The sequence below is a fragment of the Micromonospora sp. NPDC007208 genome (genome assembly GCF_042869175.1).
Classification (GTDB): Bacteria; Actinomycetota; Actinomycetes; order Mycobacteriales; family Micromonosporaceae; genus Micromonospora; species Micromonospora foliorum.
Window position 1 is genome coordinate 55,560 of record NZ_JBIAFG010000015.1, and the last position, 57,671, is coordinate 113,230.

The 57,671-nt window shown below is 70.1% G+C and carries 51 protein-coding genes (2 of these 51 cut by a window edge); 27 read left to right on the forward strand and 24 right to left on the reverse strand.

Annotation, left to right across the window (positions count from 1 at the left end; translation table 11 throughout):
• The 6 genes from ACFYL6_RS25345 to ACFYL6_RS25370 all read left to right on the forward strand — a co-directional run.
• On the forward strand, positions 1-16 hold the final stretch of the coding sequence (locus ACFYL6_RS25345; protein ID WP_387174838.1) for a molybdopterin-dependent oxidoreductase. Its footprint begins 1,151 nt before the window's first position; the window shows 16 of its 1,167 coding nt (coding positions 1,152-1,167); its start codon lies beyond the left edge, outside the window; the stop codon is at positions 14-16.
• Positions 13-438: a hypothetical protein gene (locus tag ACFYL6_RS25350; RefSeq protein WP_387174840.1), complete on the forward strand. Its 426-nt coding sequence runs from the start codon at positions 13-15 to the stop codon at positions 436-438. Before ACFYL6_RS25345 ends, ACFYL6_RS25350 begins: the two co-directional genes overlap by 4 nt.
• 43 nt (positions 439-481) lie before the next feature.
• Complete coding sequence (locus ACFYL6_RS25355) at positions 482-1,321, forward strand: S-methyl-5'-thioadenosine phosphorylase (protein WP_387174842.1); 840 nt, start codon at positions 482-484, stop codon at positions 1,319-1,321.
• 57 nt (positions 1,322-1,378) lie between these two features.
• Entirely contained in the window at positions 1,379-1,948 is a 570-nt protein-coding gene (locus ACFYL6_RS25360; RefSeq protein WP_387174844.1) for a DM13 domain-containing protein, read from the forward strand.
• A gap of 266 nt (positions 1,949-2,214) precedes the next feature.
• The gene (locus ACFYL6_RS25365) at positions 2,215-3,564 is read left to right on the forward strand and encodes a ricin-type beta-trefoil lectin domain protein (protein WP_387174846.1); all 1,350 of its coding nucleotides are present in this window, start codon (positions 2,215-2,217) and stop codon (positions 3,562-3,564) included.
• Positions 3,565-3,683: 119 nt separating this feature from the next.
• Positions 3,684-4,970 carry a ricin-type beta-trefoil lectin domain protein gene (locus tag ACFYL6_RS25370; RefSeq protein ID WP_387175074.1) on the forward strand — a complete coding sequence of 429 codons (1,287 nt, stop codon included), beginning with the start codon at positions 3,684-3,686 and terminating at the stop codon, positions 4,968-4,970.
• 269 nt (positions 4,971-5,239) lie between these two features.
• Here ACFYL6_RS25370 and ACFYL6_RS25375 read toward each other — a convergent pair whose 3' ends face one another.
• The 3 genes from ACFYL6_RS25375 to ACFYL6_RS25385 all read right to left on the reverse strand — a co-directional run bounded on the left by ACFYL6_RS25375 (position 5,240) and on the right by ACFYL6_RS25385 (position 6,769).
• Positions 5,240-5,914, reverse strand: coding sequence for a DUF6766 family protein (locus ACFYL6_RS25375; protein WP_387174848.1), 675 nt, complete (start codon positions 5,912-5,914; stop codon positions 5,240-5,242).
• A gap of 84 nt (positions 5,915-5,998) precedes the next feature.
• Positions 5,999-6,337, reverse strand: coding sequence for a hypothetical protein (locus ACFYL6_RS25380; RefSeq protein WP_387174850.1), 339 nt, complete (start codon positions 6,335-6,337; stop codon positions 5,999-6,001).
• A 111-nt stretch (positions 6,338-6,448) separates the two neighbouring features.
• The gene (locus ACFYL6_RS25385; RefSeq protein ID WP_387174852.1) at positions 6,449-6,769 is read right to left on the reverse strand and encodes an STAS domain-containing protein; all 321 of its coding nucleotides are present in this window, start codon (positions 6,767-6,769) and stop codon (positions 6,449-6,451) included.
• Positions 6,770-7,144: 375 nt separating this feature from the next.
• Here ACFYL6_RS25385 and ACFYL6_RS25390 point away from each other — a divergent pair, with 375 nt between their 5' ends.
• From ACFYL6_RS25390 to ACFYL6_RS25415, 6 genes are all read left to right on the forward strand, one after another.
• Positions 7,145-8,938: a thiamine pyrophosphate-requiring protein gene (locus ACFYL6_RS25390; protein ID WP_387174854.1), complete on the forward strand. Its 1,794-nt coding sequence runs from the start codon at positions 7,145-7,147 to the stop codon at positions 8,936-8,938.
• A gap of 82 nt (positions 8,939-9,020) precedes the next feature.
• Positions 9,021-9,578: an HPP family protein gene (locus ACFYL6_RS25395; protein WP_387174856.1), complete on the forward strand. Its 558-nt coding sequence runs from the start codon at positions 9,021-9,023 to the stop codon at positions 9,576-9,578.
• Positions 9,547-11,982, forward strand: a complete 2,436-nt coding sequence (locus ACFYL6_RS25400; protein WP_387174858.1) for a molybdopterin oxidoreductase family protein — start codon at positions 9,547-9,549, stop codon at positions 11,980-11,982. Before ACFYL6_RS25395 ends, ACFYL6_RS25400 begins: the two co-directional genes overlap by 32 nt.
• A 3-nt stretch (positions 11,983-11,985) precedes the next feature.
• A complete protein-coding gene (locus ACFYL6_RS25405; RefSeq protein ID WP_387174860.1) occupies positions 11,986-12,444 on the forward strand; it encodes a hypothetical protein in 459 nt (152 codons plus the stop codon).
• 201 nt (positions 12,445-12,645) lie between these two features.
• A complete protein-coding gene (locus ACFYL6_RS25410; protein WP_387174862.1) occupies positions 12,646-13,359 on the forward strand; it encodes a GAF and ANTAR domain-containing protein in 714 nt (237 codons plus the stop codon).
• Between the two features lie 113 nt (positions 13,360-13,472).
• A complete protein-coding gene (locus ACFYL6_RS25415; RefSeq protein ID WP_387174864.1) occupies positions 13,473-13,880 on the forward strand; it encodes a four-helix bundle copper-binding protein in 408 nt (135 codons plus the stop codon).
• A gap of 52 nt (positions 13,881-13,932) precedes the next feature.
• Here ACFYL6_RS25415 and ACFYL6_RS25420 read toward each other — a convergent pair whose 3' ends face one another.
• On the reverse strand, positions 13,933-14,091 hold the full coding sequence (locus ACFYL6_RS25420; protein WP_387174866.1) for a hypothetical protein: 159 nt from the start codon (positions 14,089-14,091) through the stop codon (positions 13,933-13,935).
• A gap of 423 nt (positions 14,092-14,514) precedes the next feature.
• A complete protein-coding gene (locus tag ACFYL6_RS25425; RefSeq protein ID WP_387175076.1) occupies positions 14,515-15,228 on the reverse strand; it encodes a GAF and ANTAR domain-containing protein in 714 nt (237 codons plus the stop codon).
• Positions 15,229-15,626: 398 nt separating this feature from the next.
• Here ACFYL6_RS25425 and ACFYL6_RS25430 point away from each other — a divergent pair, with 398 nt between their 5' ends.
• On the forward strand, positions 15,627-16,343 hold the full coding sequence (locus ACFYL6_RS25430) for an ANTAR domain-containing protein (RefSeq protein WP_387174868.1): 717 nt from the start codon (positions 15,627-15,629) through the stop codon (positions 16,341-16,343).
• Between the two features lie 168 nt (positions 16,344-16,511).
• Here the strand turns inward: ACFYL6_RS25430 and ACFYL6_RS25435 are convergent, their stop codons facing one another.
• From ACFYL6_RS25435 to ACFYL6_RS25445, 3 genes are read right to left on the reverse strand one after another with little or no spacing between them, the layout of a single operon-like run.
• A complete protein-coding gene (locus ACFYL6_RS25435) occupies positions 16,512-16,877 on the reverse strand; it encodes a VOC family protein (protein ID WP_387174870.1) in 366 nt (121 codons plus the stop codon).
• Positions 16,878-16,932: 55 nt separating this feature from the next.
• Positions 16,933-18,591 carry a thiamine pyrophosphate-binding protein gene (locus ACFYL6_RS25440; protein ID WP_387174872.1) on the reverse strand — a complete coding sequence of 553 codons (1,659 nt, stop codon included), beginning with the start codon at positions 18,589-18,591 and terminating at the stop codon, positions 16,933-16,935.
• A 13-nt stretch (positions 18,592-18,604) separates the two neighbouring features.
• Positions 18,605-19,366, reverse strand: a complete 762-nt coding sequence (locus ACFYL6_RS25445) for a cyclase family protein (RefSeq protein WP_387174874.1) — start codon at positions 19,364-19,366, stop codon at positions 18,605-18,607.
• Positions 19,367-19,547: 181 nt separating this feature from the next.
• On the opposite strand from ACFYL6_RS25445, the gene ACFYL6_RS25450 reads away from it, so the two are divergent.
• From ACFYL6_RS25450 to ACFYL6_RS25470, 5 genes are all read left to right on the forward strand, one after another.
• Positions 19,548-22,142, forward strand: coding sequence for a tetratricopeptide repeat protein (locus ACFYL6_RS25450; protein WP_387174876.1), 2,595 nt, complete (start codon positions 19,548-19,550; stop codon positions 22,140-22,142).
• A 247-nt stretch (positions 22,143-22,389) separates the two neighbouring features.
• Positions 22,390-22,866 (forward strand): hypothetical protein, encoded by a 477-nt coding sequence (locus ACFYL6_RS25455; protein ID WP_387174878.1) that lies wholly within the window; start codon positions 22,390-22,392, stop codon positions 22,864-22,866.
• Positions 22,867-23,155: 289 nt separating this feature from the next.
• Complete coding sequence (locus ACFYL6_RS25460; RefSeq protein ID WP_387174881.1) at positions 23,156-24,961, forward strand: peptidoglycan-binding protein; 1,806 nt, start codon at positions 23,156-23,158, stop codon at positions 24,959-24,961.
• Positions 24,962-25,190: 229 nt separating this feature from the next.
• Positions 25,191-26,477, forward strand: coding sequence for a protein kinase (locus tag ACFYL6_RS25465; RefSeq protein WP_387174883.1), 1,287 nt, complete (start codon positions 25,191-25,193; stop codon positions 26,475-26,477).
• An 84-nt stretch (positions 26,478-26,561) separates the two neighbouring features.
• Positions 26,562-28,352 carry an extracellular solute-binding protein gene (locus tag ACFYL6_RS25470; protein WP_387174885.1) on the forward strand — a complete coding sequence of 597 codons (1,791 nt, stop codon included), beginning with the start codon at positions 26,562-26,564 and terminating at the stop codon, positions 28,350-28,352.
• A gap of 39 nt (positions 28,353-28,391) precedes the next feature.
• Here the strand turns inward: ACFYL6_RS25470 and ACFYL6_RS25475 are convergent, their stop codons facing one another.
• From ACFYL6_RS25475 to ACFYL6_RS25510, 8 genes are all read right to left on the reverse strand, one after another.
• On the reverse strand, positions 28,392-29,270 hold the full coding sequence (locus tag ACFYL6_RS25475) for a hypothetical protein (RefSeq protein WP_387174887.1): 879 nt from the start codon (positions 29,268-29,270) through the stop codon (positions 28,392-28,394).
• A 389-nt stretch (positions 29,271-29,659) separates the two neighbouring features.
• The gene (gene iolB / locus ACFYL6_RS25480; RefSeq protein ID WP_387174889.1) at positions 29,660-30,484 is read right to left on the reverse strand and encodes a 5-deoxy-glucuronate isomerase; all 825 of its coding nucleotides are present in this window, start codon (positions 30,482-30,484) and stop codon (positions 29,660-29,662) included.
• A gap of 44 nt (positions 30,485-30,528) precedes the next feature.
• Complete coding sequence (locus tag ACFYL6_RS25485) at positions 30,529-31,713, reverse strand: glycoside hydrolase family 88 protein (protein ID WP_387174891.1); 1,185 nt, start codon at positions 31,711-31,713, stop codon at positions 30,529-30,531.
• Positions 31,714-31,797: 84 nt separating this feature from the next.
• Positions 31,798-32,475: a hypothetical protein gene (locus ACFYL6_RS25490; RefSeq protein WP_387174893.1), complete on the reverse strand. Its 678-nt coding sequence runs from the start codon at positions 32,473-32,475 to the stop codon at positions 31,798-31,800.
• Positions 32,476-32,480: 5 nt separating this feature from the next.
• Positions 32,481-33,377, reverse strand: a complete 897-nt coding sequence (locus tag ACFYL6_RS25495; protein ID WP_387174895.1) for a carbohydrate ABC transporter permease — start codon at positions 33,375-33,377, stop codon at positions 32,481-32,483.
• Positions 33,377-34,240 carry a carbohydrate ABC transporter permease gene (locus ACFYL6_RS25500; RefSeq protein WP_387174896.1) on the reverse strand — a complete coding sequence of 288 codons (864 nt, stop codon included), beginning with the start codon at positions 34,238-34,240 and terminating at the stop codon, positions 33,377-33,379. The genes ACFYL6_RS25495 and ACFYL6_RS25500 overlap by 1 nt, the downstream gene beginning before the upstream one ends.
• 117 nt (positions 34,241-34,357) lie before the next feature.
• Complete coding sequence (locus tag ACFYL6_RS25505) at positions 34,358-35,662, reverse strand: ABC transporter substrate-binding protein (RefSeq protein ID WP_387174899.1); 1,305 nt, start codon at positions 35,660-35,662, stop codon at positions 34,358-34,360.
• 43 nt (positions 35,663-35,705) lie between these two features.
• Positions 35,706-37,703, reverse strand: a complete 1,998-nt coding sequence (locus ACFYL6_RS25510) for a DUF2264 domain-containing protein (protein WP_387174901.1) — start codon at positions 37,701-37,703, stop codon at positions 35,706-35,708.
• Between the two features lie 402 nt (positions 37,704-38,105).
• Between ACFYL6_RS25510 and ACFYL6_RS25515 the strand changes: the two genes are divergently transcribed.
• The 3 genes from ACFYL6_RS25515 (at position 38,106) to ACFYL6_RS25525 (ending at position 42,134) form a co-directional block, all read left to right on the forward strand.
• Positions 38,106-39,245 carry a substrate-binding domain-containing protein gene (locus ACFYL6_RS25515; RefSeq protein ID WP_387174903.1) on the forward strand — a complete coding sequence of 380 codons (1,140 nt, stop codon included), beginning with the start codon at positions 38,106-38,108 and terminating at the stop codon, positions 39,243-39,245.
• 1,575 nt (positions 39,246-40,820) lie between these two features.
• Positions 40,821-41,429 (forward strand): response regulator transcription factor, encoded by a 609-nt coding sequence (locus tag ACFYL6_RS25520; protein WP_387174905.1) that lies wholly within the window; start codon positions 40,821-40,823, stop codon positions 41,427-41,429.
• A gap of 120 nt (positions 41,430-41,549) precedes the next feature.
• Complete coding sequence (locus tag ACFYL6_RS25525) at positions 41,550-42,134, forward strand: response regulator transcription factor (protein WP_387174906.1); 585 nt, start codon at positions 41,550-41,552, stop codon at positions 42,132-42,134.
• 20 nt (positions 42,135-42,154) lie between these two features.
• Here the strand turns inward: ACFYL6_RS25525 and ACFYL6_RS25530 are convergent, their stop codons facing one another.
• The 5 genes from ACFYL6_RS25530 to ACFYL6_RS25550 all read right to left on the reverse strand — a co-directional run bounded on the left by ACFYL6_RS25530 (position 42,155) and on the right by ACFYL6_RS25550 (position 49,094).
• Positions 42,155-43,936: an ATP-binding cassette domain-containing protein gene (locus ACFYL6_RS25530; protein WP_387174908.1), complete on the reverse strand. Its 1,782-nt coding sequence runs from the start codon at positions 43,934-43,936 to the stop codon at positions 42,155-42,157.
• Positions 43,933-45,660: an ABC transporter ATP-binding protein gene (locus ACFYL6_RS25535; RefSeq protein ID WP_387174910.1), complete on the reverse strand. Its 1,728-nt coding sequence runs from the start codon at positions 45,658-45,660 to the stop codon at positions 43,933-43,935. The genes ACFYL6_RS25530 and ACFYL6_RS25535 overlap by 4 nt, the downstream gene beginning before the upstream one ends.
• A gap of 72 nt (positions 45,661-45,732) precedes the next feature.
• Positions 45,733-45,852 (reverse strand): SapB/AmfS family lanthipeptide, encoded by a 120-nt coding sequence (locus ACFYL6_RS25540; protein ID WP_013734295.1) that lies wholly within the window; start codon positions 45,850-45,852, stop codon positions 45,733-45,735.
• A gap of 5 nt (positions 45,853-45,857) precedes the next feature.
• Positions 45,858-48,455 (reverse strand): class III lanthionine synthetase LanKC, encoded by a 2,598-nt coding sequence (lanKC, locus tag ACFYL6_RS25545; RefSeq protein WP_387174912.1) that lies wholly within the window; start codon positions 48,453-48,455, stop codon positions 45,858-45,860.
• A 132-nt stretch (positions 48,456-48,587) separates the two neighbouring features.
• Complete coding sequence (locus ACFYL6_RS25550) at positions 48,588-49,094, reverse strand: carboxymuconolactone decarboxylase family protein (protein ID WP_387174915.1); 507 nt, start codon at positions 49,092-49,094, stop codon at positions 48,588-48,590.
• Positions 49,095-49,606: 512 nt separating this feature from the next.
• On the opposite strand from ACFYL6_RS25550, the gene ACFYL6_RS25555 reads away from it, so the two are divergent.
• The 4 genes from ACFYL6_RS25555 to ACFYL6_RS25570 all read left to right on the forward strand — a co-directional run bounded on the left by ACFYL6_RS25555 (position 49,607) and on the right by ACFYL6_RS25570 (position 53,802).
• Entirely contained in the window at positions 49,607-50,185 is a 579-nt protein-coding gene (locus tag ACFYL6_RS25555) for a hypothetical protein (protein WP_387174917.1), read from the forward strand.
• Between the two features lie 267 nt (positions 50,186-50,452).
• Positions 50,453-51,058, forward strand: a complete 606-nt coding sequence (locus ACFYL6_RS25560) for a lytic polysaccharide monooxygenase (RefSeq protein WP_387174919.1) — start codon at positions 50,453-50,455, stop codon at positions 51,056-51,058.
• Between the two features lie 288 nt (positions 51,059-51,346).
• Positions 51,347-52,504 (forward strand): glutathione-independent formaldehyde dehydrogenase, encoded by a 1,158-nt coding sequence (locus tag ACFYL6_RS25565; protein ID WP_387174920.1) that lies wholly within the window; start codon positions 51,347-51,349, stop codon positions 52,502-52,504.
• Between the two features lie 176 nt (positions 52,505-52,680).
• The gene (locus tag ACFYL6_RS25570) at positions 52,681-53,802 is read left to right on the forward strand and encodes a hypothetical protein (protein ID WP_387174922.1); all 1,122 of its coding nucleotides are present in this window, start codon (positions 52,681-52,683) and stop codon (positions 53,800-53,802) included.
• A 58-nt stretch (positions 53,803-53,860) separates the two neighbouring features.
• Here ACFYL6_RS25570 and ACFYL6_RS25575 read toward each other — a convergent pair whose 3' ends face one another.
• From ACFYL6_RS25575 to ACFYL6_RS25585, 3 genes are all read right to left on the reverse strand, one after another.
• Positions 53,861-55,036 (reverse strand): zinc-dependent alcohol dehydrogenase, encoded by a 1,176-nt coding sequence (locus tag ACFYL6_RS25575; protein WP_387174924.1) that lies wholly within the window; start codon positions 55,034-55,036, stop codon positions 53,861-53,863.
• A complete protein-coding gene (locus tag ACFYL6_RS25580) occupies positions 55,033-55,521 on the reverse strand; it encodes a hypothetical protein (RefSeq protein ID WP_387174927.1) in 489 nt (162 codons plus the stop codon). The genes ACFYL6_RS25575 and ACFYL6_RS25580 overlap by 4 nt, the downstream gene beginning before the upstream one ends.
• Positions 55,522-55,676: 155 nt before the next feature.
• A complete protein-coding gene (locus tag ACFYL6_RS25585; protein WP_387174929.1) occupies positions 55,677-56,519 on the reverse strand; it encodes an aldo/keto reductase in 843 nt (280 codons plus the stop codon).
• A 232-nt stretch (positions 56,520-56,751) separates the two neighbouring features.
• Here ACFYL6_RS25585 and ACFYL6_RS25590 point away from each other — a divergent pair, with 232 nt between their 5' ends.
• Positions 56,752-57,333: a type 1 glutamine amidotransferase domain-containing protein gene (locus ACFYL6_RS25590; RefSeq protein WP_387175079.1), complete on the forward strand. Its 582-nt coding sequence runs from the start codon at positions 56,752-56,754 to the stop codon at positions 57,331-57,333.
• A 210-nt stretch (positions 57,334-57,543) separates the two neighbouring features.
• Positions 57,544-57,671 carry the start of an SRPBCC family protein gene (locus ACFYL6_RS25595; protein WP_387174931.1) on the forward strand. Its footprint extends 862 nt past the window's final position, so 128 of the gene's 990 nt are visible here — the first part of the coding sequence; it begins with the start codon at positions 57,544-57,546; the stop codon falls past the right edge of the window.

Sequence of the window (57,671 nt, forward strand, 5' to 3'; positions counted from 1 at the left end):
GGAGGTACTGCGGTGAGAGTGGTCCGGCTGCTCCTCCTCGTGCTCGGTGCCGCGGCCACCGCGTACGGCGGTTGGCTGCTCCTCCCCCAGCTCGGTACCACCCTGCCGTGGCTGATCGGCGGCCCGGTCCTGCACGACGTCCTGGTGGCACCGCTGGTGGGACTGGTCGGGCTGGCGCTGGGCCGACTGGTGACGAACCGGTTACGCCTGGCCTGGATCGCGGCGGGCCTGATGGCCAGCGCCACGTTGCTACTGATCGCGGTGCCCCTGCTGTGGCGACCGCCCTCGGCGCCGCCGAACCCGGGCCTGCCGGACCGCAACTACCCGCTGGGGCTCGTTGTCGGGCTGGCTGTTCTCTGGGCCGCGATCGTGCTCGTTCTGGTCGTCGCCACCGCGGTCAGTCGGCACGTCACGGACCGACGAACCGACCGTCCCTGAGTCGGCCCCACGAGCTCTGCAACGTCACCCGGGAGAGGCACCCATGTCAGCAGCAGGCACCAGCACGAGTGACCGCCCACCGATCGGCGTGATCGGGGGATCCGGTTTCTACGAATTCCTCGACGACATCACCGAGCACACCGTCGACACCCCCTACGGGCCGCCGAGCGACACGTTGTCCATCGGCAGTCTCGCCGGGCGGCCGGTGGTGTTCCTGCCCCGCCACGGACGCCGGCACACCCTCCCCCCACACCGCATCAACTACCGGGCCAACCTGTGGGCGTTGCGCGCACTCGGCGTCCGCCAGGTGCTCGCACCGGGCGCTGTGGGCGGCCTGCGACCGGATCTGGGCCCCGGGACCCTCGTCGTACCGGACCAACTCGTCGACCGGACCAGCGGTCGCACGCAGACCTACTACGACGGCCAGCCAGGCGCGGACGGGCAACTCCCCCAGGTCGTCCATGTGCCCTTCGCCGACCCGTACTGTCCGGTCGGACGATCCACCGTCCTCGACGCCGCCCGCAACGCCGGTTGGCAGCCGGTCGACGGCGGAACCATGGTCGTCATCGAGGGGCCGCGGTTCTCCACCCGCGCCGAATCACGGTGGTACGGCCGGGAGGGCTGGTCGGTCGTCGGCATGACCGGCCACCCCGAGGCGGTGCTGGCCCGCGAGCTGGCACTGTGTTACACCGCGCTGTCCCTGGTGACCGACCTCGACTCGGGCGTCGAGGTTGGTGAGGGCGTGACCCAGCAGGAGGTGTTCACGGTCTTCGCCCGGAACATCGATCGTCTGCGCCTGCTGCTCGGCGACGCGGTGAAGACATTGCCGGCGGACCAGGGGGCCTGCCCGTGTGGACAGGCGTTGGCGGGTATGCCGTCGTAAGAGTTCGGAAAGGATTCGCGAACGGTTCGACGGCAACCGCGGCCGTACGCTGCGGAGGTGGGAAAGAGCATCTTCCGGTCACCGGTGGCCCGGGCCGGCCTCGCCGCTGCCGTCGTCGTGGCGATGCTGGCCCTCTACTGGTTCCAACCGTGGAAGCTGTTCACCGACACCTACGTCGACGAAGCGATTCCCGGCGCAGGAACGGCGTCGGCCACCCCGACCCCGGCGTCCGCGAGCCCGACGCCCGCGACCTCGGCACCCGCCTCGGCGGTGAACGAGATCCTGGCTGCCGGTGAGTTCGTCACCCATGAGCACCGGACGACCGGCAGTGCCGAGATCCACCGGCTCGCCGACGGACGCCACCAGCTCGTCATCCGGGACCTGGACACGTCGAACGGTCCGGACCTGCGGGTGTGGCTGACCGACCAGCCGGTCATCCGGGGTACGGCCGGCTGGCGGGTGTTCGACGACGGCGAATGGGTCGAGCTGGCGAAGCTCAAGGGCAACAGGGGCAACCAGGTGTACGAGCTACCGGCATCGGTGGACCCACGCGATTTCCGGAGCGTCTCCATCTGGTGCAAGCGATTCGCGGTCTCCTTCGGCGCGGCCGATCTCACGGGCGCCTGACCGGGCCGTCCCGCAACCTGCCGGACACAGCATTGACATCTGTCACTGTGCGATCTAGCGTCGGGGCGAATCGATTCGACGCCGAGCCGGGTGCCCCGGCACCGTCCGGCGATCGGTCGCGTGGTGTTCGGGCGCACGTGTGACCACCATCGATTCGACGACCGACTGGTCCCGCGTGGGCGGCGAGACCAGCGACGGGAACCCGTGTCGATGAGCCGGCCGGGCGCCGTTGTCACCAGTTCGTGCCGAGTGGCGGGAGCCCCTTCATGACAAGACGTAGACCCATCCTTGGATTGCTCGCGACGGCGGCGGCCGTCGTCGTGACCGTGAGCGCGGCGGCACTGGCCGGTGGCTTGAGCACCACCGCGTCGGCCGCGAACGTCGGAGCGGCCGCGGCGACCGCCGGGTGTGGCAAGGCGCCCACGTTGACCAGCGGCCAACGGTCCATCCAGAGCAGCGGCCAGAACCGCAGTTTCATCCTGAGGATCCCTGACAACTACGACCGGAACCACGCCTACCGGCTGATCTTCGGATTCCACTGGAACGGCGGCACCGCCAACGACGTCGACGGCGGTGGGTCCGACGGGGCCGCCTGGTCCTACTACGGGCTGCGGCAGCAGGCGAACAACAGCACCATCTTCGTGGCCCCCCAGGGCAACGGCAACGGCTGGGCCAACCCAGGCGGCCAGGACGTCACCTTCGTCGACGACATGATCAGGGTGATCGAGGCAGACCTCTGTGTCGAGACCACGCAACGGTTCGCGCTCGGCTTCAGCTACGGCGGTGGCATGAGCTATTCGCTGGCCTGTTCCCGGCCAAGTGTCTTCCGCGCTGTCGCGGTCTACTCCGGCGGGCAGCTCAGCGGGTGCAGCGGCGGCACCCAGCCGGTCGCGTACATGGGCATTCACGGCATCGGGGATCCGGTGCTCAACGTCTCCGCCGGACGCTCCCTGCGTGACACGTTCGTGCGGAACAACGGGTGCACCGCACAGAACCCGCCCGAGCCGAGGGCGGGCAGCCTGACCCACATCACCACCACCTACTCGGGCTGCCGGTCCGGCTATCCGGTGGTCTGGGCCGCCTTCGACGGCGGGCACACCCCCGGTCCGGTGGACGGCGGCGGGGACAGCGGAGCCCGGACCTGGACCAAGGGCGAGGTGTGGAGATTCTTCACCCAGTTCGGTAGCACCGACCCCACGACGCCGCCACCGACCACCCCGCCGCCGAGCGGCACCTCGCCCCTGCGCAGCACGTCCTCCGGACGGTGCCTGGACGTCAACGGCGCCTCGCAGGCCAACGGCACGGCGGCGATCATCTGGGACTGCCACGGCCAGAGCAACCAGAGCTGGACCTCGACCGCCGCCCAGGAGCTGCGCGTCTTCGGCGGCAAGTGCCTTGACGTCAACGGCGCCGGCACCGCGAACGGCAGCTCGGTGATCATCTGGGACTGCAACGGCCAGTCCAACCAGAAATGGCGGCTCAACACCGACGGCTCGATCACCGGGGTTGGTTCGAACCGGTGTCTGGACATGGTCGGCAACGGCACGGCCAACGGCACGCGCATCCAGATCTCGGACTGCACCGGCGCGGCCAACCAACGATGGAGCCGAAGCTGAGCCCGGCGACGTTCCCGGGAGGTCATCGGTCGGTCTTGCTGTCCACTCACACACAAGGAGGCTCAACCGTGCCACTTCGCAAACTGTCCGCCCCCTGGCTGGGGGCAGCCATGGCGGTCATGGTCCTGATCGCCGTCGCAACGTACGTCGTCACGACCGTCGCACCGGCGGCGGCGGCCACCACTGCCGGCTGCGGCAAGGCGCCTGGGCTGAACAGCGGCACGCACACCATCCAGAGCAGCGGGAAGAGCCGCAGCTTCATCCTTCGGCTGCCGGACAACTACAACAACACCTACGCCCACCGGCTGGCCTTCGGGTTCCACTGGTTGGGAGGCACCGCCAGCCAGGTCGCTTCAGGCGGCACCGACGGAGCCCCGTGGGCCTATTACGGCATGCTCTCCCAGTCGAACAACACCACGATCTTCGTCGCCCCGCAGGGCCTCAACAACGGCTGGGGCAACTCCAACGGTGAGGACGTCACCTTCACCGACGACATGATCCGCATGATCGACAACGCTCTCTGCGTCGACACCACCCAACGGTTCTCGGTCGGGTTCAGCTACGGCGGCGCGATGAGCTACTCGTTGGCGTGTTCCCGGCCGACGGTGTTCCGGGCGGTCGCGGCAATCGCGGCACCGGGGGCGATCAGCGGATGCAGCGGCGGCACCCAGCCCGTGGCGTACCTGGGGATTCACGGCATCAACGACAACATCCAGAGTGGGCGGTCGCTGCGTGACAGGTTCGTCCGGAACAACGGTTGTGCCGCACAGAGCCCGCCCGAGCCGAGGGCTGGCAGCCTGACCCACATCACCACGGCGTACTCCTGCCAGCCCGGATACCCGGTGGTCTGGGCCGCCTTCGACGGCGGCCACCAGCAGGGTCCGGTGGACGGGTGCGCCGGCTGTGAGAGCGGCGCGCGGAGCTGGGTCAAGCAGGAGGTGTGGCGGTTCTTCACCCAGTTCGGCTCGGACGTGCCGCCCACCACTCCCCCGCCGACGACCCCGCCGACCGGCCAGCAGAACGTGCTGATCGCGGGCAGCCAATCCGGCCGGTGCGTCGACATCCCGAACTCCAGCACCAGCAACGGCGCCCGCCCGCAACTGTGGGACTGCCACGGTGGCACCAACCAGCGCTGGACCCATACCGCCAATCGCACCCTGACCGTCTACGGCAACAAGTGCCTGGACGCCAGCGGGGCGGGCAGCAGCAACGGCACGGCAGTCCTCATCTGGGACTGCAACGGCCAAGCCAACCAACAGTGGAACCTCAACTCCAACGGCACCATCACCAGCGCCCAATCGGGGCTGTGCCTCGATGCCGTCGGTTCCGGCACGGCCAACGGGACGCAACTGCACCTCTGGGCCTGCCACGGCGGCGCCAACCAGCAGTGGAGCACGCGCACCTAGTCCCGCACCGCACCAGGCGACGCACCTGATGTCGGAGACGCGCCGCTCGGGCCCTGTCCCGGGCGGCGCTCGCCGTCAGGCGGTGAGGGCGGCGCAGACCGAGACGTGCGCGGTGACGATCCGCCAGCCGACGGGCGGGGAATGACCCGCTCGGCCGGGAACGGACGTCGCCAGGGGCCGGGCGGGGCGACGAGGTACGTCCGAAGCGGCCGCCGGCAAGGGTCGATGGCATCGCCTACACGGGTGCCGGCCGTCGAGGTAGGTGCCGGTCAACCCTCGACCCCCGTCGCGGTGTGGGCCGCACCTACCGGTTTCGACTGCGACGACCCGCGCTGCCGCAGGTAGATCGACAAGACCACCATCGACGTGACGGCCAGCAGTTCCGACTGCCAGTTCTGCAGGGTGCGGTTCCAGAAGTCGGGTTGCAGCAGGTACTGCCCCCACGACACGGGATCCTGGAGGTTGCCGAGCTGCTCCTCGTTGTACGCGGCGACCCCGGTGATCGACTGGGCCAGCCACGACAGCGCGAAGATCGTACCCATGACCAGGCCCAGCGAGTGGGAGAACAGCGCCTGCCGTGCCCCACCGATGCCTGCCCACGCAGGTGAGGTGTCGGTGGCGTGGGCGCCGACCATCTGGTCCTCGTCCGATTCGCGCCCAACTTTGTCGAGTTTCTTGGACTCCGGTGAGCCCTTCTGCAGCAGCCAGACGGTCAGGAAGATGTACAGGAAGAACTGCAGATACTCCGACTGCCAGTTCTCCGTGACGTCCACTGCGAAACTCGCCGACGTGACGTACCGGCCGAGCGACACAGGTGCCAGACCCTCGCTGAGCTGTCGCTGGTTGAAGTCGCCGTGCCCGGCGAACGCCTGACCGACCAGTGAGAGGAGGAACAGCAGGCCGAAGACCAGGCCGAGGGAGTTGTCGCGGAGAAACCTCTTCACCGGTGCAGCACCCCCAGGGCGCTGAAGTAGACCAGGCCGGCAGCGACCACGAGCAGCAGCAACACGAACTGGATCCGCACTGGCTCAGCCTCCCTGGAGCACACAGTCGTAGGGCTTCTCACCCCGGGCGGTGCAGCCGGCGGCGACCACGCGCCAGCCGCCGGGGAAGACCGCGAGGAAGACCGTGTCGCCGCTGAGCCGCACCTGCGCCCACTGGCCGTACACCTCGCTGGCCGACACCCTGCCCGGTTTGGGTAGGTCTTCGGCGAGGATCGCCTCCACGCATGGTTTGTCCGCCGACTGTTCGAGCTCGGCGAGGGTGTCGGGTGCCAGCAACGCGCAGGCCGCAGGCGCGTCCGTCTCGGCGACGGCGGTCAGCATCCGCACGGCGACGGCAGCCGCCGCATTGCCGCGGTCGGTCACCGAACTACAGGCTGCCACGGTCACCAGAACCAGAGCGGCACCCACTGCCGCACCTGCACCCCTCATGCCGGGCTACTCCCCCCGATCGGCGCTTCCCAATCGAAAAAGGGATCACCGACTCGCGTGGGCCGCCGGGATGTCCAGCTCTATCCCGGCGCTGGTCACCGCCAGCAGATAGGTGACGCACGGAGCGGCGGCCTGCAGAGCCAACGTGACCTCGGCAGCCTCGGCCGCGCGCTGGGTTCGCAGCAGGGCGCTGATGCCGTGGGCGCTGAAGAAGGTCACCCGGGAAAGATCAAGCGCCAAGCGTACGGGTCGCCGGGTGATCACGTGTTCGGCCAGCTCGCTGATGAGATGGGCGGTGCTCATGTCCACCTCGCCGGAAACGACGATCAGTGGTGCGTGCCGGTCGTTGTGCAGGTCCAGCGTCATGATCGGTTTGGCGGGCTGAGCATCGTGCCGAATGAGTTGAGCGTCGTGCCGAGGGGGTTGGGCGCGGTGCCGAGTGGATTGCGCGTGGTGCCGAGTGGGCTGTTCGAGGATGGACATGACGCCCTCCCGATCTGGTGCATCGGTGAGTCGGACCCTCCCGCGGCGACGAGGCGCGGGCGGCGGACCTGGGCGCATGTCTTGACCCGCGAACCACCCTACCCAGCATTCCGCCGCTGACACCATTCGAGCGGTGGCGAGTCCCGAGCCGGCACCGATCGTGCGGATCCCCGAAGAGGTGCTGCCCGTCCGGTTCGTTCCGCCGGCCTGGGGGTAGGGCCATCTGCTGGAAGGGCGGTCGGAGGCGAGGAGGCGACGGTGGCGGACGCGACGGTGGCGGACCTGGTGGTGGCCCGATTGGCCGACTGGGGCGTGGACCGGGTCTTCGGCTACTCCGGGGACGGTATCGATGGGGTGATGGGAGCGTTGCGTCGCGCCGGCCGGCCGGAGTTCGTGCAGGCCCGGCACGAGGAGACGGCGGCGTTCATGGCGTGCGGGCACGCCAAGTACACCGGTGGGCTGGGGGTGTGTCTGTCGACCCAGGGACCGGGCGCTGTGCATCTGCTCAACGGCCTCTACGACGCCCGGCTGGACTCCCAGCCGGTGCTCGCCCTGGTCGGTCAGCAGGTGACGTCAGTGCTGGGTAGCGGCTACCAGCAGGAGATCGACCTGGTACGCCTCTACGGCGATGTGTGCGCACAGTTCGTGCAGACCGCGTACACCCCGGAACAGCTGCCGATGCTGCTCGACCGGGCGATCCGCACCGCCCTGGCGACCCGGAGCCCGACCTGTGTGATCCTGCCGCACGACGTGCAGACCGCCCCGGCCCCGGACCTCGGCGCACAGGAGCACGGGATCATGGTGACCAACCCCGGGTTGCCGGTTCCGGAGCTGCGGCCCCGCGCCGGTGATCTGCGGGCAGCCGCGGACCTGCTCGACGCCGGGGAGCGGGTGGCGATCCTGGTGGGGCAGGGTGCCCGGGCCGCCGCCGGCGAGGTGGTCGAGCTGGCCGAGGCGCTGGGCGCCGGCGTGACCGCGTCGCTGCTGGGCAAGCCGGTGTTGGACGAGTCGCTGCCCTTTCACACCGGCGTGATGGGCCACCTGGGCAGCACCGCAAGCAGCATGCTGATGAACGAGTGCGACACCCTGCTGATTGTCGGCAGCAACGATCCCTGGTCGGAGTTCTACCCCGCGCCGGGGCAGGCCCGGGCCGTGCAGATCGACATCGACGGCCGGCGCCTGGGCATGCGCTACCCCGTGGAGGTGCCACTGCTCGGCGACGCCGCCGAGACCATCCGGGCGCTGCTGCCGCTGCTCACCGAGCGGTCCGACCGGAGTTGGCGTCAGCGCGTCGAGGGCGAGGTGACCCGCTGGCGGGACATCGCCCGACAGCGGGCGACCGCCACGGCCGAGCCGGTCAACCCGCAGTACGTCCTGCACGCCCTCACCGACCGGCTCCCCGCAGACGCGCAGGTGGCAGTGGATGTCGGGTCGGTGACCTACTGGTACGCGCGGCACCTGCGGCTACCCGTCGGTGTGGACGCGCACCTGTCCAGCACCCTGGCCTCGATGGGTTCGGCGCTGCCGTACGGGCTGGCCGCGAAACTCGCCGCCCCGCACCGACCGGTGGTGGCACTGGCCGGGGACGGTGCGATGCAGATGAACGGGCTGGCCGAGTTGCTCACCGTCGCACACCGCTGGCGGGACTGGGCGGACCCCCGGTTCGTGGTGCTGGTGCTGCACAACCGCGACTTGGCCGAGGTGAGCTGGGAGCAGCGGGAGATGGAGGGCGATCCCCGCTTCGTCGACTCCCAGCGCCTGCCCGACGCGCCGTACGCCCGGTGGGCCGAGTTGCTGGGTCTGCGCGGCGCCCGGGTCACCAGTCCAGCCGAGGTCGACACCGCGTGGGACGAGGCCCTGTCGGCGGACCGGCCGACGCTGATCGAGGCGATCGTGGACCCGGCGATCCCACTGCTCCCGCCCGCGCAGCCCTACGAGAAGGTCGCCACGATGTACGAGGCGCTCGGTCGGGAGAACACCGACCTGGGCCGGCGGGCGCTGGCGCACCTGCGCCGCGAACGGGCCACCGAAGGCTTCGACGATCCGCGGTGACCTCGGGCAGGCATGACGAACAAGATTCGGGAGAAGTATTTCCGAGCAGGCGCGGAGCGGCACGAGTGGCAGGGGGAACGTGATGGGTCGAGCGGGGCGCTCCGCGCACGCCTTCGCGGGCGGCGCGCTGGCGGTGGTGCTCGCCGGGCTGGTCGCACTCGTCACTCACCAGCCGTGGCTGTTTCCCAGTCTGGGGCCGGCGGTGATGTTGCACGTGGAGAAGCCGGGATCTCCCGAGTCGTCGCCGCGCAACACGTTCATCGGGCACGGGGTGGCCCTGCTGGCCGGGTACCTGTTCCTGGTGGTCTGCGGGCTCGCCGACGAACCCTCGGCGCTCCAGGAGGGGGTGACCGGGATGAGGATCGTGGCGGTGGCCGGGTCGCTGGCGGTGACCGCATCGGTGCTGGTGCTGCTGAAGGCGTCCCACGCCCCCGCGGGTGCGACCACACTGATCGTGAGCCTGGGCCTGCTCCGCACCCCGACCCAGTTGCTCGTCGCGGCCGGCGCGGTGGTGCTGGTCACTGTCGTGGACTGGCTGTACGGACAGGTGTCGGGCCGGCCGATGCCGCTGTGGGCGGCGGCAGCGCCTTCGTCGGAAGGAGAACATCGTGGTGGACCGGATCGCCGACCCGTGGGGTGAGCGGACCCCGTACGGGCCGGGGCAGGAGTGGCCGGTGCGGGTGGACCGGTACCTGGCCGACGGCCGGTCCGATGCCGACGTGGACCGGTGGGTGCAGTCGGCGTCGGTGCTGCACTCCAACGGCGACGCGCTGGACATCGGCGTCGCCGACGGGCGGATCGTCGGGGTGCGCGGTCGGGCCGTGGACCGGATCAACCGGGGTCGGGTCGACCCGAAGGACCTGTACGGCTGGCAGGCCAATCACAGCTCGGACCGGTTGACCCGACCGCTGGTACGCGACGGCGGTCGCCTGGTCGAGTCGGACTGGGACACCGCGATGGGCCGGATCGTGGCCCGGTCGAAGGAACTCCTCGACGGGCCGGGTGGGTGGGGACACTTCGGCTTCTACACCACCGGGCAACTGTTCCTGGAGGAGTACTACACGCTGGGTGTGATCGGTAAGGCCGGTCTGGGCACGCCGCACATGGACGGCAACACCAGGCTGTGCACGGCCACCGCGGCGGCGGCGATGAAGGCGAGTTTCGGCACCGACGGGCAACCCGGCTCGTACACCGATGTGGACCACTGCGACGCGATCGCGCTGTGGGGTCACAACGTCGCGGAGACGCAGACGGTGCTGTGGATGCGGATGCTGGACCGACGCCGTGGCCCCAACCCGCCGGCGATGCTGGCGGTGGACCCGCGCGCCACCCCGGTCGCCCGGGAGGCCGATCTGCACCTGGCGGTGCGAAACGGCACCAACGTGGCCCTGATGAACGGCCTGCTCCGGGAGATCATCCGGCGCGGCTGGTACGACCACGACTACGTCGACGCACACACAGTCGGTTTCGACGAGCTGTGCCGGATCGTCGACGGCTACCCGCCGCGGCGGGTAGCCGCCATCTGCGACGTACCGGCCGCCGACGTGGAGCGCGCCGCCGAGTTGCTCGGCACCTCGCAGCGGTTGCTGTCGACCGTGTTGCAGGGCTTCTACCAGTCGAACCAGGCCACCGCCGCCGCGTGTGCCGTCAACAACCTGCACCTGGTTCGCGGCATGATCGGCCGGCCCGGCGCCGGGATCTACCAGATGAACGGCCAGCCCACCGCCCAGAACACCCGGGAGACCGGCGCCGACGGCGACCTGCCCGGCCTGCGCAACTGGGCGAACACCGCCCACATCGAGGAGTTGGCCCGACTGTGGAACGTGGACGTGGACACCATCCCGCACTGGGCGCCACCGACACACGCCATGCAGATCTTCCGGTACGCCGAGCAGGGCTCGATCAAACTGCTGTGGATCTCCGCCACCAACCCGGCCGTCTCGCTGCCGGAGCTGCACCGGATCCGGCAGATCCTGAGCATGCCGGAGCTGTTCGTGGTGGTCCAGGATCTCTTCCTCACCGAGACCGCCGAGCTGGCCGATGTCGTGCTGCCCGCCGCCACCTGGGGCGAGAAGACCGGCACGTTCACAAGTGTCGACCGGACCGTGCACATCTCCGACAAGGCTGTCGACCCGCCCGGGGAGGCCCGCCCGGACCTGGACATCTTCCTCGACTACGCCCGCCGGATGGACTTCCGTGACCGCGACGGCCAGCCGCTGATCGACTGGAGCGGACCGGAGGAGGTGTTCGAGGCGTGGAAGGAGTGTTCGCGGGGCCGGCCATGTGACTACACCGGCATCACCTACGAGAAGCTGCGCGCCGGTTCCGGCATCCAGTGGCCCTGCACCGACGAGCACCCCGACGGCACCGAGCGTCTCTACACCGACGGACACTTCCACACCGACCCCGACTACTGCGAGACGTACGGCCAGGACCTGGCCACCGGTGCGGAGTTCACCGAGGCGGAATACCGGGCCAAGGAACCGGGCGGGCGGGCGTTCCTGCACAGCGTCGACTACCAACCCTCCCCAGAGGTGCCCGACGAGGAGCATCCGCTGCTCCTCACCACCGGTCGCACCGTCTACCAGTTCCACACCCGCACCAAGACCGGCCGCGCCCCGCAACTCAACCAGGCGGCACCGGACGTGTGGGTGGAGCTCAACCCCGCCGACGCGGCCCGGCTCGGCATCGTCGAGGGCGACCTGGTCGGCGTCTCCTCGGCGCGCGGCGCCATCCAGGCCCGCGCCCGGCTCTGCGGCATCCGCCCCGGCGTCGTCTTCCTGCCCTTCCACTACGGCTACTTCGACCAGGACCCCGCCGACCGCACTCCACGGGCGGCGAACGAGCTGACCGTCACCGCCTGGGACCCGGTCTCCAAGCAGCCCCTCTTCAAGGTCGCGGCCGTCGCGGTGACGAAACTCGCCGGCGGGCGGGGCGTACCCTCGCCGGCGCCGACGGTCGGCGGCAGCGCACCACCGGCGGACGCCGACGTGCCGCCCACCGTTGGTGGGCCGTCGGCCGAGGCCACCAGCGGGAAGGAGTGAGCCGTGCACCTCGCCCACTACCTCGGTCTCCTGCACCGCGCGCAGGTCAACCTGGCCGACGCGTTCCGGCAGGTCGCCGACGCGCACGCCGAGGAACCCGACATCGAGCACCTCTGCCAGCAGCAGGCGCTGCGCTGCGACGCCTACGCCGAACAGCTGCGCCCGTTCGTGGCCCGCTACTCCGAGGACGCCCCCGACGAACCCGACCGGTTGCACTCGCAACTGTTCACCGGCACCCGCACCGGCGGCATCGGCCTGCTACGGGACCTCCAGGACCTCTACCTGATGGCTGCCGAGTGCGACATCACCTGGACCGTCGTCGGCCAGGCCGCCTACGGTGTCCGCGACGAGGAGCTGCTCGCGGTCGTGCGGCGTTGCGAAGGAGAAACGGCGACCCAGCTCAAGTGGCTGCGTACCCGGATGAAGGCCGCCGCGCCCCAGGCGCTCCTCGTCGCCGACTGACAGCCCGAGTATTCTGACGGGCCTGTAGTTCACGTCCGCGTACCGGATGTGGCGAATCGGCGTCGAGCAACCGGCGTTGGTCCCGGCACCGCCCAGTGGGGGTCCGTGCAGCGGTCCGCGACACGCGGGCTGCCATCCGCGTGCCCACCATTCCGACCTCTGGTTCCTCGACGGGCGCGCCGGCTGTGAGGACCTGGTGCCGTGACCTACTCGCCGACGGACCCCGCCGACGCCTTCGCCGAACTCGGCCGGATAAAGCTCGGTGAGACCAGCCTCGACGACGTTCTGCAGCGCGTCGCGGAACTGGCCAAACGGGTGCTGCCCGTGCCGGTCGAGGTGTCGGTCACGCTGGTTCGCGGCGGGACCGGGCACACCGCGGCGTTCACCGACGAGCTGGCTCTCGACATGGACGAGCGCCAGTACGCCCAGGGAAGCGGTCCGTGTCTGGACGCGGCCACCAGCGGCGCCATCCTCGCCGTACCGGATCTTGCAGCCGAGGATCGTTGGCCCGACTGGGCGGAGCGTGGCCGCAAGGCGGGAGTCGGCAGTTCCGTGTCGATCGGCATGCCGATCCAGGAGGCGGTCGTCGGCGGGCTCAACGTCTATGCCCGCACACCGCACGCCTTCGACGACGACACGGTCGCCGTGCTGGAGACCTTCGCCGCGTACGCCGCCGTCGCCCTGGCCAACGCCCAGCTCTACGAGAGCACCGCGAACCTCGCCCGGCAGATGCAGGACGCGATGGCCAGCCGGGCGGTGATCGAGCAGGCGAAGGGCATCATCATGGTTGAGCGCCGGTGCACCTCGAACGAAGCCTTCAGCATCCTGGCGAAGGTGTCGCAGGACTCCAACCGCAAGCTCCGCGATGTGGCGCAGGCCCTGGTGGACAGGGCAGCCGGAACATCTGGGCGTTGAACCGGCACGGCAACCCGTACCCGCTGCTCCTGCCGCCGTGCCGCCCGCGTCCACCCGGTGTGTCCGGGGACGCTTCGGGTAGGGCACCAGGAACCGAGAGGGAGGGCTTCCTGATGCCGAGCACCACCATGCCCATGCTGGAGACGTACCCCAAATCGATCAACCTGGACCGCGCGAAGCTGGCGGCGGCGATCGACGCGCTCAACGACTGCGCCCAGGCCTGCACCGCGTGCGCGGACGCCTGCCTGAGCGAGGACATGGTCGCCGAGCTGACCAAGTGCATCCGCACCGACCTGGACTGCGCCGACATCTGCACCACCACCGCTCGGGTGCTGTCGCGACACACCGGCTACGACGCGAACATCAGCCGCAGTCTGCTGGAGGCGTGTGCCACCGCCTGCAAGGGGTGTGGGGACGAGTGCGCCGCGCACGCCGACAAGCACGAGCACTGCCGGGTCTGCGCCGAGGCGTGCCGGGCGTGCGAGCGGGCCTGCCGGGACCTGTTGGCAACCATGAGGTGAGACAGGCGGGGCGGTGCCGGCGACCGAGGGCCTGCCGGCACCGACCGCCGGGTCAGCGCTCGGCCTGGCGCTTCGCCATCTGGGGCTGCTCGCCCCGGCCGACCTTACGCAGCGCGTCGCGCAGCTGCTCCTCGGTCATCTTGGAGTTGCCCTCGATCTTCGCGTCGTGGGCCTGCTGGCGAAGATCGTGCAGCCGTTCCCGGTCACCCATGTCGGCCTCCCGTCGGTGGCGCGGGCTGACCCGCGCGTCGTTGTCACCCGAGCGCCTTCCCGACGACAGGAGGCGCAAACGGCGTCCGCCGGCGGCCAGTTCCTGGATTCGGACGTTTCCGCCCTGAGCGTGAACCCTGGCCCGCTACTCCTCCGGGACGCGCGGCCCGACCTCGCCTTGCCTCAGGTGCTCCGCGTTGCGGTCGGCCTCGCTGTCGGCGTGCGCGGCCCCGGAGCCCGGATCCGTCGTTCGGCGCCCCTCGGCGTCCTGATACACCGCCCCGGTTTCGAGGGCTCTTTCCTGCTGACTCTGCTCAGGCGTAGTCATGAATTCCCCCTACCCTCCGGCTCCACCAGCAAACGGTGCTGCCGTTGGTCGAAGACGGCAGGCATTCCCCATATCGGGTGCACCGTCAACTGTCTGCTACGGCTGTGGGCGGCGCGCGTTCTCGACGATGGCCGAGGCGACGTCGCGCACTTTGCGGTTGGCGTCCTGCGACAGTTTGCTCAGGATGGCGAAGGCCTGCTCGGGGGTGCAACGGCGCTCGCCCATGATGATGCCCTTGGCCTGTTCGATGACGGCGCGGCTCTCCATCGCTTTCTGCATGTGCCCGGCAAGGGTGGCCTGGGTTTCGTACAGGTGGGCGTTGGCCAGGCCGACGGCGGCGAACCCGGCGAACGTCTGCGCGATCGCGATCGCGTCGTCGTCGAAGGCGTTCGGTGTGGTGGCGTAGATGTTCAGCGCGCCGGTGACGTGCTCGTGCACGGGCAGCCCGACCGACAGGGAGCTGTGCGCGCCGGCCTGGGCGGCGGCGTGGGCCCAGCCGGGCCACCGCTGCTCGCTGCCGGTGTCCGGCACCATCAGGCTGGAGGTGCTCTCGGCGGCTTGCAGACAAGGGCCGTAGCCACGTTCGTACTGCTTCTCGTCCAGGACGCGGGCGAGTTCGCCGGTGAAGGCCGCGGTCTGCGGCTTGTTGCCGTGTAGCAGGGTGACACTGACCTCACTGGCGCCGGGGATCGTGCGCTTGGCCAGCTCCGCGATCCTGTCCAGCAGGGCGTCGAGGTCAACGTCGGCGAGTCGGATACGGCCGAGCTCGGCGAACGCCTGGTGCGGGTCCATGGGTTCGACGTGCGTCATCGAGGCGTCCTTAACGAGGGCGCGTACCCTCCGGGGTGGGTTGCGCGGATCGCTGCAGGACTCCTGATCCGGAGTCCGGGATCCGCGCCGCTTTTTGACGCTGGTCTCGACGACGCCCATCGAAGGCACCGTGCCACAGGCCTCCAGCCTACCCGTACCGGAACGTCGGCTGTCATCCACGTCCCGCGGCATGCCGCCCCTCGCGACGATCGACGATCAGCGGCGGTTCCCGAAGGCGCGTACGCTCGGGGTCTGTAGTCGACGCCCGCAACCGTCGACCGAACCAGCGTCAAGAAGCGGCGTAGGTCTAGGACTCCCTCGGAGCAGGGGCCTGCAGCGACCTACGCACGCCGGCCCCGCCGAGGGCACCGGTGATGTGCCTTTCTAAGGACGCGCTCTTGACGTACAACCAGCCCATGCAGCCCAGCGACGCCTTCGCGCAACTCGGGCGGATCAAGCCCCGCGAGATGAGCCTTCGCGACATGTTCCAACGCGTCGTCGACCTCGCCGGAGCCAGCATCCCAGGGGTCACCGAGGCATCCGTCACCGTGGTGCGGGGCACCGACGCGCACACCCCGGCGTGTACCGGCGGCCTCGCTCTGACCCTCGACGAGTCGCAGTACACGCTGGGCGAAGGCCCCTGCCTGCAGGCCGCACGCGCTACCAGCATCGAGTCCGTAAGCGACATGGCAACCGAAAGCCGGTGGCCGAGCTGGACCGCAGGTGCGGTGCGGGCAGGAGCCCGTAGCTCCCTGTCCATCGGGCTGCCGGCCCACGCCTCAGGCGGCGGGGCGCTCAACCTCTACGCCAGCGACCCCCACGTCTTCGACGCCGACGCCGTCGCCCTGGCGCAGGCCTTCGCCAGCTATGCCACTCTCGCCATGGCCAACGACCACCTCAACGACGTCCAGGTGACCCTCTCGCAACACGTGGTCGCCGCCATGGCCGGTGAAGCTGTCATCGAACAGGCCAAAGGAATCATCATGGGCGAGCGGCGCTGCACTCCCGACCAGGCCTTCGCCGGCCTGACGACCATGGCGCACGACACCAACCGCAGCATCCGCGAGGTCGCCCAAGCCATGGTGGAGCGCACCGCAGAGACCGCCGGAAAGTAGCCCACCTGGAACCCTTGGATTGACGGGCAGGATCAACTATTGGTCGTGCTTAATCTCCGCGGCTTGGGGAAGTTTGGCGACGATGCCACAGCCGCTGCAGCGGCGGGCATCCCGCGGCCGCCGGTCGAAAAGCCGGCCGGCGGCCACACGCGGGACCGGGCACCGGTATCAAGCGATGCAGAACTCGTTGCCCTCGGGATCACGCATGACGACGTGCCCGAGGACGTCGCCGTACCACTCCTCGCGGACCACCGTCGCGCCGGCGGCAACCAGGTCGGGCACCTTCTGCCGGATCAACTGGGCGCGCTCGGTCATGTCCCCGGAGCCCGGACCGGCCACCCGGATGTCGATGTGCATGCGGTTCTTGGCGGACTTTCCCTCGGGGACCTTGAGGAAGGCAATGGCAGGACCACGACCGTCCGGGTCGACTATGGACGCGTTGTCGGGCTCGTCGAAACCGGGCTCCCTGACATAGCCGAGGGCCAACGCCCAGAAGGCGGCGATCCGCTGGGGATCCTCAGCATCACATCCCAAGGTCCAAAGAGTGGCCACCGCGCCAACGTACGTCAGCTGGCATGGCGGTGGTGGCTCAGTGGCCACGGAACGCCTCCTCCAACCACCATGAGCCGCGCGCGGCGCTGACCTTGGCGTCGATCACCATGGGCCGGGTACGGGGACCGGCGAGCCAGTGGCGTACCGGCGCGAGATCGTCGACGGTCCGGACGGTCAACCCGTCGCAGCCGTAACCGCGGGCGATCGCGGCCAGGTCGGTCTCGGGGAAGGTGACCGTCTCCAACGGGTACCCGTCCGGGCCGAAGTGGTGCACCTCGGCGCCATACGCCGCGTCGTCGTAGATCACCACGACCAGGGGTAGCGCCAGCCGGACGGCGGTGACCAGTTCGGTCGCGGACATGACGAAGCCGCCGTCGCCAACCGCCGCGACGGTGAGCCGGTCCGGCCGGGCGACCGCCGCGCCGAGCGCACTGGCCAGGCCGAGCCCGACCGACTGGAACGCCTGGGTGAAACAGAACCCGGCCACGTCCGGCACGTCGAGCCACATCGACGGGTAGCCCATGAAGTTGCCCGAGTCGACCACCACCGTCCGGTTCGGCGGCAGCAGGTCGTCCAGGGCGGCCGAGAGCGTCCTCGGGTCGATCGTCGCCGGAGCGCCGGCCCCCGCCGACGTACTCTCGTCTGCATACGGGACGGTCCGCCACCGGCCGTGGTCGCGAATCCGTAGCGCCAGCTCCGGCGAACGCCACTCCCCGGCCCCAGCGTCCACGGGGCCGGTGGCGCCGACGCCCAGCCGACCGAGCACCGCCTCGGCGACCGCCGCCACCTCGCCGGCCACCGCCAGGTCGACCGGGCGGTTCACCCCGAACGCGGCCGGGTCGTGGTCCACCTGGACGACGACGGCGGAGGGCGGGATCAGTTCGCCGTGCCGGGTGGTCCACATGTTCAGCGTGCTGCCCCACGCGACGACCAGGTCCGCCGCGCCGATCAACTCGGCGGCGAGCGGGGTGGCGAAGCCGCCGGCGACGTCGAGGTTCCACGGGTTCCCGGCGAACAGTCCTTTCGCCGCGGCCGAGACCGCGAGCAGCGCCCCGCACGCGTCGGCGAGCCGGGTCAGTGGTTCCCGGGCCGCCCGGGCACCGCGACCCGCGATGAAGACCGGTCGACGTGCGGTCTGGAGCGCGGCCAGCAACGGCTCGACCTGCGGGGCGGTGACCGGGGTCGGCGCGACCGCGGGGAACGGGCCGGACCACGGTTCGGTCCCGGCCTGCTGAACCTCCAACGGAAGACCCAGCACCACAGTCGCGCCCCGGGCGGCGGCCCGGTACGCCGTGCCCGCGTCCTCGGCCGCGTGCGTCGCGCGTACCCGATGGAAATCGGCCCCGACCGCGGCGGCGAGCGCCGGCAGGTCGAGGAAGAAGTTCGACCGCGGCGCGGTCACCTCCGGGGCCAGGACCACCATCGGGGTACGGCTCTTCGCGGCCTCGGTGAGGCCGGTCAGCGCGTTGGTGACACCCGGACCCTGGTGCACCGAGAGCAGTCCCACCGTCCCGGCGGTGCGGGCGTACCCGTCCGCCATGCTCGCCGCGCCACCCTCGTGGGCCGCCGCCACGAACCGGGCGCCGGCGGCGACAAGCGCGTTGGTGACATGGAAGTTGCCGCTGCCGACCACCCCGAAGACGTGCCGCGCGCCGTGTCCGTACAGAACCCGCCCGACCACCTCGGCTACCCGCATCGGTGGCCCGGTCCTACCGTTCGACAAGCGCGAGGACCCGGCACGGGCTACCGGACCCGGAGACGATCGGCAGGGGCCCGGCGATCACCACCGCGCCGGTCGCCGGCAACTGCGCCAGGTTACGGAGCTGCGTCAGGCCGTACTTGTCCTGGCCGAGCAGGAACGAGTGGCACGGGAACGGCGGGTCGAACGAGTGCGCGGCGCCCGCGTCGGTCCCGACCGTCTCCACCCCGACGCCCTGGATCGGCGACTCCTCGGCCAGCCAGCGGGCGCACTCGACGGAGATGCCCGGGGTACGCCCGGCGTGGGCGTATTGCTCCGGGTCGTCGCCGTACGCGTCCCAGCCGGTGCGGTAGAGCAGCCAGCCACCAGCGGGAAGGGCGCCATGTTCCGCCTCCCACGCCTTGATGTGCTCGACCTCGAGCAGGAAGTCCGGATTGTCGGCGGCGTCGGCGGCGTGGTCGATCACCACCGCCGGGGCGATCAACTGGTCCACCGGGACCTGCGACACGTCCGCGCCCTGCTGTCCGGTGACCCAGTGCACCGGGGCGTCGAAGTGGGTACCGGTGTGCTCGCCGGTGGAGAAGTTGTTCCAGTACCAGGCCGGACCGCGGTCGTCGTACCGGCTGATCTCGCTGAGCCGGAACGGCCAGGTCTGGCCGAACTGCTCGGGCAGACCCAGGATCGGAGTCTGGTCCGAGAGCGGAGCGGTGAGGTCGACAACCTGGATCCGGCCGCTGGAAAGAGCGGCGACAAACTCCTGCAGCACCGTCATGCGGCGACGGTACACCCCGTCTTTGCTCCACGATGGACTCTCGAACCGCGTGTGTCAGCGGCGCTGCCCACCCCGCGGTGCCCGGGACCGGCCAGACGGGCTCGGGCGGGCCGAACATCTAACCGTAGCGACGTGCATTGGTAAGGTGCGGTCTGTGTCGACACCGCAACCTCCTGGTGCGGTGCGGACCGCAGCTGAGTTCGTCGCCCGGCTGCGCGCACTGAAGTCCGCGTCTGGGCTCTCGTACCGGACGCTGGAACGGAAGGCCCGGCGTGCCGGTGATCAGTTGCCGGCCAGCACCATCGCGAGCGCGCTCAACCGGCTCTCGCTGCCGTCCGAGGAAATTGTGGCCGCCCTGGTGCGGGCGTGCGGTAGCGACCCAGCGGTAGTGCAGGAATGGATCGACGCACGCCGTGCGCTGGTCCAGTGCGATCAACCGTCGGCGGCAGGGGTCGTACCCGGACCGGCTCCGGACCCGTCGGGTGCACCGCCGGGTTCCGAGGAATACGTCAGGCACCGCCTGGACGGCTCAGCCGGACGGCAGAGCGCCCCCTTCCTGCTACCACCGGTGGTGTCGCCGTTTGTGGGACGGGACGACGAGGTGGCCGAGGCCCTCCGGCTGCTCGACCCGGATGCCCCGGCCCCGGTAACCCTGCTGGTGACGGGACCGGCTGGGGTCGGCAAGACGGCACTCGCGGTACGTCTCGGGCACCTGCTCGCCCCCCGGTTCCCGGATGGCCAGCTCTACATCGATCTACAGGGCTTCGGCGATGATCCAGCCGATCCCTTCACGGTCCTGGAAGCTTTCCTCCGTGCGGTCGGCGTACGAAGCAGCGCGATGCCCCCCGACCTGACCAGCAGGATCCACCTCTACCGCACCTTGCTGGCGCAGCGCGAGATGCTCATCATCCTGGACAACGCGTTGACGACACGGCAGGTCAGCAATCTGCTGCCGAGCGGCAGACGGTGCGCCGCAATCGTCACCAGCCGGAGCACGCTCGCGGATCTGAGCAGCCGGCGCCTACCGCTGAACATCCTCGACTCCACGGCAGGGCTCGCGTTGCTGCGCGAAATGTTGGGTCGGGGCCGCACCACCGCCGAGTCCGAGGCGGCCCGGTTCATCGTGGAGACCTGCGGCGGCCTGCCCCTCGCGGTGTGGGTGGCCGGAGCCCGCCTCGCCTCCCGACCGCACTGGCCGCTGGCCAAGGTCGCCCGAGCGCTCGCCGACGAGCAGCGCAGACTCGACGAGTTGGCCGTCGGCGACGTTGCCGTACGGGCCAGCCTCGAACTGACCTACCGAGGAATGTCCGCACCGGCACAGCAGTCCTTGCAACTGCTCAGCCTGCTGCCCGGACCGGACTTCGCCGGATGGGCCCTGGCCGCGCTGCTGGACACCAGCCTGCCCCACGCGGAGGCCATTCTCGATGACCTGGTCGAGGTACATCTGGCCGAGGTCGGTCCCATCGGCGCCACCGGTATCCGCTACGGGCTGCACGACCTGGTGCGGCTACTCGGTCGGGAGAGGGCGGAACGGGAGATCTCGCGGGAGATCCGGACGGCGGCGCTCGGCCGGCTTGTCGGTGCCAGCGTGTACCTCGCCGACCTTGCCGCCAACATCCTCAGCGCCGACTTCCACGGCATCACGCAGAACGAACTGATGTCCTGGCGGCTGCCAGCCTCGGACGCCGATCAGCTTCTCGTCGACCCAGTGGTCTGGTTCAACGACGAACGCAGGTTCCTCATCGCGGTGATCCAGCAGGCGCTGGACGCCACCGAGGTCGCGCCCGCCGCCGGGCTGGCCACTTCGTTGACGACGTTCTTCCAGGTCGGCACCCATTTCGGTGACTGGGAACGACTCCAGGGCCGGGCACTCAAAGCGGCCCTGCACTCGGGTGATCGTCGCAGCGCCGCCAAACTTCACCGCTGCCTGGGCGAACTCACCACCATCCTCGATCGCTACCCGGAGGCGCTGTATCACTTCGAGCAGGCCCTCCTGCTCGCCGACGGCCTGGGCCCCGCCTACCGGGCCAGCGCGACGGCCGGGCTGGCGTACGTCCACCGGCTGCTCGGCCAGTACGCGACAGCGGTGCGGCACTTCGAGCAAGCCGCCGCACTCGCCCGCGCGACAGGCAACATCAACTGCCTCGTCTACGCGACCAACGGCATCGGCGTCATCGACCTCGAGCAGGGCCGAATCGAGGCCGCCAGGACCCGGTTCGAGGAATGCCTACGGTTGAGCCGAACCGCCAACTACCGCCCCGGCGAAGCGCAGGCCTTGCGGGCCCTGGGACAGGCTCACCGATTGCTCGGTGACTATCCGGTCGCCTCCACCTGTTTCCGGCAGGCCGTCTCGATCAGCGAAGACCTCGGGGACAGGCTCACCGCCACACACGCGACCTGTTGGCTCGGAGACCTGTTGGTACGACAGGGTGCACACGCGGAAGGACGCCGATTACTAGCGCGAAGCCTCTGGACCTACCGCGAGTTCGGCAACCTGTGGGGTGAGGCTGCGGTGCTGAACGCGCTCGCGGCCGCACAACTCGCGGCCGGCCGGCCGACCCTGGCCCGACGCCGAGCCGAGTCCGCCGTCAAGCTTTGGCGGCAGGTCGGCTCCCCGACCTGGCTGGCTGCCGGCCTCGACACCCTGGCCGAAGCACACCGTATGGCTGGAGACATCGTGCTTGCCAACCGGATTCGGGACGAGGCAACGGTTACGCGGACAACCCCCGAGGACACCGGCCCCGTCCCAGGTCCGCCCGCCATCGCGAGTTGGTGAGCTTTCCCGCCAGCGGACCAGGCAGCCGCGACGCCGGCCGCGCAGGTATCGGCGGCCCGGCCAGCGCATACGAACGTGTACGAACAGCGGACGCCCGCCGACCGTACAGGTTCGTACAGATCCGTACGCCCAGCGACCACTGACGATCCCTCCCACCGTGCTCGAATCATTCCCGTCGACCTATCGGCACTCAGGCCGACATTCGGATGGATCGATCGGGTGCCGACACACTACGGGAGGAACAACAATGGGCCGAAAGCTACGAAGCGTTGTGGCCACGTTGCTCACCACAGCCGTCGCCGTCGTCGCTACCGCAACTCCGGCTGCCGCCGCCGATGGGAAGCAGCTCGCCACCGACGAGATCGGCCCCGGCCCGCTCGTGGACTGGGTCTGCACGAACAGCAGCGCCAACGCCTATGCGTGCTTCGCCCCACACGGGGAGTGGTTCCGTATCGAGGACACCTGGGAGGACGGCTATCCCGTCGTCATCGACTGGCGGTTCTTCGACGACGAGGTGAGCCCAAACGGGGCGATCGTACGACAGGGACGAATCTGGCACACCGCCGGCTATTACGGCGGCCACCGCTACATGAACAAGTCGTTCCCCGAGAGCCAGCCGGGCGTCACCCTCAAGTCCGTGGTGTTCCGCGCCTGCTCGGGTAACTACCCGAGCAACAGCATCTCCTCTGCGAGCTGCTCCGAATGGGTCAGCGTGGGCACCTGATCAGCACCTGATGGTGGCCCGTGTTGCGATGACACGGGCCACCACGCTTTCCGCTCAGGCACCACTCTAAGGGGGCCCAATTATGGCTGATGGTCGTTCCGCGGAGCGCGACGAGATGGCGCTACCCGCTCCCACCGATCACGAATCGTCGACGGCTTCTCCGACGTCGATCGTGCCGATAAGTCGCCGTACCGCACTCATCGGCGGCACCGCCGCCGCCGTCTCTGCCTTTCTGCCTACGTCACCGGCGAGCGCACGGTCGGCCCCACCGACACGTGGAGCCGCCACAATGGCGGCCGCCGACATCCAGATAGTCTCTCGCGCCCAGTGGGGAGCGAAGCCACCGGAGCCGGATCAGACGTATACCTGGATGCCCTGGCAGGGAGGCGTCGCCATCCATTACAAGGGCAACACCGACGGGTGGGATCCAGCCGCCAATCACAACGACTGCTTCGGGCAGATGCGCGAGATCCAGGACACGGGCATGGAGGGCGAGGGGACCGATATCGCGTACAACTTCGTCGTCTGCCAACACGGCGTCATTTTCGAAGGTCGCGGTATGGGAATCCGCTCGGCGGCCAACGACACAGAAACCAAGGGGGCGAACCAGGACTACTACGCCATCATGAGCCTCATCGGCTCGACGCGGTTGCCCTGGGGCTCCGACGACCAGCCGAGCGCCGCGATGCTGGCCGCCATCCGAAACCTCATCGGCCACCTGCGGCTGGTCGGCAAGGCGGGACCACGAATCAGGGGACACCGGGATCTGGCCACGACCGAATGCCCCGGAATAGCGCTCTACCAGTACGTTACGAACGGCTCGCTGGAGCCGCCGCCGATCCCGCCGAGCCCTCCGGCGCCTCTGAACACCATCCTGCGCGCCCAATGGGGAGCGCGCCCTCCCGCCGCGGTCACGCGGGTCCCCATCACGACACGTACGGGATTCACGGTCCACTATTCGGCGGGAACGAGCGCGACGACACCGCGGCAGATTCAGAACTACCACATGGACAGCAACGGCTGGTCGGACATCGGGTACAACTTTCTGGTCGATGTGGCCGGCCGGGTCTACGAGGGCCGCGGTTGGGAGGTCGAGGGCGCTCACGCGAGCGGGCACAACGTCACGCACCTCGGAGTGTGCTTCATCGGCTCCGACGGTGACGTCACACCGGCCGTGCTCCGCTCGATCCGGTCTATCTACGATCGCGCCAACGCGCTGAGCGGCAAGACCCTCGCCAAAACCTGGCATGGTGGGCTCTCGGGCAACTCGACCGCATGCCCCGGCTCCCAACTCCGCGCCTGGGTTCAGGGCGGCATGGTTTCGGACGACGTTCCCGGGATGACCGACTCTCCGCCGAGCAGCGGTGGCATGGGCGGCGGCATGACGTCCGTACGCACGGTTGCTGCCCAGCAGAAGGCGGTCAACGACGCGGGCTACTCGCCGGCCCTGGTCGTGGACGGGTTCTGGGGGCCCAAGACAGACGCCGGTGTGCGCTGGCTACAGGGTCGACTCGGCGTCACGGCCGACGGACTGTGGGGCCCGAATACGGAGGTCGCGTACCAGGCTCAGATCAACGGCAGCGCTCCCGGCGGCGGCATGTCGTCCGTGCGGCCCACGGCCTCCCAACAGCGAGCTGTCAACAACATGGGCTATTCCCCGGCCCTGGTGGTCGATGGCTTCTGGGGTCCGAGCACGGACACCGGTGTCCGCTGGCTACAGGGCCGACTCGGTGTCACCGCTGACGGCCTCTGGGGTCCCGGCACCGAGGCCGCCTACCAGGCCTACTACGACGAGGGCGCACTCCTGGCCGTCGACGGGGATTTCGGACCGGGAACCATTCGGGCCACCCAGCGCGCCCTCGGCACCACTGTCGACGGACAGTGGGGGCCTGCCTCGATCCGCGCCCTGCAAAGCCATCTGAACAACTGGAGCAATGCCGGACTCGCCGTGGACGGTGGGATGGGACCGGGCACGATCAAGGCTCTGCAGCGACACCTCAACACCATGATCGCTGCGGGACTGTCAGTCGACGGGATCTGGGGTTACGCGACCATCGCCGCACTCCAGAAAGCCTTGAACCGCGCACGGTTCTGACGACGGGCGCCCGGTTCGACCATCGAGATCGACAACGCACCGTCCCATCAACACGTCTGCGTACACGGGCGACGGCTGACCTCCAGCCCGCCGAACGAGGTCGCCGCAGGCGTCACGTCACCGTCGACCGCAACCCATGGTCGAACGTCCTCGGTCGCTGGCAGTCGACATGGCACGATGGCCGTGTCCTGCGCCGCCAGTGGCCGGGCACGACGCTGATGGAGTCGGGATGTCAGAACTGGCCGGCCCGCCGGTGCCAGGGTTGGCGAAACTGTGGACGCACGATCCGGTCACCGCCGGCCCGTACCGGCTGGTCGGCCGGCTGGGCGCGGGTGGGCAGGGGGTCGTCTACCTCGGTGAGGACGACGCCGGTGACCGGGTCGCGGTCAAGATGGTCAACGTCGATCTGAGTGATCCACGGGCGCGGTCACAGTTCGTGAAGGAGATCGCCGGCGCGCGCCGGGTGGCTCCGTTCTGCACCGCGCAGGTCCTCTTCGCCGAGGTGGACGGCGAGCGGCCCTACGTGGTCAGTGAGTTCATCGAGGGCCTGACCCTGCACCGGCACGTCCGCGAGCGGGGCCCGGTGACCGGTAACGCCCTGCACCGGCTCGCGGTCGGCACCGTCACCGCGCTCGCCGCGATCCACAGTGCCGGGGTCGTGCACTGCGACCTGAAGCCGGACAATGTGGTGCTGGGCGAGGACGGTCCCCGGGTGATCGACTTCGGCATCGCGCGGGCGTTGGGAAACACCGAGACCGCGTCCAGCCGGGTCATGGGGACCACCGCGTACATGGCTCCGGAGCGGTTCCGCAACGACGCGATCGGTCCACCCTGCGACGTCTTCGCCTGGGCCGCCACGATCGCCTTCGCCGCCGGTGGTCGGCCCCCTTTCGGCAATGATTCACTCTTCGCCGTGATGCACCGGGTGCTGCACGACGCCCCCGACCTTCCGGCGTTGCCTCCCGTTCTCGACGAGCTGATCCGGGAGTGCCTGGCCAAGGATCCGGCGGACCGGCCGGCTGCCGAGCGCGTACTGGTGCGGCTGCTCCGGCAGGACGGCAGGGTCACCGAGCCGCTGCGTCGGGAGAGCCTGCTCGAAGTCGGCAACGAGACCGCTGGCGCGCCGACACCGGACCACCCGCTGCCCGAGGTAACGCCGACGGCACCGCAGCCGCGTCCGACGCAGACGCCGACCGGGCCGACGGTGCCGACCCAGGCCCGGCCGACCCGGCCGGCACACCTGCCGGTCATGACGCAGCCGGCACACCTGCCGGTGACGGAGCCTGGCGTTCGCACTGGGGGTGGCGGCGCGTGGCGGCGGCTGCGTGGTGAGGCCCTTGACGCCTGGGGCATCTCGACCGCGCTCTTCCTCGGTTCCGTTGGCGCCGCCGCCGGCTACGTCGCGTCGAGCGCGGTCGGCGCGGCCGCCTCGGTCGGGGCGGTCGCTTTCGTCGTGGTCTACCTGGTTCGGCTGCTGGTCGCGACGACGATCGGGGGACGGTCCGACGAGGAGTGAGCGGTGCGTCGGGGTCGGGGTCGCCGACTGGCACCGGATCGATAGGTTGACTGCCACCAGCCGCCCGCCGAGGAGGACGTCCCGATGGCCCCAACCGCCAGTCGTACGCGGCAGTGGTTGCCGTACACGGCAGCCGTCACCGCCGGCCTGGTGGTCATCGCCGGTGCGTTCGTGTTCGTCCGGCAGCGCGAGGCGGGCAACGAGGGGGCCGGCACCGACTGCGCCACCACCCTCCAGGTCAACTCCTCCACGGAGAAGGCGGCGCTGCTGGTCGACCTGGCCGAGCGCTACAACCGCAGCGACCGGTCGATCGATGGCGGCGGCTGCGCTCAGGTGCACGTCAGCGCGTTGAACTCGGGCAAGGCCACCGAGGCGCTGGCCACCGGCTGGACCCACACCGGCCTGCCGCAACCACAGGTCTGGCTGCCGACGTCGAGCCTGTGGACCGGCCAGCTCCGGCTGCTCGACGAGGCCGCCGGGCGGGAGCTGCAGACCCCGGACCACTACCCGTCGATCGCGAACAGCCCGCTGGTGATCGCGATGCCGCAGCCCAAGGCCGAGCTGGTACGCCAGCGCGGGCCGCTGGGCTGGGGAGAGATCCTGGGCCTCTCCGGGCGGGACGGGTGGGCGGACTTCGGCAAACCGGAGTGGGGCCGCTTCACCTTCGGCAAGGACAACCCGAACCTGTCCACCTCCGGGCTGGCGGCGACCATCGCCACCTACTACGCGGCGGTGCAACGGGCCAGCGACCTGACCCGGTCCGACCTGGCCAACCCGGCGGTCACCCAGTTCGTCCGCCGGATCGAGGCCAACGTGTCGCACTACAGCGACGACTCGGTGGACCTGCTGCGCAGCCTCGCCGAGGCGGACCTGGCCGGCGGGGCGGGCAGCACTGACGACATGAGCGCCATCGTCCTGCAGGAGGAACTGGTGGACCTCTACAACACGGGCGCGCTGAGCCCTAGCCAGGACGGGCAGGAGCGGGGCCGCCGGCCGAACGTCCCGCTGGTCGCTGTCCACCCCAAGGAGGGCACGTTCAACCTGGACCACCCGTTCGTGGTGCTGCCCTCCGCCGATGAGCGGCAGCGCGCGGCGGCGACCGACTTCCAGAAGTTCCTGACCGAAGGCGACCAGCAGGAGAGCTTCGCCCGCCTCGGCTTCCGGGACCACGAGCGCCGCGCCTCGGCGGAGCTGCTCGCCAGCGTCGGCGCCGAGCCCACCGGCGGGCTGAACTACTTCGAGCCCCCGGACCCGGAGGTGGTCGGCGCGATGCTGGACGGCTGGAGCACGCTCCGCAAGAAGGCCAACATCCTGATCGCCCTGGACACCTCGGGGTCGATGCAGGCGAAGGTCGGCACCCGTACCCGTTTCCAGGTCGCCTCGGCGGCGGCGGGCAAGGGCCTCGCGCTGCTCAACGCCGAAGACCGGGTGGGGCTCTGGTCGTTCTCCTCGGAGACGCAGCAGCGGCCGAAGAGCCCCTACCGGGAGGAGGTCCCGCTCGGCGGGTTCGACCAGAAACGGATCAACAGCAAGATCGCCGGCCTGCACGTCGAGGGCGGCACCGCGCTCTACGCGACGGTCCGGGCCGCACACCGAGAACTGCTCGACCGGTACGACCCGCAGCGGATCAACGCGATCGTGGTGCTGACCGACGGCAAGAACGAGTACAGCCGGGACAACGACCTGGCCCGGTTGCTCGCCGAGGTCGCCCTGGACCCGCAGCGTCCGGTGAAGGTGTTCTGCATCGCCTTCGACCGGGAGTCGGACTTCGCCACCCTGGACCGGATCGCTAAGGCGTCGTCGGGCAAGGCCTTCGACGCCACCGATCCCGCCAAGATCGACGAGGCGTTCGTGAAGCTGGTCAGCAGCTTCTGACGCTCTCCCTGCCGGCACCGAGCATGGAATCCGACGCTCTCAGGCCCCGGCCGCTGACGCACGTGCCGGACCGGGAAAATCGGTGAGACCAACGACGAGCAACAGGTACGCGGTCAGCTCGACCGCCGCCGTGAGTGCCGACATCGGTTGCGGTACGGACAGCGTGGGCGTGATGGCATCCCAGGCGAACATGGCGTAGTCGCTGACTGCAAAGAGGGGCATCGGGACTGCGGCGATGCACGCGTCCATCAGTGGCAGCGCCATGAGGGCCAGCAACGCCGCGCCGATCGAGGCGAGCCGTCGACCGTGGCCGGCGAGCACCGCAGTGAGCGCCAACGCGGCAAACCCGAGGACCAGGGGCGGTAGGACCGCCGTGCTCACGGCCACCATCGTTTCGGCCACGTCGACGCCGGTCGCGTGCGGAGGCTGAGCAGCAAGGGCACGCGACGTACCAACCACGCGGACGACCGCGTACCCGGTGATCAGCGCTCCCCCCACGACAGCCGGCGCCGCCGCAGATCGACGCCAGCCGCCGCGGCGCCACGCGACGAGTAGCACCAATACCGCGGTCAACGAAGGCCAGCAGAGGGAGAGGCCCGACTCGAACGCGGACGGTGTGTCAAGACCCGAGTCGGGCACGAGCATCATCACGCCATAGCCATCGTGGTCCTGTGCGGCCGGCATCGTGCGGACCGTGTCCACGAGCGCAACCGTGAGGGCCGCCCACAGCGCCCAGCGAGAACTCGGCGATCGGCTGAGCATGGCGTAGGTAAGGAGCAGACCGATGCTCAGCACTTCGGCGTAGCGCCAAATCGGACGGGCCGTCAGGACGCCAGCAACATGGAAGGCGGCGCACGAAACCGCCACGGTCAAGAGGATCAGCCGAGGACGCACCGGCGCATCCTGCCACGCGTACATCCCGCCCATGCAGCGGCCGATGCGGCCTCCAGGCATCTCCCTTCAGGACCCGGGTCGCACCGGTGGGGGCAGGCGCTCCGCCCGCCCCACCGGCTGTGCCGTCACACCAGTCGGCGGCGGACCCACCAGAGGGAGAACAGGGACAGCACGACGGTCAATGCGACCAGCACGCCGAACTCCCGCCACTGCAGGTCCCAGAACTTCGAGCCGGCCACGTAGCTCACCTTTAGGCTGAGGTTCTGCTTCGCCAGCCACCTCGGGCACGTCTTGCGGTGACGGGACGCCGGCGGACCGCACTGGGTCGTATCGGCCGGACCGCTGAACTCGGCTCCGGTCGGGGTGATCACGGTGCCAGTGATCCGGGGCATTCTGGTGCGTGCGCAGTGTCACTACAGGCCCAGGCTCCGCAGGGTCGGTACGGTCTGGCCCACCCAGGCGAGGTCGGCGTCCTCGCGAGCACCCTGGGTGCGTTGTGTGCCGGCCAGGAACCACAGGAAATAGGTGGTGTAGCCGGGTGCGCTGACCACGGTGTGGTACCCCTCGGGCATCATCTGCATCACATGGTCACGAATGGTGACGTTCTCCTCGTACCCGTCGTCGGTGTAGACCCGGCTGATGCCGAACCCGTTCGGTGGGTTGACGCGGTAGTAGTACATCTCCTCGTGTGCGGCCTCGGCGGGTAGATCGTCGACCTTGTGCCGGTGCGGCGGGTAGGTGCTCCAGTTGCCCGAGGGCGTGTAGGTCTCACCGACGATGAGCCGGCGGGCGGGCAGGTCCGGCTGGGAGATCTCGGTGAGGATCTGGTGGTAGGTACGGCCGAAGTTCGCCGCTCCCCAACGGCCGCTCACGACCTGCTCCGGTGCGATGACGTAGGGGTCTGTGGCCAGTTCGCTGGGTGCGCTGGGTAGGGCGATCTCCACGGCGGTGACGGCTTCGATGGTGATCGAGGAGCCGGCCGGGAGGTAGACGGAGTGCGGCTTGCCGGAGAAGACGTCGGCACGCTGGCCGACCTGCGGGAAGTGGTGGTCGGCGACGGTGAAGTTGGCCGTGCCGCCGAGGATGACGGCCAGGATCTCGCGGTCACCGGACTCGCCGGTCCAGGACTCGCCTGCCGAGAGCCGCAGCAGGGTGAAGTCCAGCAGCCGGCAGGGATTGACGGGCAACGTGTTCCGGCCGTCGGCCGCGGGAATGGTGCAGTGATAGCGGTAGTCCATGGTCACCTTTCGGGATGCGGGGCGGTGCGGGTCGGTCGCGGCGGTCACCAGGGGCTGATCCAGCCGGGGACGGTGGCGCGGGTGAGGGCTTCCAGGTAGAAGTAGTCGCCCCACAGGGTTCCCTCGTCGACACCGACGCTCTTGGGCTTGTCGTAGACGCCGTGCAGGATCAGCGCGTTCGAGACCGGATGGCCGCCGGTGGAGTAGTGGTCGATGAGCGAGCGCAGGATCTTGGTGGCGGCTTTCCGGTACCTGTCGGCGCTGGCCCTGTCGGTGAGGCCGTCGGCGAGTTCGACCAGGCCGCAGGCGGCGATGGCCGCGGCCGAGCTGTCCCGCTCCTGGCCGCTGCCGTCGCCGAACTCCAGATCCCAGTACGCGACGTGGTCGTCGGGCAGGTGGGCGAGGAAATGGTCGGCGCAGGTCTTCGCGGCGGCGAGCAGCGCGGGGTCCCCGATGTGCCGGTGGTTGAGGCTGAACCCGTAGATGCCCCAGGCCTGCCCACGCGCCCAGCAGGAGTGGTCGGCGTGGCCCTGTTCGGTTTCCCCGCGCAGTGGCGCGCCGCTGTCCGTGTCCCAGTAGAAGGTGTGGAAGGTGGTGCCGTCCGGGCGCAGGATGTGCTGGCGCAGTTGAGCGGTGTGCCGGCGGGCTGCGGCGGCGTAGCGGTCGTCGCCGGTGGTCTGGCTGGCCCAGAAGAGCAGCGGCGTGTTCATGAGGCTGTCGATGATCGTGCGGCCGCGTTGGCGCGGGTCGTTCAGGTCGCCCCAGGCCTGGATGATTCCGGCGGGTTCGAGAACGCGCGTCATCAGGTGGTCGGCGGCGGCGAGAGCCGCGTCTCGGGCCTGCGGGTCGCCGGTACGACGGGCCGGGGTGACGCAGGCGAGGGTGTAGAGGAACCCGAGGTCGTGGGTGTCCAGGTCGATGCCGTGGGTCATCCGGGCCGCGAAGCTGTCCACGTGGGAGAGCGCTGCCCGCAGGTGCCGTTCGTCGCCAGTCAGGTCGTGTGCCAGCCAGAGCATGCCGGGCCAGAAGCTGGTGGTCCAGCCGACGTTGGCGCCCTCGGGCTGGCCAGCACTCGGTGGCCGGAGCGGGTAGCGGTTGGCGTCGGTGGTGTCCGCGGGGTACCGGTCGCCGAAGGTGGCGATGTTCGCATCGACCGTACCTATCGCGGCGACCACCGCGGCCGCCATGGCTGCTGCGTCGGAGCTGGGACGGACGTCGGTCGCCGTCATGGATGCTGTTCTCCCTCGTGGGTCCGGTCCGGTGCCGGGCAGGTTTGTCGTCGACGTCCCGGCTCGGCGGCCGGAACCTGGTGTTCAGGTGGTCTGAGGTGCGGTCGTCGGTGGGTCGAGCGCGGCGCGCAGGGTGAAGCGGCTGTTGGCCCATACGACGTAGAGCAGTGGCGCGGCGGCGAGGCCGAGCGCGATCGCGGGGCGGGCCACCAGGATCTGGGCGAGCAGCACGAGCACGAGCAGAGACGCGGCACTGAGGTACCACCGGCGCACCGCCAGATAGACGCAGGCACGGCCCACGTCACGCAACCGCGCGGTGGGTCGGTCGGCGATGGTCACCAGCCCGAGCAGCGTGGTCGCGGCGGTGAGGACGGTCAGGGTCGCCAGGACCGGAAGGGCGAGTGCGCCGACCCGATGGCCCCAGGCGGCGTGGGCGTCCACGGCGAGCACGACCAGGGCGGCCATGGCTGCCACCGTCCAGAGCATCGCCGGCCGGGCGGTGGCTCGCCAGGCGCGGCCGTAGGTGCGCAGCACGCCGCCGGAGTCGCCGACGGAGTAGGCGGACATGACCGCGAAGACCGCACAGAGCCCGGGCGCGCAGAGCGGGGCGGTCAGCGCGTACAGCGGCCAGGAGCGCTCCGCCTCGGTGGTGAACGCAAGCATCACCAGTGGCAGGCAACCGAGCACCAGCAGCAGGTTGCTGACGAGCGCGACGTAGACACCGTCGAAGATGGCGGTGATGGTGTTGTGGCGCGAACGCATGGACCTCAACCCTTCAGTCCGGTCGTGGCGATGCCCTCGATGAAGTGGCGCTGGCCGAGCAGGAAGATGACAGCGACCGGCAGCACTGACAGCACGGAGCCCGTCATGATCAGCGCGTATTCGGCGTTGTACTGGGAGACGAAGGTGTTCAGCCCGAGCTGGATGGTGCGCAGCTCCGGACTGCGCAGGTAGATCAGTGGGCCGAGGTAGTCGTTCCAGGTGGTCACGAACGTCAGCAGGGCCAGGCTGGCCAGCGCAGGTCGGGACAGCGGCAGCATGATCCGTCGGTAGATGCCGAACTCGCTGAGCCCATCCACCCGCGCCGACTCGCTCAGCTCCTCGGGGATCGTCTCGTAGAACTGCTTCATCAGGAACACGCCGAACGCGCCGAACGCCTGTAGCGCGACGATCGACCACAGCGTGTTCGACAACTGCAACTTCGACATGAGGATGAACTGCGGGATCATGTACGACTGCCAGGGCACCGCGATCGTCCCGACGTACGCCAGGAAGAGCGCGTTGCGGCCGGGAAAGCGGACCCGGGCGAAGCCGTAGGCGGCGAAGCTCCCCGTCACCACCTGCAGGAGGGTGACGACCACCGACAGCAGCAGCGTGTTCCCCAACCACGTCGTCATGTCCGAGCGCTGCCAGATGTCGAGGTAGTTCCGCCACACCACGGGATCGGGGAGCCAGGTGATCGGGATGGTGAAGACGTCGCTGTTGGTCTTCAACGACGCCACCACCATCCAGTAGAACGGCAGCAACAGCCCGGCCGCCGCGAGCACGAGGGCGGCGTACCCGACGAGCCGCCAGCCCCGGGACCGGACCGGTCGGCCGGGCGCGCTGCGGTTGTCGGGCGCGGCGACGGCCGGGGTGGGCAGGGAGAGGTCGGTCGCGGTCATCAGCTGTTCCTCCGCTTGTTGACCATGAACTGGACGACCGTGATGCTGAAGCAGATGGCGAACAGAACGACGGAGACCGCCGAGGCGTAGCCGAACTGGTTCTCCTCGAAGCTCTTTTGGTAGATGTACTGCGAGAGCACCAGTGTCGACTGGCCAGGTCCGCCGCCGGTCATCACGAGGATGAGGTCGAAGACCTTGAAACTTTCGATGGTGAGCAGCACGGTGACGAAGAAGGTGGTGTGTCGCAGCCCGGGGAGGGTCACGTGCACGAACCGCTGCCACGGTGTGGCGCCGTCGGTCTCGGCCGCCTCGTAGAGCTGGGCCGGGATGGTCTGCAGGCCGGCCAGGAACAGCAGCATGTAGTAGCCCATGTACCGCCAGGTGCCGACGATGATGACCGCCGGCATCGACCAGGTCGACGACGTGGTCCAGCCCGGCGCATTGTCCACCCCGACGGCACCGAGGAGAGCGTTGATCGGGCCATACTCCGGGCTGAACAACTGGTTCCAGACGATCGCGATCGCCACGATCGAGGTGATGTAGGGGAAGAAGGCGACGGTGCGGAAGAACCGCACGCCGCGCAGTTTGCGGTTGAGCAGCAGCGCCAGCCCGAGTGACGCGGAGAGGGTCAGCGGGATGTGGAAGACGGTGTAGTAGATGGTGTTGCGCAGTGCGGTCCAGAAGCTCGCGTCGTCCCACATTCGCCGGAAGTTGTCGGTGCCGGTCCACTCGGCCACCCCGAAGACGTTCCAGTTGGTGAAGGCCACGTAGAACAGCACGACGACGGGTAGCAGGGTGAGCACGGCGAAGCCGACGAAGTTGGGAAGGATGAACGACCAGCCGGCGACCGTGTTTCGCGACACCAGCCGCCGGTTCCTGGGTCTCGTGCGCGGCAATGTTGCCATAGGGAGTCTCCGGGAGCGTTCGGGATGGTGGCGGGGACCGGCGTGCGGCTCAGGCGCGCCGGGCCCGCCATCAGCTCACTGGTTGAGGACCTCGTTCTTGGCGCGGGCCTGCGCCTTGCTCAGCTCCGCGTCGACGCCCTTGCTGTCGGAGAGGATCGCCGAGTGCGTCTCGTTGAGGAGGTTCTGCAGGCCGGCGGTGTGCTTCGACACCGGGTTCTCCGGCTTGATGGTGTGCTTGGCGTAGGCGAACTTCGACAGGTCGTCCTGCGGTACGCCGTCCAGCCCGAACAGCGTCGCGGTAACCGCGTCGGTGACCTGGGCCGGGGTGATACCGATCCCGGCCAGCGCTTTGCCGGCATCCGGGCCGGCCGCGTACTGGAGGAAGGCCTTGGCCGCGGCGGTCTTGGACTTGCTGATCTTCGGGTTGATCCCCAAGCCGGTCGGGTCACCGAAGGTGACGGGTGTGGCGGAGGTGCCGGTGGTGGACTTGTCGAACTGCGGCGCCGGGGCGATCCCCCACTGGAACTTGTCGGCGTCACCGCTCTGTCGCTGGTTGAGCAGCGTGGCCACGTACCAGGTGCCCATCAGCAGCATCGCCGACTGCTGCTTACCGAACTGCGCCTGGTAGGTGAGTTTGTTGGTCTTCGCGGTGCCGAAGGTCGGCTGCGCGCCGGCCGCCTGCAGGTCCAGTGACCGCTCGTAGTACGGCTTCAGGTAGCCGAAGTCCCCGGAGAGCAGGTCCGCGTTGGGGGTCTGGGCGAGCGCGAATCCCTGCACTGTCGACTGGAAGGTGTGCTGGTAGGCGCCGGTCGCGTTCGAGCCAGCCGCCTTCAGCCCGGTGTGCAGTCGCTTCGTCGCGTCGGTGTAGTCGTCCCAGGTCCAGCTGCCGTCCGGCGGCGCCACCTTCGCCTTCGCGAACAGGTCCTTGTTGTAGAACAGCACCCAGGAGTCCTGCCGGTACGGCACCGCGTACGCCTTGCCATCCACCTGGTACGACGCGAGCGCCGGGCTCGAGCCGAGACCGGAGGTGGCGTCGGAGACGTCGAGCAGCTGACCACCGCTCTGGTACGTGTAGAAGTTCTTGAGGTTCTTCATGACGTAGACGTCTGGGGCGGTGCCGGCGGCCAGGTCCGTGATCATCTGGGTGTCGTAGTCGTTGCCTGGGGCGTACTCCTTGAGCTCCACCGTCACGTTCGGGTGGGTCGCCTTGAAGCCGTCGGCGAGCGTCTTGAACTCGGGCGTGGACGACAGGGTCCAGCCGGCCAGGGTGATGGTCACCGGGGCATTGGGGTCGACTGGTTCGTCTCCGCCCCCGCAGCCGGCGAGAACAAGCGTCAGGGCCGTCGCGGCGCTGATGACGGCCGGTATCGCACGCTTCATCCCTTTCTCCTTCGGGTCAAGGGGCCCGGACGGGCCCGCACTGCTACCAGGACGCCTGGGTGGGCCTGGCATGCTCCGTGTCCAGACGGGTCGACGTGCTGGTTCCGTCGGGCCAGTCGACTGCCAGGTGGAGGCCGTAACCGTCCTCGTCGATCACGGCCTGGCATGCCTGTCCGGCCGTGGCCACCGGCACCCTGGACAACTCGGTGAACGTGGCGACCCATGCGCGCGGCCGGACGGGGTGGTCCAGCCAGGGCACGACCAGCCCACCGGCCAGGGGCCCGCCGTGCGGAACGGCAGTGACGCCGGCCGTTCCGCCGCCGTGAACGCTCTCGAGCCAACCGGTCAGGTCGGCCCCCGTCACGACTGCCACACCGCCGCCAGCGGTGGCCGTCGCATTCCCGGCAATGGCCCAGCCGCCGATCCGTAGCCGCAGCGCAGCCGCCTCGACGCCGTCGGCGAGGCCGTCGACGCGGGTCAGACGTAGCTCCCAGGGGCCGCGGACCAGCGAATACACCGTGAGGTGCCCGGCCGGTCGGGACCGGCCCACGCGACCGCCGCCGTGATCGCGCTGACCCGGATCCGGGTCGACCCAGTGGGCGAGAGCACGTGACCCGGCCACGCCCACGCCGTCGGTGTCGACGCGAACGGTCAGCAGGCGCATGCCGGCGCGGTGGGTGACCCGGCCCGCGTCGTCGACGAGAGTGACGGACTGGTCGATCGGACTGGCCCAACCGCTGTCGTCGAGGACCGGGGCGGTGGCGGTGGAGTAGCCCAGTCGGGCGTAGAGCGGGGAATCTGAGACGGTGGCACCCTCGACGGCGTGGTCGGTGCCGTGGTTGACGACGCGGACGATGCCGTCGGCACGGGTGCCAGAGACCAGCCAGCCCGGCGCGTGTATCGCCCGCACCGCGTCCCGCTCCTCCACCGGCAGCGGCTCCTCGGAAGTGGTCCACACCGGATGGTCGGCGGGTAGCGCGATGCCGAGTAGTCCCTTGCTGGCCCAGTACGGCGAGCCCGGCCCGGAGTACGACTGCGCCAGTCGCGGCCACGGCCCGTGCCAGCCGAGGGTGAGCAGGCCTCGTTCGTCCGGGGCGCCGTTGGCGACGAAGTGACGCACGATGCGGGTGGCCGCAGCGCGCAACCGGCCGAGGCTGACCGAGGGCACGCCGGCGAAGGCGCCGACCCAGAACGGCGCCGCCGCGGCGAAGCGGTAGGTCAGGCTTCGCCCCTGGATCAACGGTGATCCGTCGGCGCCCACGAGCGCGACCGCGTCGCTCAGGAAGCGGTCGAGGCCGGCCAGATCCCGTTCGCGGCGCTGCTCGGCCAGGTCTGCGGCGCCGGCCATCCGAGCCCACAACGTCGGGTACAGGTGCAGAGCCCAGCCCACGTAGTGGTCGTAGGCGCGGTGCGGCCCGTCGGACATCCAGCCGTCCCCGCGGACGAAGCCGTCATGGGTGGTCAGGTCCTCGTTCATCTCCTCGAGCGAGTGCGGCCCGCCCACCGAACGCAGGAACGTCTGTACGACCAGCCGGAACCAGACCCAGTTGATCCGTGGGTACGTGTCGTCGCCGACCGCCGGCCGCAGATAGTCCACTACCCGCTCTCGCACCGCGGACGGCAGCCGGTCCCAGATCCACGGGCGGGTCATGTCCAGAACCAGCGCGATGGAGGCGGCCTCCACCTTGGCCTGGGGGTGCTCGTCCAAGCGCACCCAATGGTCGGGAGAGCTCGGGTCGGTGCCAGCGGCGATACCAGCCGCGTACCGGTCCACGAGCTCGTCCAAGCCCACGCCTCGGGCACCCGCGATGCGGAAACCAGCCAGCAGAAAGGTACGGGCGAAACCCTCCAGGCCGTCGACGGCCCGCCCATAACCGCCTTCCGGCCCGGGAAGGGTGACGAGGGCGTGGCCGGGCGACGCGAACGGCCGGGCGGCGGCGAGCATCCGGTCGGCGAGGGCCAACCAGTCATCCCGGCTCCAGGTCGCGGCGGTAGCGACATCCGAGTCCGCCGCCACCTGGCTGGTCGGCCCGGACGTCATCCGTGGTCCTGTCGCATCGATCCGTCTCCGTCGAATGTGGCGAGCGGGGCGTTGCCCATGAATGTGACGCGCAGGCATCCGCAGCGTTTCCGAAGTAAAACGCTCACAAAGGAGCAAGTCAATGCCGTTCCCAAACCGATGTGGACACATCTGATCAAGAGCACGCACAAGGCAGCCTTGACGGGCCAAGTGCTCTGATACGATCACAATCGTTCAAAGCCGCTCTACCGTCCGAGGAGTCATGACCGTCGCAGGCGGAGCACGACCTCCTATGCTCTTCGGCGGATAGGGAGATCAGCCGATCCGGCTCGCGATCGACGTCACCGCGTTCGACAGGGCCGGCGAGTTCGCCCGCACCCTGCAAGAGCTCTCGCCGCACGAAGCGTTCCCCGGAGGTCCCCCATGACCAAGGACAGTCCTGCCGTCGCCACGGCGGAGGGGTCCCGAGGGCCGCTTCAGGTCGTCCGCCGGCAGCAACTGTTGGCAGCCCTGCAACGCGACGGCTCGATGCGCATCTCTGACCTGTCCCGCGTGCTTGGCGCCGCGCCGGTCACCATCCGGCGCGACATTGCGGAGCTCGCCGCCGAGGGCTTGGTCCGCCGGGTCCACGGTGGGGTCGCCCTGATCCTGCCGGACGACGTCCCGGCAGCCGACGAGCCACCCGCCGTAGGCCTGGACCCGCTGGTCGGGCGCGCCCTCGGCATGCTCGTACCCTCGTTGGACTACTACTGGCCGGACGTGGCTCGCGGCGTCGAGGGGGCCGCCCGCGAGCTCGACATGCGCGTGGTTCTGCGCGGCTCCTCCTACGACAGCGAGGACGACCAGCCGCAACTGGCCCGCCTGGTGGAGCGGATGGGCGTCGACGCGCTGATCATCGCGCCGAGCATGGACGCACCGACCGCCGAGCGCACCATCGAGTGGCTCGACCAGGTCGGCGTCCCGGTCGTCCTGCTGGAACGCACCGCCACTGTAGGCAGCCACCATGCCGTCATGGAGTCGGTTGTCACCGACCACGCGCTCGGTGCGGCCATGGCGGTGCGCCACCTCACCTCGCTCGGACACCGCAAGGTCGGCTTGGTGCTCGATGCCAACAGCCCCACCAGCCAGCACGTACGACGCGGCTGGCTCGACGCCACGACCGAGTGCGGCCTCGACCCGGACGCCACGGTGGTGGCTGTGGTACCCGACGCACGGTCACCGGAGCGAGACACCGTGCTCAACAGCATCCTCGACCAGTGCCAGGCGACCGGGACGGCGGCGTTGCTGGTGCACGCCGACGCCGAGGCGATCGCGCTGGTGCAGCACTGCGAGGAGCGGCACCTGTCCGTTCCCGGCGACCTCTCCATCGTGGCGTACGACGACGAGGTCGCCGGGCTCTTCAGCCCGCCGCTGACCGCGGTCCGACCGCCGCGACGCTCGATCGGACGAGCGGCCGTGCGTCTCGTCGCCGACCGGCTCGCCGACCCCGACCGTCCCACCCACCGGGTCGTCATCAGCCCATCGCTGCGGGTTCGAGGGTCGACCGCGCGGCCACCCGCGTAGGCGGTCTTCCCGCGTCCGGAACGTCCGGGCAGGGCGGGCCAGGGTGATCCGGACCGTTTCCTGACGCTGACGGGTCGGCCGTGACCCTGCCGCCCTGGCCGCCGGTGCACTCGCGCCTGGGGCCCGGTGCCGGCCGCACCCCGCCGACGAGCGCGCATATCAATGGATGCGATTACGTGAGCGCATCGCTACTATGGGTCAGCAATCCAGAGGGAAGGGGTCGTGCCCGCGTGCGAAGTCCCGTCAACGGAACCGCGCCGGCGTCTGCGCCGGGCCGGTCCGCGCCGCTTGTGGCCGGCCGGCTGCGCAGGTTCGCCCGGCGGCTGGTGCTGATCGCGGCCGCCGTCGGGGCCGGTTTCGTGGTGGCCGCCCTGTTCCAGGGCCCGGCCGAGGCCGACGGGATGCGCAGTGGGTCCGGTGACGAGCCTCATCGGAAGATCGGCGCTCTGGTCGAGCCGGTCGCACGGCTCACGGTCGCCGAGCGCCCCAACCAGGACCGCCCGCGAGCCGCGGGTGCCGATGACCGTCGCAGGGACAGGCTCGGTGCCCGGCTGGCAGGGTCCATCGGCGTCGTCGCCCCCCGTGAGGCCTCGACGGGGCCTCGGTGGTTGACGGGCGCGTCGCCCGAGCCCGTGTCGCTGCCCCGGGTCGGCGACCCCGTTCCGCCCCGCGCGGAGCGAGAGAAGCTCCGGCCGGCCTCGGTAGTTCGCGCGGCTCACCGTGTCGACCGGTCGCGGCCGGTCGCTGATCCACTACGACGGCCAGCAACCGCGGTACCCAAGCCGCCCACGCTGCCCGGGCCAGGCGATTCGCCCGTGGTGGGTCTGGTCACCGCCCCGGTGGCGCACGTCGTCGACATCGTGAGCACAGTGCCGATCCGGCCAGTCGTCATGGCACTCCGTCGTGTCGCCGATGCCGTTCTGCCACCCGCTCTCGGCGAGGTGATCGTTCCGGCGGCGACACCTCCACCGCCCGCTCCCCCAGCGGTCGGGCCGGCCGCCGTGCCGGTGACCGACCCGGCTCCCCTACCGACAGCGCCGACGCCACCGACGGATCCGGCGCCGGCTCCGGTACGCGCCGCGGCGCCGCCGACCTCGGCCGCGCCACCGCCGATGTCCGTCGTCGGCGCGCGTCCGGCGGCCTCGACGGGGCATCTCGTCGCACATCCCGAACCGGTGGCGGCGAGAGGTGAGCTCTCGGGCCGACCCGTCGCGCCCGTCGACCAGGATGCCGCTGGCGTCGACAACGGATCGACGCCCGGGCCGGGGCTGGTCCGACCACTCGACCGGCAGTCGCACGTCGGTGCTGGGCCGCCCTGCGATCTCGTGCCGCTTCTGGTCGAGAGCCGAACTCCGTCTGCGATCGCCCGCCCGGGCTGAGGCGTCGACCGACCCCGGTGGCTGGTCCACGCGGACCGTTCCACCCGCTGGTCGGTCGACCAGTGCCTGCGCCCGTCCGCCGCGACGGTGCCGCGGGTCGATGCCTACCCGTCTGTAGCGCACGACCGCCCTGACCAACCGGTTGATGTTCCGGGATCGGTGGCCGTCGTGACGCGTACCTGAGATCGGAGAAAACGTGGTGATCCACGTTGTCATCGCCGAGGACATGGGTTTGCTCCGCGGGGCGCTCTGCGCCGCGCTGTCACGCGAGGAGGACATGGAGGTGGTCGCCGACGTCGAGGGTGTCGGCGAGCTGTTGACGGTGGTCCGCCGGTGCCGACCGCAGGTGGTGGTGCTGGCACTGACACCGGAGCTGCCCGACCCGGTGGAGGTGGTCGCCCGGATCGACGTCGAGGCGCCGCACGCCGCCGTGCTGGCGATGAGCCCTCGGTGGAGTCCGGCGCTGGTGGAGGCGGCGCTGGCGGCCGGCGCGCGCGGCCTGGTCGGGAAGGACAGCTCACTGGCCGAGTTGGTGCGGGCGATCCGCGCGCTCGCGGCCGGGGAGCGGGCGATCGACCCGGCCGCGGCGGTGGCGGTGCTGAGTCCCCCGCAGATGCCGTTGACGCCCCGGGAGATGGACGTGCTGCGAATGGCGGCCGAGGGTCTGCCGCTGAAGGAGATCGCCGTCCGCCTCTACCTGGCCCACGGGACGGTGCGCAATCACCTGTCGGTGATTCTGCGTAAGACCGGGGCTCGCAACCGGTTGGAGGCGGTGTCGCGCGCGCGGCGTAACGGCTGGCTGTGACCGTCGGGGGCGGGTCCGGTGGAGGTGACCGGACCCGCCCCCGTCACCGTGCGGCCCCGGCGGATGCGTGTTTGAATGTTGACGTTGAGTGATCGTCATCGGAGTGCGGGAAGGTTCGTCGTGATCCGTACCCTGCTCGCCTTGGACGGTGCCCTGGTTCTGGGTGCGCTGTCGTTCGTCCTCGCCGCCGAGGAGGACATCCGTGTCGTGGCGGAGGTCGATCGCGGCGACGCGGTCTCCGCAGCCGTCCGCGCCCAACGCCCCGACGTGGTGGTGGCCGATTTCGACTTCGTCGAGGGAGTCGACCCCGACCACCTTGGCCGGTGCCCCGTACTGGTGCTGGCCCACCCGCATCGGGCCCGGCGACTGCGAGGCATGTTCTGCCCGACCAGGGCGGTCGGCCTCCTGCGCAGTGACGCCGCCCCCCAGCGGGTGATCGACGGGATCCGCCGGCTCGCCCGCCGGGAGCCCGTGCTCGACGCGGATCTCGTGGTCGCGGCGCTGCGCTCGGACGGCCCACTGACCAGCCGCGAGACGGAGGTGTTGAGGCTGACGGCCGCGGGAGCGCCGGTCGCGGAGGTGGCGGCGTCGCTTGGGCTCACCCGGGGCACCGTGCGCAACCATCTCGGTCGGATCGCCCGTAAGGTGGGCGCGCGTACCCGGGTGGAGGCCGTGCGGATGGCGGGCGAGGCGGGCTGGATCTGACCGGCGCGGTCGCGCGGGGTTCAGCCCTGCCGCGTGGGCGCCGCCGGCAGTGGCACTGCCGACTCGTCCCAGCAGCCGACGAGCATTCGGTAGGTGGCCGAGCGGGCCAACAACTGTTCGTGCGTCGCCAGCTCGGGCTCGTCGCCGTCGAGGACCAGCACCCGACCGGCCCGCAGCGCCGAACTGATCCGGTGCGCGATCACCACGAGGCTGCCGGGCCGCCGGGCGAAGGCCGCCTCGACCGTCGCTTCCAGCGCCGGGTCCAGGTGACAGGTCGCCTCGTCGAGGATCACCAGCGCGGCGGGCGCCAGCCAGGCCCGGACCGCCGCGATGAGCTGCCGCTCGCCGGCGGAGAGCAGGGCCGGCGCGACCGGCGCGCCCAGGCCGCCCAGGCGGGTCGCCAGGGCACGCGCGCCGAGCGCGTCGAGAGCGACCTCCAGGGTGTGGTCGTCGGCGTCCGGCCGCAGGTAGCGGAGGTTGTCGGCGAGACTGCCGGTGAACACGTACGACTCCTGGGGCACCAGCACTCGCATCCGGGCGAGGACGGCCGGCTCGACCTCGGCGACCGCCGCGCCGGCCAGGTGGACCGTGCCTGCCTGCGGCGGCACCAGACCGGCCACCAGGGCGGCCAGTGTGGACTTGCCCGCCCCACTCGGGCCCACCACGGCGAGATGGTCCCGCTCGGCCAGGGTCAGCGAGAAGTTCCGCAGGATGGGCCGGGCGTGCGGACCGTAACCGAAGGTCAGTTCCCGGACCTGGACGGCGGGCGAGCCGTCGGCGGGACCGGTGGGCGGCCGGTAGCGGGGCGCCCGGGCGGCGGCGGGGACCGACGGGCGCCCGTCGTCGGGGACCGGGTAGGTGCGCAGGATGTTCTCCAGGGTGACCGCGTAGCGGAGCCCGCCGCCGCCGAGGCCCTGCACCAGGGTGTGCAGGGCCGGTTGCAGCCCGGTGGAGACGTAGATCAGCGCACCCAGCACCGCACCGGCGGTGAGACCCCGCTCGACCAGCCACGGGGCGGTCACCATCAGCACCAGCAGTGGCAGCCAGCCGCCGATGCCGAGGCTGAGACTGCGGATCGCCGCCATCCGGGCGAGCATGCGTTCGGCGGCGGCCTGCGCCGACACCCAGCGCGCCACGTCGGCCGTCACGCGTGCCTGGGCGCCGCAGGCCAGCACGTCGCGGTGACCGGCCAGCGCGGTCGCCGCCGACTGGCCGAGCTGCTCACCGGCCCGGACGTACGCGCGCTGGTGCGTGACCATCGCCGGCAGCGCGGCCAGGAACACGCCCAGCCCGGCGACCAGCGGCACGGCGGCCAGCGCCGCCACCACCGGCGCCAGGGCGAGCAGGCCGAGCAGGGCCGCGCCGGCGGAGAAGAGGAAACCGCGGGTCACCATCAGCAGACCGGCGAAGGTGTCGCGAACGATCTCCATCTGGTGGGTCAGCCGGGTCACGGCGGCGCTGTCCGGGCGTCCACCCGCCCGGGTGGCGTCGCGTAGCGCACCCCGGACCACCTGAGCGGCCACCTCGTCGCGGAACGGCTCGACCACGGCGCCGAGGCTCCGGTACGTCCGACCGGTGGCCGTCGCGCCGACCAGCACGGCCACGGCGAGGACCCCCAACCAGGCCAGACCGTTGAGGAGCCGTCCGGCCAGGAAACCCTCGTCGACGGCGCGGGCGACCAGATAGCCGGCCAGCAGCGCGGGCAGCGACTCGACGAGCGACCAGCCGCCGAGCCCGGCGAGCTCCCGCCGGCGGGCCCGCAGCGCCCGCCAGGTCACTCGGCGTACGCCGGGACGGCTCACGGCCCACCGCCGGCCGGCTGGAAGACCGCCCGGTAGTCCGGGTCGGCCCAGAGGTGCCGGTGCGGCGCCAGTCCGCGCAGCCGTCCGCCGTCCAGCCAGGCGACGAGGTCGGCCGCCGCGGCCGCCGCGGTCCGGTGGGTGACCACCAGTCGGGTACGCTCCCCGGCCCGCCCGAGCACCGCCTCGGTGATCCGGTGTTCGGTCGCGGTGTCGAGGCTGGACGTCGCGTCGTCCAGGATGAGCAGCCGCTCGGCGGCGAACGCGCGGGCCAGGCCGAGGCGCTGGGTCTCGCCCCCGGACAGCGGTGTGTCCACCAGCGGGGTGCGGTAACCGCCGGGCAGACGGTCGATCACGTCGGCGACCGCCGCCATCCGGGCCGCCCGCAGAACCGCCGGCGTGGCCGGGCTCCGATCGGCTGGCGGCGCCGCCGAGTCGACCGGCAGCGCCAAGCCGATCGCGTCGTGGACTGTCGCGCCGATCAGCACCGGCCGGTCGAAGGCGTAGCCGACGGCTCGGCGCAGCGCCGCCGCGTCGAGGTCCCGCAGCGGCACACCGTCCAGTCGCACCTCACCGCCGTCGGGGTCGTACAGCCGTCCCGCCACGGCCGCCAGGGTCGACTTGCCGGCACCGGACGCTCCGACGACGGCCACCGTGGCGCCGGCTGGCACGTCCAGGTCGATGCCGTCCAGGATGGTCCGGCCGTCGTCGGCGTACACGCACACCCCCCGCAGTCGCAGGGCGCCGCCGCCGGGTGGAAGGGGCCGATCGCCGGCCGGCGCGGCGGGTTGCGTCAGCAGCTCGGCGACCCGGTGTGCTCCCGCGCGGCTGCGGACCAGATGGTTCAGGGTGGCGAGCACCGCACCGAGCCCGGCACCCATGGCCGCGTACCGGACCGCGGCGACCAGTTCACCCGGTGTGAGCCAGCCTGCGGTCAGGGCGTACCCGCCGACCGCGATGACGCTGAGGTTCAGCAGCGGTGCCACGGCCGAGGTACGCGCACTCGCCCGGGCCAGCAGGTCCCAGGTGCGCCGGCCGTGCAGGTCCAGCTCCGGCAGGGCCGCCAACACCCGGTCCTCCTCGCGTTGGGTGGTGCCGGCGGCGGCGATGGTCCGGGCACCGCTGAGCGACTCCAGCAGTCGGCCGGCGATGGTGCCGAGCACCCGTTGGTACCCGGCGGTCGCGGCGGAGGCGTCGGCCACGAAGGCGCGCATGAGAACGGCGAGCAGGCCGAGACCGGCGAGCAGGGTGACCCCGAGGACCGGTTCGATGATGGCGAGCGCGACGACGCTGCCGAGCGGTGGAAGCACCGCCACGCTGGCCAGGACCACGGCGTTGCCGGCCTGTCCCGCGTCGGCGGCCTGGCCGACCAACCGGCCGACGAGATCCCCCACCGGGTGCCGGCGGGTGGCGCGGACGTCCACGTTGAACAGGTGACGTAGGAGACGCCGGCGCAGCCCGGCGGTGGCGCGCGCCGCGCCGAACCCGCTGGCCAGGTCCGTCAGGGTGTCGACGCAGATGAGGACGACGACCAGGGCGCAGGCGGACACCGCCCACCAGCCGGAGCCGCCGGCGAGGGCGGCGTCGACGGCGCGGCCGAGGGCCGCTGGTAGCAACAGTTCGGCGGCCGCGCCGAGTAGCGCGACCGCGGCGAGTCCGGCGGTCCAGCCGCCGCCCGCCAGGACCGTCTGCCGCAGCAGCCTGTCCCCCGCCGCGAACGTCGGCATCGGTCCTCCCGTTGGTACGCGGTTGCCCTGGGTGGGCACGTCTACCCACCCAGGGCCCCACGTGTGCGTGGATCAGTTGCAGGTCGTGACGGAGAGCGAGCTGTCGCCGCAGAGCAGCAGGCTCGCCCGGCTACCGCCACCGGTGCGGTCGGCCGGAGCCATCTCCAGGCCCTGGAGGTCCAGAAGTGCCATGTCGTTCACCTCCCTTCCATCCGTTCGCCGATCAGGTCGCCCCCGCTGTCGCGGGGGAGTCTCTTCGCGCCCGGCAGGGGCGCGACGAAGGGCAGCGCCGGGGGCTGGTCGTGCCGCGCGCTGGCCAGCGCGTACAGCACGCCGGCGGTGCCGGTGCCGAAGTCCATGGAGAGCCGCAGCAACTGCTCACCGGGGAAGGCGGTGCCCTCCCGGTACGGCAGCGCGTGCCAGGCCAGCCGATCCAGCTGCGCGCGGAGTTCGCGGCGGTCGGCGTCGTCGGTCGAGGCGGCGAGGTAGGCGATGATGCCGGCCCGGCCGGCGAAGAGCCCGGACTGTGCGTAGAACGGTGAGCGTGCCGCCCGGCGCACCCCGGCGCTCGCCTCGGTGAACTGGTCGTCCGCCCGGTGGCGCAGGTACTGGTCGAGGACCAGCCCGATACCGACACTGCCGTGTGCCAGGTAGGGCATGGTGCGCCAGCCCTCATTGACCTCCAGGGCGCCGTCCGGGCGCAGCACACAGCGGCGCAGATCCTGACGCAGTGCCGTGGCGGCGTGCCCCAACAGCTCCTCGTCGCCGCTGAGCTCGTAGAGCCGCACCAGCATCAGCGCCGGGCCGGTCCGGCCGCGCAGCAGCCCGGCGTACGGGTTGCGTCCGCCGCTGACGTCCGGGCCGGGGTCGTCGGCCAGCTGCCCGATCACCCGCTCGGCGGCCCGCCACGCGGCGTCGTGCAACGACACCTCCCCGGTACGCGCAGCCATCTCGGCCAGGTTGAGCGCGATCCCAGACAGTCCGCTCGCCAGGCTGTGGTCGAGCCCGTCCAGGGGTTCCCGCAGGCAGATGTCGAGAACGTCCAGCGCGTCCTGCCGACGTCCGAGGTGGACGAGCGCGTAGGCGACGCCGTGCAGCCCGTCGTAGAAGCCGCAGCGGGTGCCGGACGGGGGCGCTGTCGCCCGCCGCACCAGCCAGTCTTCGTGCTCGGGCCACCGCCCGGCGCCGCTCTTGTCGAGCGCGTACAGCACTCCTGCCGCCCCGTGGGCGAGGTTGAGGCCGCCACTACGGAACTGCTCGATGTCACCGGGAAAGAGCCGGTCGTCGCGCTCGGGAGTGGCGCTGGCAACGATCGCCGTGGTCAGCCGGTTGCGCAGGGTGGGCCAGTCATCCGCGCCGAGAGTCTCTCGCGGGTCCGCGGTGACCCGCGGCTGACCGGTGATCTCCTCGACCGCCGGGTCGAGGAAGGACCTCGGCACCGGGAAGTTCGCGGCGATGATGTCGGCCAGGTGGGTCACCTTCGCCGGGGCGAGCCGGACCAGCTGGGTCAGTGGCAGGAACAGCGCCAACCGCAGGCACGCCAGGGCGTACCGGTCGACCGCCGGCCCGCTGCGGTCGCGCGGTGCCGCGAAGCCCTGGTTGCGCAGCCCGGGTCGGCGGTGCCCGGCGATCGGCGCGGCCACCTCGAAGTCGACAAGGGCGACCCGGTCGTCCGGCCGGATCATGATGTTGAACAGGTGCAGGTCCCCGTAGACCAGGCCGCGCTCGTGGATCGCCGCCACGACGGACTCGACCTGCTCGTAGGTCTGGCGGGCCCATTGGGCGTACGCGGCCCGGTCGCCGTCGGTCGCGTCGGCGTCGATCAGCGGGTACCGGTCGACAAGCACCTTGTTCAGCGGCCGACCCTCGATGAACTCGAGCGCGAGGAACCGGTGCTCGCCGAGCGCGAACTCGTCGTGGACCCGTGGCACCTGCGGCAGGTCGGCGAGTTGCCGCAGGGCCTGCGCCTCGCGGGCCAGCCGGGCGACGGCGTCGGTGCCGTCGGCGTCCAGGCCGGCGTGCGGTCGGGCCTCCTTCAGCACCACCTCGGTGTCGGTACGCAGGTCCCGGCCCACGTACAGCCCGCCGCCGTTGGAAAAGTGGATCACCCGCTCGATCCGATACGGCACCTGGTCCGTGCTGGTGCCGCTCCGGGCGGCCAGGTGCGGGCCGAGGAAGTCGGGCAGGGTGATCCAGGACGGTACGTGGAAGACGGGCTCCCGGCGGTCCGGCACCAGCGTGCCGGAGTCGTCCTCGATCGCCGGCACCACCTGGCCGTCGGGCGAGTGGCAGTAGCGGGCGGCGAAGCCGCCGTAGCGCACGTGGACCGGGCCGGCGCCGTAGCGGAGGTCACTGAGGATGTACGGTCCGGTTTCGCCGGTGAGCAGCTCGTCGAGCTCCTTGCAGGCCAGCTCCAGCTCGGCGTCGTCGCGGGGATAGACGGTGACGAACTTGCCGCTGGCGGCCCGGGCGGCGTACTTGGAGTTGCGCAGCAAGAGCGTGCGCGGCCCGCGTAGGAACTTGAAGGACAGGCCGCGGGGGACGCAGTAGTTCCAGACCGCGTCCAGCACCCGTTCGGCGTTCGCCAGACCCGCCGAGATGTGAATCTTCCAGCCCTGCTGCGGCAGCGAGCCGCCGTCGGGCGCGTAGATCAGCCAGTCGTCGAGCGGCTCGCGGCGCCAGCCGGCCGGCATCGGCCGTTCGGCGGCCGGGAAGACGGGCTGTGCGACGGCGCTGCCGAGCGAGTCGTAGAACAGCGGGTCTGCGGCGCAGTAGCTGTCGTAGCGTTCGTCCACCGTCCCGCCGCCCCTCGAATTCGGCCGGCTGTTGTTCCGGCGTCGAATCGAGTCTCATCGACAGGACGGTCGGGCTCCAGTGCGCTTAGTCACGACGTTCGATGCGGGGTGCACAGGTACTCATGACATTAGTCAGGCCCGCACACCGTAGACGGCGGCCCCCATCGGCTCGTCGACTTCCAGGTCCGTCACCGCGGCGACCCGGGCGATCATCATGTACTGCCCGATCACCATCAGGAGTTCGACCACCTCGCGCGGGGAGAGCAGCCCGGTCAGTGCGGTGACGGTGTCGTCGGGCGGGCGGACGTCGCGAACGACTTCGGTCGTGAAACGCAGGACGATCTGCTGGTCTGACGTGAAACAGTCGTCCCCGATCTCGTTGCGCCCGAGCGCGTGGATCATCTCGGCCGTGGCGCCGACGGAGCGGGCGATCGGCTCATGCTGGACCCACTCGTAGGGGATGTCGCTCAGCTGGGCAACTCGCAGGATCGCGATTTCGCGGAGCAGCGGGTCGAGGGCCAGGTCCGTGAGCAGCGCGCCTCCCCAGCGCATCCAGTCCGGAAACGCCGTCTCGGCGTTGGCCATGACTCGGAAGAAGTTCAGGGGACGCGCGGCCTGCAGCGCGTCGCGGACCGGCACCGGGACATCGGCAGGGTTCACGTATGGCAGACGGCTCATATTTTCCCTTTACAAGCGGCAAATCGGGTTTTACGGACCATATCCGATCCCGGTTGCGCTCGCCGCGGATCTGTTCGGGGAGACCAGCGGCGGTGCGGCGATGAGCACTCGTGCGCGGCGAAGGTCCGGGCCGCCCGGCCAAATCCACGCTGATGCCCGTCGATGTTGCCAGAGCCGGGCCAGACGTGTTGGAATGGCTCATATCGCCGCAGCGCGGGGGCAACCGCGCTGAGAACGGCCAGCACGGGAGCATTGCAGCGCCGGCAGCGCGCCGCCCTTGGCGGACGCCCGACTGCCGGATCGCCGGGCCACCTCTACGACGACGGGCATCCTGCCGGGCAGTCGCCCCCGCCCGCCGTAGGTATACCCCGGCACGTGTCCCCGACGGCCGACGCGCTCGACGCCCGACCCGCCGGGGGCGTCCGATTCGGCCTGCCAGCGCACAAGAACCGGCGACGAGGTGAGAAGCAATCATGATTTCCCGAGACGACTTCGCGGGTTGGTACCGAAACCGCTTCGTGTGGGTGGCGGTGATCCTGCTGGTGGTGTCGGCCGGCGCGTTGGTGCTGGTCAACCGGGCCGACCCAGAGGCGGAGCCGGCGGACCTGCAGGCGCAGATCACGGCCCGGATGCGCAGCACACTCGAACAGGCTGACCCGGGGCAGCACAACCACACCGGACACGGTGCCCAGCAGGCCGCCACCACGGCTAAGCCGGCAGTGATCTGCGGGGTTCGCGTCTACGGCTACGAGCCGTCGGCGGTCACCGCGCTCGCCGACGTGAAGACGGTCTACGGCTTCCACCTCTGCGGGGTCGCCGAGCAGAAGCGCCCCTGGGACGTGGCGGTCAAGCTGGCCGGTCCGGTGATCATGGACATGTCCACCAATCCCCCGGGCATCCAGGTGGTCGAGGCGACCGCCGAGGTCATGTTCACCGACCGGGTGCGGCAGATGCTCCCGCCCAAGTACGCGGAGTTGGCGCTCAAGGAGGCGCTGACCGAGTCGGAGATGGCCGACCAGCGCCGCCGGTACGACGCGGCAGCCGGCCTCTGAGCATGCCGGGCGGCCGGCGGCGTGGTCGCACCCGCACCCCGACCCGAACCGGGCGGCTACGGACAGCCCGGTCAGCTCGATCCACATCCCACCATAGATAGATGAGTATTGATATCTAGGCCAATAGATGTAACAGTTGGTTTGGGAGCGTTCCCATACTGATCTGTAGTCCCGAAGAGCGGAGGATGAACAGTGCGTTCACTCAAGTCCGATCGATCCGGCGGACGATCCCGGTCACCCGTCCGTCGGTCCCTTCGAGCGCTCGTCATGGTGTTCGCCATCGTGGCCGGCATGCTGCCCTTCACCGGAGCAGCCCAGGCCCACGGCACGATCATCAACCCGATGAGCCGCGCCTACCAGTGTTGGAAGACCTGGGGCAGCCAGCACATGAACCCGGCCATGCAGCAGCAGGACCCCATGTGTTGGCGGGCGTTCCAGGCCAACCCCGACACCATGTGGAACTGGATGAGCCAGCTGCGGGACGGCCTCGCCGGCCAGTACCAGGCTCGCACCCCGGACGGGCAGCTGTGCAGCAACGCCCTGTCCAGGAACGACAGCGTGAACCAGCCCGGGGCGTGGAAGACGACCACCGTCAGCCGCAACCTCACGGTCCAGCTGTACGACCAGGCCAGCCACGGCGCCGACTACTTCCAGGTCTACGTCACCAAGCAGGGGTTCAACCCCGCCACCCAGAAGCTCGGGTGGGGCAACCTCGACCTGATCACGACGACCGGGCGCTACGCGCCGGCGCAGAACATCTCGTTCAACGTCTCGCTCCCGGCACGCAGCGGGAACCACATCCTGTTCGTGCTCTGGAGGGCGTCGCACCTGGACCAGACCTACATGTGGTGCAGCGACATCAACGTCACCTGATCGGCACGACCGACAGCTACAGCACCACTCCGGCCCAGGGCGTTCGCGCCCTGGGCCGGGCTGTTCTTCCGGTAGTAGTCCGCCACCCGTGGCTGCCGAACAACACCCGCACGCCCGGGGATCGCAGAGTTATCAGCCGACAGGGAGGTCGATGGGTCCAGAGCACGACGTCCTTGGGCCCCGATCCAGGGGGTGCAAACCGGTAATAAGGGTCGGAACGGTCTGCGAGGATGTGAGCGCCGGAATGGCATGGCTCAACAGCGAGCGGATTCTTCACGGGGGAACCAGATGAAGGCTGTCGTGTACGAGGGACCGAGGACGGTAAGCGTCAAGGAGGTTCCGGACGCGAGAATCGAGAGACCGACCGATGCGCTGATCCGGATTACGACGACGAACATCTGCGGCTCGGACCTGCACATGTACGACGGGCGCACCGACATGGAGCCCGGGCGGGTGCTCGGCCACGAGAACATGGGTGAGGTCATCGAGGTCGGCGAAGGCGTCGATCTGGTCAAGGTCGGCGACATGGTGTGCCTGCCGTTCAACGTCTCGTGCGGATCCTGCGCCAACTGTAATCAGGGTCTGACCGCGTTCTGCCTGGTGGCCAACCCGGCACCTGGCATGGCCGGCGCGGCCTACGGCTACGCGGACATGGGTCCTTACAGCGGCGGTCAGGCGGAGTTGTTGCGGGTGCCGTGGGCGGACTTCAATTGTCTGGTCTTGCCGCCTGATGCGCGGGACATGAGCAGGCAGAAGGACTACGTCATGCTGTCGGACATCTTTCCGACCGGCTGGCACGCGACCGAGCTCGCCTGCGTGCGGCCCGGCGACAGTGTGGCGGTGTACGGCGCCGGGCCTGTCGGCCTGCTGGCTGCCTACTCTGCGATCATCAAGGGTGCCAACAAGGTGATGGTGGTCGACCGGCATCCGGACCGGCTGCGCCTGGCGGAGCAGATCGGCGCGATCCCGATCGACGATTCCCAGGCGTCACCGGTGGACCAGATCCTGGAGCAGACCAACGGGATGGGCGCGGACCGCGGCTGTGAGGCCGTCGGTTACCAGGCGCACGATCCGGAGGGCCAGGAGAAGTCGGGGCTGACGTTGAACAACCTCGTGCACTCCGTACGGTTCGGGGGCACGATCGGCGTGGTGGGCGTGTACATGCGGCAGGACCCAGGAGCGCCGGACTCGCTGCAGAAACAGGGCAAGGTGCCGTTCGACTACGGCATGTTCTGGTTCAAGGGGCAGAGCATGGGCACCGGCCAGTGCAACGTGAAGGCCTACAACCGGCAGCTGATGAACCTCATCGAATCGCGCAAGGCCGAGCCCTCTTTCCTGGTGTCCCACGAGCTCACGCTCGACGAAGCGCCAACGGGGTATCAGAACTTCGATGCCCGCAACGACGGCTGGACCAAGGTTCTGTTGCACCCCGACGGTCGAGGCTAGAAGAGCAGCCGCCTCCTGGGGGTCGCCGGGTGGGTTGCCGCACGTGCTGCTCACCCGGTGGCCCGGTCTGCCTGGTCCTCGTCGCCGAACGGCTCCGGGCGCTGCTCGGCGTAATGGCTTCCGACAGCCGGCATTGGTGATGATGGACGGCGACGAGCCCGGCTGGAGGAGCAGCGATGGCCCACAGCGAACAGCAACGCCCGGAGATCGTCGTCGGGCTGGTGGCAACCCCACCGGACCACCCTGCACGGGTGGCCGCGCGGCTCACCGCCGAGCTTGCCGACCGGCTCACCGAGCGGGTGAGCGCGGACGTGCGGTGGACCGTGCGGGAAGGCTGGGGGGAGGTGGCGCCGCGCCGCGACGGTGGCGCCGAGGCCCTGCTCGACGATCTTGCTAGGCGGCGCGCCGGCGACGAGTGGGACGTCGCAATCTGCCTGACCGACCTGCCGCTGCACGCCGAACGGGTGCCGTTGGTCGCGCAGACCTCCGCCCGGCGCCAAGTCGCGGTGGTGTCCCTGCCCGCGCTGGGACTGGACCAGCTGCGAGCGACCCGCGCGGCCGTTCCGGATCTGGTGAGTCGACTGCTGACCGACGCCACCGACAGGCGGGTGCCGCCAGCCGGCTGGGCACCGGCCGAGATGACAAGCCGGATTCCCGCCGTCCACCGAGTGGTTGGCGAGGCCGACGCCGGTGAGCGGCGCTACGTCGCCTCGGGGCTGATCGGCCGGGTGCGACTGTTGACCGGCATGGTCCGAGCCAACCGCCCCGGGCGCGCGCTGCTGGGCCTGTCCAAGCTGCTGGTCGGCGCGTTCGGCACCGCCGCGTTCGCGCTCACCACGGACACCATCTGGCAGATGGGCGATGCGCTCGGCGGACTCCGACTCGCAGTGATCATGCTGCTCGGGCTGACCGCGTTGGTGGCCTGGCTGATCGTCGCGCATGACCTGTGGGAGAAACCAGACCGTGAGACACCGGCTGAGCTGGCACGGCTGTTCAATCTGGGTACGGTTCTCACCCTCACGCTGGCCACGGCCGTGTCCTACGTGGTGCTGTTCGTGGGAACGGCGCTTGTCGGGGCCCTGCTGATCGACACATCCGTGTTCGAACAGACCTTGCAGCGACCGGTCAGCTTCACCGACTATCTGACGCTCGCCTGGATCACCAGCTCGCTGGCCACCGTGGGCGGCGCGATCGGTTCCGGACTGGAGAACGAGGAAACGGTCCGGGCCGCCGCCTACGGCTACCATCCCGAACCCGGCGGCTGGCGGGACGAAAAAGGCGGGCAGCCACAGCGGTAGGCCAGCGAGGTCAGCTAGCTACGGGGGCGCAGGGTGACGGTGGCCCCGGCGGTACGGGTCAGCTGGTGGGCTGGAAGACGGCCCGAACGCAGCCGTCGAGTTTCCGTTTGAACATGTCGTAGCCGCGCGGCGCCTCGTCCAACGGCATGGTGTGCGTCGCGAGGTGCTCCGTGACCAGCTCGCCGCGGGCCATCCGTTCCAGCAGCATGGGAATGTAGCGCTGTCCGTGCTGCTGTGCGCCACGCAACGTCAGCCCCTTGTTCATCACCGCCCCGAGCGGGAACTTGTCCACCAGCCCGGCGAACACGCCCAGCACGAACACACTGCCGCCCTTGCGGCAGTTGTAGATCGCCTCCCGGGCAGCGATCGGACGGTCGGACTCGATCCGCAGCTGCTGCTTGACCTGGTCGTACCAGAATTGCGGACCGCTGCTGTGCGACTCCATACCGACCGCCTCGATGCACACGTCCGGGCCTCGACCGCCGCTGCGTTCCAGCAACTCGCCGCTGACGTCCTGCCGCTCGTAGTTCAGTGTCTCGACGCCGAGATGCGTCTCGGCCATCTGAAGCCGGTTGTCGAGTCGGTCGATCACGATCACCCGAGCGGCGCCGAGCAGCACGGACGCCCGGGCCGCCATCTGCCCCACCGCACCGGCGCCCCAGACCGCCACGACATCGCCCGATTTGACCCCGGCGAGGTCGGCGCCCATCCAGCCGGTCGGCGCGGCGTCGGAGGCGAATAGCGCGCGCTCGTCGCTCACCCCGTCCGGGACGGTGAAGGCACCCTGGTCCGCGTAGGGGACGCGAATGAACTCGGCGTGGCTGCCGGCGAAGCCCCCGAGTGCGTGCGAATAGCCGTAGCAGCCTCCGGGCGCGGAACCCCAGACGTTCTCGGTGATCATCGGGTTCGTGTTTCCGTTGTCGCACAGGGAGAACTGCTGTTGCTGGCAGTACCAGCACTTGCCGCAAGAGACGAACGAACAGACGACGACCCGGTCGCCTACCTTGTGGTTGCGAACCTGCGGACCGACCTCGACGATCTCGCCAAGGAACTCGTGCCCAAGGACATCGCCACGCTCCATGAACGGGATGTACCCGCCGAGCAGGTGCAGGTCCGAACCGCAGGTGACCGTCCGACGGACCCGGACAATGGCGTCCTGCTCGTTGCGGAGTTGCGGGTCCGGAACCTGCCGCACCGCGAGCTCGTTGGCTCCCTCCCAAACCAGCGCCTTCACAGTCGTCCCTCCCGCCGACCCTCTTGGGTGGCCATCCGCAGTGGCTTGTTCACCGGAGTCGGCTCGGTGGTGGGCGGATAGTCCGGGTGCAGGACTTCACTGGTCTCGATGAGCTGCTTCGACTCTCGCAGCGCAGCCCGGATCGCCTGCTCCGGGTCCCGGCCGGTGGCTCGTCGAGCGGCGGCGGCAACAGGTGGTCGGGCACCGTCGCGCAGCCGTACAGCGATCTCTGTCCCCCGGTCGCCGGGGGCGGGCCGCAGCTGGACCTCGACGGCGTCGCCAAGCCCGGCCAGCGGCTCGGGGAGCTGTCCGCCGGGGGCGACGTCACTGGCCGGTCGATTCACCGTCGCCACGTGCCACCGCGGCCGGCGACTCCGTGCCTGGCCTCGTCGCCGGTGGCCGTCACCCTGGTCAGTCCCGCCGAGCAGGCGCCGCGCGACCATCCCGCCGGCCACCACGACCGCTCCGCCGATCAGCAACCTCATGTCCGCCCCTGTCGCTTGGTCTGCTCGTGTGGGTCCCGTCGTTAATTGGCGACCTTCAGAACAAACCCTTTCATAAAGGGCGGGCCCCCGGGGCGATTCTGATACTGAGTGAGTTTCCGGTGGTCAGTTGACTCCCGCCGAAATGGCCACTGGCCCTACAACATCTCCAGCGGTTGTGGGCCGGCCGGCGGCGGGAACGCCGTGTCGAGTGCCGCCACGTCCTCCTCGGTCAGCTGCACGTCGCGCGCCTCGGCGTTCTCCCGGGTGTGTTCGGACTTCGACGATCGGGGGATGGCCGCGACCGTCTCCTGCCGCAGCAGCCAGGCCAGCGCGACCTGAGCGGGCGTGGCCTCGTGCCGGGCGGCGACCTCCGCCACCTGGGGGTGGCCGAGCAGTCGGCCCTGTTCGATCGGCGAGTACGCCATCACCGGGATTCGGTGCTCGCGTAGCCACGGCAGCAGGTCGTACTCGGGACCGCGGCGGGTGAGGTTGTACAGGATCTGATTCGTCGAGCAGGCACTTCCGCCCGCATCGAGCAGCTCAGTCATGTCCGAAAGATCGAAGTTGCTCACACCCCACTGGCCGATGTCGCCGGCGTCGACGAGTTCGGCGAACGCCTCGATCGTCTCTTCGAGTGGATGCGTGCCGCGCCAGTGCAGCAGGTAGAGGTCTATGTGGTCGACGCCTAGTCGTTGCAGACTGCGGCGACAGGCCTGCACGGTTCCCCGTCGGCTGGCGTTGGACGGCAGCACCTTGTCGACGAGAAAGACATCGGCCCGTCGTCCGACGATCGCCTCGCCGAGGAGTTCCTCGGAAGCGCCGTCACCGTACATCTCCGCAGTGTCGATTATCGTCATGCCCAGGTCGAGCCCGGTGCGCAGGGCGGCAATCTCGTCCGACCGCCGCGCGGGGCGCTCGCCGAGGTACCACGTTCCCTGCCCGAGCACGGGCATGGTCTGACCGGACGGCAACTCGATCGCGCCGGCAGCGAGGCTCATGTCGACCTTTCCGGGTAACAGTGGGAGGCCTGGTTACCCGCCGCGAGGAGCAGCACACGCGCGTACGCGACTCTCTCCCCGCAGGCAGTCGGTGTGCGGCGGGCACAGTCCCGGATTGTCCGCCCTCGATCGTGCTTCGCTGCCCAGTTTGCCGGTTCCCCCACCGGGAAGGCGACCGCGATCTAGCGACGCGCCGCCGACGGGGCGGCGCCGCGAAGGGGAGGCCGCAGACATGGCGCAGAGCCAGCAGCCACTGACCGGCAAGCGAGTCGCTTGCCTCGCCGCCGACGGAGTCGAGGACGTGGAATACACCCAGTCCCGAGCCGCCGCGGAGCAGGCGGGAGCCGAGGTCCACCTGATCTCGTTGCAATCCGGCGAGATCCAGTCGATGAACCAGGACATCAACCCTGCCAACCACTTCCGGGTGGATCGGACCGTGAACGACGTGAATGCGGCCGACTACGACGCCCTGCTGCTGCCGGGCGGGACGGTCAACCCCGACCGGCTCCGGATGAACCCGCAGGCCATGGACTTCGTCCGGGCATTCTTCCAACAACAGAAGCCGGTGGCGGCGATCTGCCACGGCCCGTGGTCTCTGGTCGAGACCGGCATGGTCAACGGCCGGACCCTCACCTCGTTCCCCAGCCTGCGCACAGACATCCGTAACGCCGGGGGGAACTGGGTCGACCAACAGGTGCAGGTCGACAACGGCCTCGTCACCAGCCGCAGCCCCAGCGACCTTCCGGCGTTCTGCGCGAAGATGGTCGAGGAGTTCGCCCAGGGTGAAGACGTCCGCCAGATGGCGACGACCTGACCAGTGGGGCTCAGGGCCGGGAGGATCAGGCCGGTCCTGAGCCCCGCCGTATCGGCTGCCCCGCCCGCCGGAACGCCGTCGCTTCCGTGCAGCGGCCGATGGGCGGGTTGAGGTGGTTTCCGAGGGGTATCCGGGCCCTCACGGGTGTCGCGCCCCGGACCGTCCTGACCGGAGTGCTCGGCCGGGTGCGACCGGATACGGAGGCTACCGGTGACTCAACTAGCAACCCGAGAAGCAGAGAAGGCCAGGCAGGACGAGGTTCAGCGGCGGGGGCGCGGGCTCGGCTGGGTGAGCCTCGGCCTGGGCGTGGCACAGCTGGCGGCACCGGACACGGTACG

Excerpts from the sequence above, each read along its gene's own strand:
- ACFYL6_RS25455 (WP_387174878.1), top strand. The coding sequence starts at position 22,390 with ATGGGCCGAAAGCTACGAAGCGTTGTGGCCACGTTGCTCACCACAGCC.
- ACFYL6_RS25555 (WP_387174917.1), top strand. The coding sequence starts at position 49,607 with ATGATTTCCCGAGACGACTTCGCGGGTTGGTACCGAAACCGCTTCGTG.
- ACFYL6_RS25470 (WP_387174885.1), top strand. The coding sequence starts at position 26,562 with ATGGCCCCAACCGCCAGTCGTACGCGGCAGTGGTTGCCGTACACGGCA.
- ACFYL6_RS25460 (WP_387174881.1), top strand. The coding sequence starts at position 23,156 with ATGGCGGCCGCCGACATCCAGATAGTCTCTCGCGCCCAGTGGGGAGCG.
- ACFYL6_RS25445 (WP_387174874.1), bottom strand. The coding sequence starts at position 19,366 with ATGACGGTGCTGCAGGAGTTTGTCGCCGCTCTTTCCAGCGGCCGGATC.
- ACFYL6_RS25420 (WP_387174866.1), bottom strand. The coding sequence starts at position 14,091 with ATGGGTGACCGGGAACGGCTGCACGATCTTCGCCAGCAGGCCCACGAC.
- ACFYL6_RS25370 (WP_387175074.1), top strand. The coding sequence starts at position 3,684 with ATGGTCCTGATCGCCGTCGCAACGTACGTCGTCACGACCGTCGCACCG.
- ACFYL6_RS25535 (WP_387174910.1), bottom strand. The coding sequence starts at position 45,660 with ATGCCGACGTTCGCGGCGGGGGACAGGCTGCTGCGGCAGACGGTCCTG.
- ACFYL6_RS25565 (WP_387174920.1), top strand. The coding sequence starts at position 51,347 with ATGAAGGCTGTCGTGTACGAGGGACCGAGGACGGTAAGCGTCAAGGAG.
- ACFYL6_RS25395 (WP_387174856.1), top strand. The coding sequence starts at position 9,021 with ATGGGTCGAGCGGGGCGCTCCGCGCACGCCTTCGCGGGCGGCGCGCTG.
- ACFYL6_RS25465 (WP_387174883.1), top strand. The coding sequence starts at position 25,191 with ATGTCAGAACTGGCCGGCCCGCCGGTGCCAGGGTTGGCGAAACTGTGG.
- ACFYL6_RS25490 (WP_387174893.1), bottom strand. The coding sequence starts at position 32,475 with ATGCGTTCGCGCCACAACACCATCACCGCCATCTTCGACGGTGTCTAC.
- ACFYL6_RS25585 (WP_387174929.1), bottom strand. The coding sequence starts at position 56,519 with ATGAGCCTCGCTGCCGGCGCGATCGAGTTGCCGTCCGGTCAGACCATG.
- ACFYL6_RS25415 (WP_387174864.1), top strand. The coding sequence starts at position 13,473 with ATGCCGAGCACCACCATGCCCATGCTGGAGACGTACCCCAAATCGATC.
- ACFYL6_RS25540 (WP_013734295.1), bottom strand. The coding sequence starts at position 45,852 with ATGGCACTTCTGGACCTCCAGGGCCTGGAGATGGCTCCGGCCGACCGC.
- ACFYL6_RS25485 (WP_387174891.1), bottom strand. The coding sequence starts at position 31,713 with ATGACGGCGACCGACGTCCGTCCCAGCTCCGACGCAGCAGCCATGGCG.
- ACFYL6_RS25385 (WP_387174852.1), bottom strand. The coding sequence starts at position 6,769 with ATGACGCTGGACCTGCACAACGACCGGCACGCACCACTGATCGTCGTT.
- ACFYL6_RS25510 (WP_387174901.1), bottom strand. The coding sequence starts at position 37,703 with ATGACGTCCGGGCCGACCAGCCAGGTGGCGGCGGACTCGGATGTCGCT.
- ACFYL6_RS25495 (WP_387174895.1), bottom strand. The coding sequence starts at position 33,377 with ATGACCGCGACCGACCTCTCCCTGCCCACCCCGGCCGTCGCCGCGCCC.
- ACFYL6_RS25505 (WP_387174899.1), bottom strand. The coding sequence starts at position 35,662 with ATGAAGCGTGCGATACCGGCCGTCATCAGCGCCGCGACGGCCCTGACG.
- ACFYL6_RS25475 (WP_387174887.1), bottom strand. The coding sequence starts at position 29,270 with ATGTACGCGTGGCAGGATGCGCCGGTGCGTCCTCGGCTGATCCTCTTG.
- ACFYL6_RS25570 (WP_387174922.1), top strand. The coding sequence starts at position 52,681 with ATGGCCCACAGCGAACAGCAACGCCCGGAGATCGTCGTCGGGCTGGTG.
- ACFYL6_RS25580 (WP_387174927.1), bottom strand. The coding sequence starts at position 55,521 with ATGAGGTTGCTGATCGGCGGAGCGGTCGTGGTGGCCGGCGGGATGGTC.
- ACFYL6_RS25440 (WP_387174872.1), bottom strand. The coding sequence starts at position 18,591 with ATGCGGGTAGCCGAGGTGGTCGGGCGGGTTCTGTACGGACACGGCGCG.
- ACFYL6_RS25355 (WP_387174842.1), top strand. The coding sequence starts at position 482 with ATGTCAGCAGCAGGCACCAGCACGAGTGACCGCCCACCGATCGGCGTG.
- iolB (WP_387174889.1), bottom strand. The coding sequence starts at position 30,484 with ATGGACTACCGCTATCACTGCACCATTCCCGCGGCCGACGGCCGGAAC.
- ACFYL6_RS25365 (WP_387174846.1), top strand. The coding sequence starts at position 2,215 with ATGACAAGACGTAGACCCATCCTTGGATTGCTCGCGACGGCGGCGGCC.
- ACFYL6_RS25590 (WP_387175079.1), top strand. The coding sequence starts at position 56,752 with ATGGCGCAGAGCCAGCAGCCACTGACCGGCAAGCGAGTCGCTTGCCTC.
- ACFYL6_RS25515 (WP_387174903.1), top strand. The coding sequence starts at position 38,106 with ATGACCAAGGACAGTCCTGCCGTCGCCACGGCGGAGGGGTCCCGAGGG.
- ACFYL6_RS25425 (WP_387175076.1), bottom strand. The coding sequence starts at position 15,228 with ATGACGCACGTCGAACCCATGGACCCGCACCAGGCGTTCGCCGAGCTC.
- ACFYL6_RS25560 (WP_387174919.1), top strand. The coding sequence starts at position 50,453 with ATGGTGTTCGCCATCGTGGCCGGCATGCTGCCCTTCACCGGAGCAGCC.